This is a genomic window from Vibrio sp. Vb339 (assembly GCF_902751245.1).
GTDB lineage: Bacteria > Pseudomonadota > Gammaproteobacteria > Enterobacterales > Vibrionaceae > Vibrio > Vibrio coralliirubri.
The window spans coordinates 1-57,671 of sequence record NZ_CADDIS010000001.1 but is presented as its reverse complement, the minus strand read 5'-3'; the positions used below and the strand labels follow the sequence as shown (position 1 = coordinate 57,671).

Here is a 57,671-nt window from a genome sequence, read left to right as displayed (position 1 = left end):
ATCCTTCCTCTGAAAATGCGACATGATCGGCCAATTTGACCAATTCATCGATGGGATCCGGTGATAAATCAGCATCTAGAACTGACGGTATTCCATACTCTTTTGCCTTTTCTAATAGGTACTTAGCACCTTCAGGCCAGCGTACGTCACACAGCACTGCATCAAATTGACTAAAATCAACATCCATCAACATGCGAATGTCACGGCTTAGCATAGGGTCTTGGTGGTTGATGATCATACGTTCACCTTCATCATCAACAAGAACACTAGAGAAAGATGAAGATGCATTGTTTATATGAACAATATGATTTGTTTTAACACCGTAATTGTTGAGCTCTTCGATCATGGTATTAGCTACGCTATCACTCCCTACACGACCGACAAACTCTACTTCATGCCCTAACTTAGAAACGGCGACAGCCGCTGTTGCCGCTGGGCCTCCGCCAATTTCAAAGTAGTCTTTTGATACATACTTCCCCCCTGTTGTTGGCAGTTTTTCAACAAGCTGAACACGGTCAAGAACGGTAATACCTAGGCAAGCAATTTTCATCTTTCTTCCTTTTAGCCAATACAGCTATCTAAATATAAGTACAGAGTAAATTATATTTCCTGTGTCACCTAATACTTCGATAATGCTCACAAACTTACATTAAACAACAAAAATAGACAAAGTGTGACATGGTCAACAGTTCAATTTGTTCATTTGTTTATAGTTAACCCACTCAAAGTGTGTTGGTATTTATAAAAGGAAAGGAATTATGAGTCGCGTTGGTTTTATTGGTCTTGGTCAAATGGGAAGCCCAATGGCTTCAAACATTCTAAAAGGTGACCATGAGGTAAAGGTTTTTGACTTAAATGCAGATGCAGTAAACGGACTGGTTGAGTTGGGAGCAACGGCTGCGGAATCAGCGCTAGACGCTGCAAAAGATGTCGACTTTATTATCACTATGCTACCGAATGGCGACTTAGTGCGTCATGTATTGTTTGGTGAGCAGGGGATTGCACAAGTAATGACGCCTGAAACGTTGTTGATTGATATGTCTACTATTCACCCATTCCAAACGGATAAGTTGGTTTCTGATATGGATCAACGAGGTTTACAGATGATGGAAGCTCCGGTAGGGCGCACTTCAGACCACGCGGTTAAAGGCGAGTTACTGATTCTTGCTGGTGGTAGCAAAGCCCAAATAGAGAGAGCACAGCCTCTTTTTGATTGCATGGGTTCCGAAACTGTAGATTGTGGCGGTGCGGGTAAAGGTATTCGCGTAAAAATTATCAATAATTACATGAGTATCGCGCTTAATGCGTTGTCGGCAGAAGCCGCTACTTTATCTGAAGCAATTGGTCTTGAATTCGAAACGGCATTGCAAGTAATGAGTGGTACACCGGCTGGCAAAGGACACTTTACGACAACCTGGCCGGGTAAAGTGCTAGCGGGCGATTTGACTCCGGCATTCATGGTGGATTTAGCACATAAAGATCTGGGTATCGCTTTGGACTTAGCTAACCGAGTGAATGTACCAATGCCGTGTGGTGCTGCATCTCGTGAGCTTTACAGTATTGCTCGAGCTGCAGGGCGTGGTCGTCAAGACTGGACATCTGTCTTTGAACAACTTCGTGTTACGTCAGGTTTAGAAGCAAAAATAAAACAATAATTAGAATAGAGACAATAACGTGAAACTAGATGTCGAAAACTGGGGGCAAGTAGATGGTCAAGCGATGCCCGTTAAGCTATTTACCCTAGAAAACAGTCAAGGTATGAAGGTACAGCTGACTAATTTCGGTTGTATTGTTACATCGATAGAAACACCGGATAGAGAAGGCAATAAGGCTGACGTGGTATTGGGTTATGAAACCCTAGATAAATACCTTGCCGGGCATCCTTTTTTTGGTGCGGTGGCGGGGCGTTTTGCCAATCGTATTAAAGACGGGCGTTACGAGCTTGATGGTGAGGTCTTCCAACTTGATACCAATGAGCAGTCGCGTACACACCTGCATGGTGGCATCCGGGGGTTCGACAAATATGTATGGAATTATGCAGTCGAACAGCAACCCGAAGCGGTTTATATACATCTAAGCCGAACCTCACCGGATGGTGAAGCTGGTTATGGTGGCACTATGGATGTCACGCATACCATTGGTTTAGATGAATTGAATCAGATTCACTATAACTTCAAAGCAACCACTGACAAGCCTACGGTAGTCAACCTAGTCAATCATGGTTACTACAATCTTGGTGGTCACGATTCGGGCTCAGTCGATAACCATCACCTCACGTTATTCTCTCAATTTTATACACCGGTAACTGAAGATATGATCCCGACAGGGGAAGTGCTGAGTGTTAAAGATACGGGTTTAGATTTTACGTCTTCGATGGTCATCGGTGACAACAAAAAGAAAGTGCTCGATGGAGCCTATGACCATAACTTTATTCTCGACCAGTCTAATAATGAAGGTGAGTACCATTATGCTGCGGAGCTTTACGACCCAAAAAGCGGCCGAGTAATGACAGTGTTAACTACGCAACCTGCGGTTCAGTTCTACAACGCTTCGAAGTTATCTAATAATACTTGGCTAGGTCGAAATGGTCATCAATATCAATCATTTGAAGGGATGTGTTTAGAAACACAACATTTCCCAGATAGCCCAAATCAACCTCACTTTCCAAGTGTTCGGCTAAACCCTGGTGATGTGTTTGAAGAGAAAACACTCCATCGCTTCTCAGTGAAGTAATACCTCCTTTCAATAACCATATTAGGGTGAACCATCGCCCTTCATTAGGACGCTACTATGGATATGACTGTCATATTAGTCTCCCTGATCATCGCATTAGGGGGCTTTACGCAAGGCTTGACCGGTTTTGGTCTTGCTCTTGTTTCTGTGCCGTTACTCTCGCTCGTTGTCGACGCAAAGATGGCGGTGCCGATCGCGGGAATTTTCGGTTGGTTAGTAACATTCCCTATTGTGTGGAAAATGCGTCACTCGATTCAGTATAAAGCTGGTCTGATTCTCGTAGCGGGTTCGTTACCTGCGTCATTTGTGGGTGCTAAGTTGCTGGCTAGCCTGCCATCTCAATACATTTTAATAACGATGGGTATTGTGCTGATTTTATCGAGTATTCACTCCATGCGTAGCACGAAACCTGCGTTCTCCAAAACTTCAGTGCCTGTCACTATGGGAACAGGGTTTGCTTCTGGCGTGCTTGGGGCAAGCGTTGGTGAAGCGGGGCCCCCGGTTATTGCGTATACCTCAATGCAGCCTTGGACTGCAGATCAGGCTAAATCGACACTAGTGTTCTTCTTCATGCTACAGATGATAGGTGCGATAGCCAGTTTTTGGACTGAAGGGCTTATTACATCAGAGGTCAGCAGTCTCGTTGGATCGGCAATGCCGGCATTTTTAGTCGGAATGACAAGTGGCATGGTCGGATACCACTTCTTACAGAAATACAAAATTAACTATCACCACATCGTACATGGACTGCTTCTGGTCATTGGTTGTGTGCTGGTGAGCAAGAATGTCCAATTTTGATTGGTTTTGTAATAAGTAGAACTTAGCTAACAGAATTCAAATCCGCTGCCTGATAGTTTCAGCAGCAATAAAAAATAATAACGAGGAAAGATAGTATGAAATGGATCAATACCAAATCTCATAACTCTTGGTTGGAAACTGAAACAGATCGTATTTTTGAATTTGGAAGAAAATCTGTCGTACCTAACGGATTTGGTTGGGTAGGCAATAACGGTAATATCCGCGATGAGATGGGAACCCGCCTTTGGATTACCGCGCGAATGCTGCACTGTTATTCGTTAGCTGCTTTGATGGGGAGACCTGGTGCCTATGACCTTGTTGAGCATGGTATTGCTGCCTTAGAAGGCCCTTTAAAAGATAACAAGCACGGCGGCTGGTACGCGACCATAGATAATGAAGGGGAAGGGATAGTTGATGCGTCTAAGCAAGGGTATCAACACGCATTCGTACTGTTAGCTGCTGCGAGTGCTGCGACAACAGGTCACCCTCGTGCACAAGCGTTACTAGATGAAGCGATTAATGTGTACGAAAATCACTTTTGGAGCGAAGAAAAGCAGATGTGTTTTGAGTCTTGGGATGAAACGTTCTCAGATACTGAAGACTACCGCGGGGGTAATGCTGCAATGCACTCGGTTGAGGCATTCCTGATTGTTTACGATGTAACGAAAGACAAAAAGTGGTTAGACCGTGCGCTTAATATTACTGAATTCATGATCAATAAAACGGCAAAAGGTCTTCATTACCGCGTAAATGAACACTTCGATTCAGAGTGGAACCCACTGCCAGATTACAATAAAGAAACCCCTGCGAGCCATTTCCGAGCTTACGGTGGCACGCCGGGCCACTGGATCGAGTGGGGACGTTTAATCTGCCACCTTCGTGCGACTTTATTAGAGATTGGTGCTAACACGCCGGACTGGCTACTTGAGGATGCGATTGGCTTATTCGATGCAACCGTCCGTGATGCATGGTCTGTCGATGGTGCACCAGGTTTTGTTTATTCCGTTGACTGGGACGGAAAGCCAGTGGTCCGTGAGCGCATTCGATGGGCACCAGTCGAAGCAATCGGTACAGCTTATGCGCTGTATACAGTGACGGGTGACAAAAAATACGAAGAGTTTTACCAAACTTGGTGGGATTACTGCCGTACATACCTGATTGATTACGAGGGATGCTCATGGTGGCAAGAACTGGACACAAACAACCAAGCCGGGACCAGCAAGGTGTGGGATGGTAAGCAAGATATTTATCATTTAATGCACTGCTTAGTGATCCCTAGGCTTCCATTAACACCTGGCTTAGCACCGGCTCTCGCTGCAGGCTTACTTGACCATGGTGTTAACTAGAGAAAGGTCTAGCGTTTAGGCTAACTAGAAAACTTTTAGAAGGTGATGGCTTTTGGCTGTCACCTTTTTTTTGCTCAAAGACTATTCGTTCATTTTCATTTTACTTGATCATTTAATATGTGGCTTAGGACTCATTTTGTTCATTTATGTCCACTTGTGTTGAAAAATGATACATAACTAACAGAAATGAAAGCTGGCGGCTGATAATTTAACTACAACAACGAACAAACAAATGAACAAAAAAGGAACAACCTAATGCCTTACGTGTCTGGAAAAACAATGATCAAAGAAGCGTGGAACAATGGCTACGCTATCGGTGCATTCACAGCTCATAACTTAGAAACGATTAAAGCAGTATTGTTGGCAGCTCAAGAAGAACAGTCGCCAATCATGATTCAGATTGGCCAAAAAGCAATTAATGAAATGGGCATGAAGCCATTGCGTGATGCAGTAGATTCACTGATTCAACATCATCAAATTTCTGTTCCAATCTGTATCCATTTAGATCACAGCCGTAAATTTGAACAGTGTATGGAAGCGGCGACACGTGACTTCCAATCGCTAATGTTTGACGGTTCAGCGCTTCCTTTCGAAGAGAATATCCGTATCACTAAAGCGGTTGTTGATGTTGCTAATGCCTTGGGCCTTGGGGCTGAAGGTGAGATCGGTAAGATTGGTGGAACAGAAGATGACATCACCGTTGATGAGAAAGACGCGATGATCACTACGGTCGAAGAAGCATTAGATTTCTCTGAGCGTACAGGTGTTGACTACTTAGCTGTCTCTATTGGTACTGCTCACGGTGTATATAAAACAACACCAGAGCTTAAGTTTGATCGTTTGTCAGAAATTAAAGAAGCTGTGAAAAAGCCGATCGTATTGCACGGTGGTTCAGGCGTACCTGATGACCAAGTAATGGAAGCGGTTAAGCGTGGCGTAGCAAAAATAAATGTCGATACTGAATTACGGCAAGGCTTTATCCACGGTGTTCAAGCACATTGGAAAGACAATGAAAAAGACTACATTCTTGCTGACGTTATGAACACGGGTATCTCTTCGATGAAAGAAGTTGTACAACACAAAATTCGTCTGTTTGGTTCAAACGGTAAGGCATAGATTGTCACTTATGTGACATAAACCCTACAAAAACGACACATTATTTATCTGTGTGAAAAATATCACGGTTCTAAATTATTAACTGAGTTATCAATACACACCCAATAAACCGTGTGTCGTTTTATAAATAGACCAATAATAATTATTATGGTGATTCTATGTTAAGAGCCATTGAAAAAGCATTGAATACGATAACAACTCCTCTCGCTAAGTTGCTCCGTCATACGGCCGGTATCTTACTGCTTTTGATGACTGTGATCGTAGTAGCGCAAGTGCTGTTCCGTTATGTATTCAATGTTCCATTAAGTTGGACGGATGAATCTTCTCGATTCCTGATGATCTATATGACTTATCTGTGCCTGCCATTCGTGTACCTAACCGATAAAAATATTGCGATGACTTTTGTGACTGAAATTGTCGAGAAGAAGTCCCCTCGTTTCTTCGCTCTGTTATCTCTTTTAGGTCATATCGCAGCGATTCTTGTGTTCTCCGTTTGGATTAAATTCGGTTGGACGTTCTTCAATACAGGTTCGGTGATGGCAGACAGTTTGCCTATCCAAATGTACTTCGTGTACATCGCACCACCGGTCATGATGGTTGTGACTATGTTGTACGCGCTACAAAAAAGTGTTGCTTGCGTGCGCGCCATCCTGGGTGACTTTGAAGATGTATCTCAGACAAGTAAAACCGCAGAGATGCTGGAATCTTGTCAAACCGAAGATGATTCAGCTGATCAAGAAGAACAGTTTGAATTGAAATCTGCGTCATAAGGAGTAGGACATGGTTTCCCCAATTTTCTTAGTATATTTTCTTGCGTTATTGATTGTAGGTGTCCCTGTTCTGTTCACTCTGGGACTGTCACCAATCATCACACTGTTTCAAAATGATCAAATGCTGTTTGCTAACATGCTCTATCAGCGTTTGTATTCGGGGCTAGACAGCTTTTTACTTTTAGCTCTGCCGTTTTTTATGTTAGCTGGCGAATGCATGACGGCCGGTGGCATCACACCACGTATCATTGCTTTTGCTCAAACCATGGTTCAGCACCTTCGTGGCGGCTTAGGGCACGTGGTGATTCTTGCTGCAACTATTTTCGGGGCGCTAACTGGTTCTGCGGTAGCGGCAACTTCTGCGATTGGCGGAATGCTAATTCCAGAAATGAAAAAATATAACTACGACACCGGCTATTCAGCAGCACTGACTGCGGCAGCAACTGTGTTAGGCAATATCATTCCGCCTTCTGGCATCATGCTTATCTACGCGTTTGTGATGAACACATCGGTTGCTGCGATGTTCCTAGCGGGTGTGACTCCAGGCATCATTTTCTGTATTGGTTTGATGCTGATGAATCGTTACCAGATTCGCAAGTACCCGGCGGTACAGCCAATGGAGCGTGCACCGGCAATGGAGCGTCACCAAGCGTTCAAACTCGCGATTCTTCCATTGATGACACCGGTTATTATTTTAGGCGGTATTTATGGAGGCATATTCACCCCAACAGAAGCGGCAGCAGTTGCAGTGGCTTATGCTATCTGTGTGTCTTTGTTTATCATTCGAGTAACCAATGTAAAAGCAACATATGCACTGTTTGCCAAAGTCGCGGTAAACGCAGCGTCTATCTTAATTATTGTTGCGGCCGCGAGTGGCTTTGCTTCACTCATCAGCTTGTCTGGTGTATCGAACATGGTTGCAGATTTTATGAACGGTATTACGGACAATCCGTACTTACTCTTCGCAATTATTAACGTTCTATTGTTCGCTATCGGTATGTTCTTAGATGCGGGCCCTGCAATTCTAATTTTCGCTCCGATATTTGCACCAATCATGATCAGTGCAGGTATCGATCCAGTTCACTTTGGTGTTGTGATGTGTGCAAACCTATCAATCGGTTTAGCGACACCACCAATGGGCTTGGTTCTGTTTGTCGCATCTGGCGTTTCAAAAGTATCTGTTTCTGAAATCTCAAAGAAGATAATTCCATTCCTAGTTGTAGAGATGGCTCTTATTTTTGTTATCTCATGCTTCCCTCAATTAGTAATAGGTCTCCCTCAATTATTTGGGATTATGTGATAACCGATAATAGATTAAATATTTTTAATAACATTACTAACCAATAACGATAGAAATGCAGCACTTACTTATGCTGTAAATAAACCCTACACTGGTAAATATTATGAAAAAAACAATAATCAACTTAGCAACTGCCGCTGCATTATTAACATCAGGTGCAGCATATTCAGCAACTGAATTTAATGTGGTTCATCTAACTTCACCTGAAAGCTATAACCACCAATCATTATTGGTACTTAAAAATCACCTAGAGACACGTTCAAATGGTGAAATTAAAGTGAAAATTTACGGGTCAGGTCAATTATGTGGTTCAGGTAAAGAGTGTATTGCGGGCGTCCAAGCTGGCATGTTTGACTACTTCCCGACGACAGTTTCTGAGATTGCTTATTACTGGAAACCGGCTGAATCATTTGACCTTCCATACCTACTACCGAATGACCGCGTGGCTGAGTGTGTTTACGGTAATGATAAGTTCATCTCTGACGTTCGCGGTAACGTTCTTAAAAAGGCTCCAAACGTACGCCTAATGATGGTTGCGAACTCTGGTGGCTGGCGTAACTTTGCGACAACGAAGAAGCCAATCAAAACCCCTGAAGATGTAAAAGGCATGAAGATTCGTACGGTTCCTGCAAAAGTACAGCAAGATTTGGTTAAGCAGCTTGACGGCTCACCAACACCAATCGCATGGCCAGAGGTATACACAGCACTATCTACGGGTGTTGTAGAAGGTACTAAGAACGGTATTGTTGATATTATTCAAAGTCGATTCCATGAAAGCCTAGATTACTTAACATTAGACGGCCACGCTTACATGGGCGGTGCATGGCTAATGTCAGATATGAAGTTTAAATCACTTTCTCCTGAATTAAAGAAAGTTGTACTTGATGGTATCCAAGCACAGCAGCAATATCTGATGTCTTACCCTAAACATAATGAATACACGTCTTACGAAGAGTTCAAGAAAGCGGACGGCGAGATCTACAACCCAACCGCTGCGGAAAAACAGGCGTTCAAAGATGCGACTCAACCGGTTGTTGATAACTGGGCAAACAATGCAGATGCTGAAGGCAAACAGTGGCTAGAACGTTTCCAATCTGAAATCCAGACCTGTGAAGCTCAGATCAATGCTTCTTATGAAGTTTCGATGAAGTAACCCCAGTTTAATTTAATAAATATCTTATAGAGCGATACTTGGCTTCTATGTGAAGTATTGCTCTTAAATCATGTCGTTTTAACTGTGAGATTAATATGATCAGAGATAAAGGTAACCTGACAGCCAAAGCAAATAAGATAATTTCAGGTCTTGGTGGTGTCGATAATATCGTCGAAGGGCATATTGATAATTGTGCTACTCGATTACGTATACAAGTGAAAGATATTGAAACAGTTAATGAAAGCTTATTGCGACGACAAGGTGCTCTCGGTTTTATCCGACTACCAGATAATCATATTCAAGTTGTATTTTTGAATGTTCATGTTATTGCCGATGAAATAAGAAAAACATCAGGGCAGTAACACATTAACTAGTTAATAAAAATAAAATAAATAGACAGACGGTAGTTTAATGCTTAAGCCTGGCAGTAAAGTCATATCTAAAATAAGCTCAAAAATAAAAATAGAGCGCCATAAGTAAAAAGGAAGAACAATGAGCGACAACTACGGAATCCCTAAAGTAGGTTTAGGGTTGTGGAAGATTGAAAAAGATCAATGTGCCGAAACGGTTTATAACGCGATTAAAATTGGTTATCGATTACTTGATAGCGCATGTGACTATGGTAACGAGAAAGAAGTGGGCCTGGGTATTAAGCGCGCGATTGAAGATGGCATAGTGAAGCGTGAGGATCTTTGGATAACGTCAAAGCTTTGGAATACCTACCATAAGAAAGAACACGTGCGTCCAGCTTTAGAGCGCACACTTCAAGACCTTGGAGTGGATTACTTAGATTCTTATCTTGTGCATTTTCCAATCGCACAGCCCTATGTTCCATTTGAAACTCGTTACCCGCCAGAGTGGATCTTTGATCCTCAAGCGGATGAGCCGAAGATGATGATTGAGCCAGTGCCTTTGTTCGAAACTTGGCAAGCAATGGAAGAACTGGCTGAAGCCGGGCTAGTAAAGAACATTGGCGTATGTAACTACAATTCAGGTTTGCTGAATGACTTAATGGCTTACGCAAAGATTAAGCCTAGTGAATTACAAATTGAGTCTCACCCATACTTAACGCAAGAGCGTTTGATTAAGCTTGCGAAAGGCTATGGTATCTCGGTAACAACCTTCTCTCCACTTGGCGCTTTATCGTACCTAGAGCTCAATATGGCAGACAAACTGGAATCTGTTTTGGAGCAAGAAGTTGTAGTAAATGCGGCGAAAGAGCATGGAAAAACACCCGCTCAGGTTGCGTTGCGTTGGGGAGTGCAGCGTGGTTGCACCATCATACCTAAAAGCTCAAAAGTGGAGCGTTTGAAAGAGAATCTTTCTATTTTCGATTTCGAGCTAACAGAGCGCGAAATGGAGTCAATTTCAGCTTTGAACATTAACCGCCGATTCAATGATCCTGGCGATTTCTGCGAAGCTGCGTTCAACCACTTTTCACCAATTTACGATTAAGGGACTAATCATGGGTGTATTAAATAAAATCACAGAAACACTAGAGTTCGAAGTAAGCAATTTTCCAACGATCATTGAAAACGATGGCTCAGTGACAACACTAGCAGAAGCGAAAGCATGGATTGAAGAGCACCGTGAGCACTTGGAAGCAGAGCTACTGTGCACAGGGGCTATTCTGTTTCGTGGTTTCCCTGTTGTTGATGCTGAAAGCTATGATGCATTTTTTGCATCGTTCGGTTATGAGAACTTTACGTATAAAGAGTCATTGTCGAATGCAGTGCGTATCAACTTTACCGAGCTAGTCTTCACAGCCAATGAAGGACCTAAAGAAGTTGCGATTAACTTGCACAACGAAATGGCACAAACACCTATTTATCCAAACCGTATTTCATTATTTTGTGAGAGTCCGGCAGAGCAGGGCGGAGCAACCGTATTATGTCGTTCAGATATGATCTACAACGAGCTAATCAAAGTTGAGCCTGAACTAACAAATAAGCTAGAAGAAGTTGGAATTAAGTACACAACGACTATGCCGGGTGGTGACAGTGCTGAGTCAGCACAAGGTCGTAGTTGGCTAAGTACCCTAAGCGTGGAAAACGAGCAACAAGCTGAAGCTAAATTGAAAGAGCTAGGTTACACGTGGACATGGCAAGACAATGGTGATTTGTTGGCTCAAACGGGGGCTTTAGCTGGGATCAAAACGGTCGCTGACGGTCGTAAAGTGTTCTTCAACCAAATTATTGCCGCATTTGAGGGTTGGGAAGGCGTTAAAGAAAACCCTGTAAAAGCACTGTGCTTTGGAGATGATTCTGAAATTCCTAAGTCATTTTTAGAGACGATTTCTAAGATCTCCGAAGAGTTGTCATTCGACCTTAACTGGCAAGCTGGCGATGTAGCGCTAGTTGACAATAACCTTGCTATGCATGGTCGTCGTCCTTTCTCTGGAGATAAAAAACGTAAAGTGATGGTTGTTTTGGGGAAATAACCCTTACTTTACTGAGAGGATTTTAAATAAAAATCGCATGGGTGGGGGCCTATGCGATTTTTTGTATTTGGTGTCATTCTATCTGGATGCATACTTGCTATATGCTAGTATCTCTAGCTGCTTAATCTAGCTTGTGAATCCAAAGGATACTGATTTGAACCTAAGACAGTTGGAAGTCTTTTACGCCATTATGCAGACCGGAACTGTATCTGGAGCCGCGCGCAGCTTGCATGTCTCGCAACCAAACGTGACCCGTATTTTGGCGCACACGGAGCAACAACTTGGGTTTGGTTTATTCGAACGAGTTAAAGGGCGCCTAGTACCAACGGTTGAAGCGAAAACCTTGCTGCCAGAAGCGGAAAAGGTCTATCAGCAACTGGGTCAATTTCGCTCTTTGACCAATAAAGTAAAACAAGGACATCAGCATTTACGTATTGGTGCGCCACCGATTCTGGCGACTAAATTGCTGACTTCGGTGATCGCCCAAATGTCTCGCGAGCAAGAACTCTCTTTTGAGTTGCTGACCGCAAACCGAGATGAGTTGTGTGAAGGTTTACTCAAGTATGAGCTTGATATTGCTATCGCGTTTGGCGATGAAACGCCGCCTGCGATATTAAGTGAAACGCTATTAACTGAATCACTTAAGGTTTTGGTTCCTTCCAATACAGTTGATCATTTACCTACAGAATTAACTCTAGATGATTTGATCAGTTATCCGCTGCCAATCATCGGGCTTGATAGCCGCGATCCATTAGGCCTCCTATTACATCAAAGCCTTATTGCGCGCGATGAGCATTACCACCATCCGATATCTGTACGTGGATACAGCGCGGCTGCGGAACTGGTGAAACACCAAGCGGGCTTTGCGATTGTTGATCCGTGGACGGCAGAGCAATATCAAAATGACGACTCGGTTTGTGTATTTTATTTGCAGCCAGATATCTAATTTTCGGTATCGATGCTTTGCGCAGAGCACACCCCTCAGTCGATTTCCGTTAAGCAATTTATCGCTTCATTGAAGAGCCATACTTACCCTATAACTTAAGGTTATAGGCTCGCCATAAATAGGCATTCGGCACCTTCGAAGTTCTTAATTAAAGTAAATCCATACAAGGACTTATTAATTAGGAATGCTCATGTCTATCGCTCAACCTTACCTTCTTTTTCTTGGGGATGTTACTGACCCACTCGCCGCAAAAACAGCTCGCGGTATTCATCAATGGCGACCAGAAATCTGCCTAGGTCAACTGCGTTTAACGGGGGATACCGTTTCACTGGGGTTAACGGACATGACCTTGCAAGAGGCGCAAGCACAGGGAGCTAAAACCCTAGTGATTGGCACCGCAAATCCGGGTGGCGTTATTCCTGAATCCTGGCAGTCAACCATTATGGTAGCTGCAGAAATGGGATTTGAGATTGCATCTGGCATGCACCAACGATTGAGTGAATTTTCACCGCTTGCTGACATGCAGCAACAAGGATTGACGAAGCTTCATGATGTACGCCATTTTGATGGTGTTCTTAATGTTGGTAACGGTAAGCCTCGTCAAGGTAGGCGCCTGCTTACGGTCGGAACAGATTGCTCAGTTGGCAAAATGTTTTCGGCTTTAGCTATCGAAAAGTCGTTTAAAGAGTCAGGGACATCCGCTCAGTTCAAAGCGACAGGGCAGACGGGTATCTTGATTGAAGGCAGCGGTATTTCGATTGATGCTGTGGTTGCGGATTTTATTTCTGGCGCAGTTGAAGTGATTAGCCCTGATTTTACCGACCACGATTGGGACATCATTGAAGGGCAAGGCTCTTTGTTCAACCCCTCATTTGCAGGCGTGAGTTTGGGTCTTTTACATGGCGCACAAGCTGATGCTTTGGTGCTGTGTCATGAAGTTGGGCGACCACATATTCGTAACCTTCCTCATGCTAAACTACCAAGCATAGAACAGACGATTGAAGCCAACTTGCAAGCGGTGCGACTGACTAATCCAGACGCGAAGCTGGTGGGTATTTGCTTGAACACTTCGGCGATTAGCATTGAAGATGCTGAGACATTGTGCCAAGAATGGACCACACTCTATCAAGTGCCGGTGACGGACCCAGTGCGCTTTGGTGTACAACACATTACTGATCATTTGCGACATTCACTTTAACGACTTCATCATTTCTACGTTTCCATTTGTTAAAGCGAACATCAACCGAGTGAAATTATGAAGATTACAGCAGAACCCATTATTATCGCGATGCAAACGCCTTTTCGCATCTCTCGTGGCAGTCGAACTGAGTGTCACGTTGTTCGTGTTTACATTGAACATGGTGGCAAACGAGCTCAGGGCGAATGCACGCCTTACCCACGATACGGTGAGTCATCGGAGTCTGTATTAGCGCAAATCCAACAAGCATCTAGCGCACTTGAAGCCATGTTTGAACGAGGCGTTACCGATCCGGCAGAGCTAAGAGATCATCTTCAGTCTTTATTGACCGGCGGGGCTGCGCGCAATGCGGTCGATTGTGCGCTTTGGGATTTTGAAGCTCAGCAGAACGACCAGACGTTTCCGAATAGCCTATTTGAGTTACCGAATCAAATCGTGACAGCGATGACCGTCTCGATTGGTACGCCAGAAGCGATGGCGACTCAGGCTCGAGATTATGTCGCGAATGGTGTGAAACTTCTGAAAGTGAAGCTTGATGGCGAGCAAGTGGTAGAGCGTGTTCGCGCGGTACGAGAAGCTGCGGCAGATGTTCAAATTGTATTGGATGCGAATGAAGCATGGACAGGATTGAATCTCGAAGAGTTGTTCAATCAACTAACAGAGTTTGATATTGCGATGATCGAACAACCTCTTCCACAGCAGCACGATGCGTCACTGGCACACATCAAGCACCCGATACCACTGTGTGCCGATGAAAGCTGTCATACCACTTCACAGCTCTCATCGCTGTTGGGCAAGTATGAAATGGTCAACATCAAACTCGATAAAACGGGCGGCCTGACTGAAGCATTGGTACTTGCAGAAGAAGCCCAAAGGCTCGGATTTACTCTGATGTCGGGTTGTATGCTCGGTACTTCTTTGGCGATGCGTGCAGCGCTGCCTATTGCGGTTCAATCTGAAATCGTCGACCTCGATGGCCCAGTCTTACTTGGCCAAGATGTAGCACCCGGACTGACTTATCGAGATGGGATGATTGTTCTTTAAGTTCTTTAAGTTCTTTAAGTTCTTTAAGTTCTTTAAGTTCGTTGAGTCTCGGTTAGTCGATGGACATGACATGACATGAATGAAATCGTATTAGTGAAAACTTGTGCGATTTTTTCGATCTCTAGACCTCAACTTATTAAATCATCGTAGGTTTTGACTGCTTGATGGAGAGTGCTATTCGTATAATTTACGTGCGTATTGATAAAGTAATCACGTTTCTGTCGGTGCGGTCACTTTCTATTATCGCAAAACAGACAGCTCAAGCTTTATAAAATAATTGTTATGATATCTTATGTGAAATGTTAATGATTGCTCTTCATTTAATAGTTTCACTAAAGCTATTCGATGCAAGCCCAAGTAAGGCTCACGCCCTAACTGATTGAATCATTGACAGTTACTGTTGATTATTTGATGAAAAGAAGGTGGGACGAGTGAGTAGTTATGTCTCCGAGGTTGTAGAAAATAAGGATAGTTTCGAGCGCCCGTTCTCGATCAAAATTCCACGTCGTAAGTGGTTTGGTTGGAAAGGTATTGAGCTGCGCTTGGTACTTGCGTTAGCCATGCTATCGATGACCACTATCTTCCTCTCAGTTATCACCAGCTTTACCTTCGATGATTTAAACCAACGTCTTGTTGAGCTAAAGGAGAGTGAAATCCCGGCCTTAGATAATGCCGCTCGCCTTAATGATATGGTGCGAGTGATTATCACAACCTCTTCTCAGCTCGGTGACGCTGAATCCAATTTAGAGCGCAAACAGGCGATGCTTAAAATTGAAGAGGCTATATCAGTAATGAATAGCGTTATGGTTCAATTTCCTGATTATCACGCCTACTTTAAAGATCTTATCGCCCAAGTTAATAATAGTCTGAGCCTGTTGTATCAAAGTGAGATTGAGTCAGAACAACTCAATCAAGAACTTCGTAATTTGCTTGAAGGCTTTTATCCTCTATTGCAGCAAGCCAGTGACTCACTTGATAGCCTACCTGAGTCTGCCAAAGATCAAATCCAGTACACACAGCTCAAGTCTCTGCTTTATTACCAATTAGGTTTGGTCGAAAAGCTGTATAACGATTCCAGTTTTAATGAACTGGATTACACCAGTTACCGACTCGAGCAGGTAGGAGAAGAGTGGTGGAAGCTCTGGGTCAGTGGTGATTTAAGAAGTAATTTTCCTCAATTAGATCATCAACTCACAGTGATTTATAACCTCGCCTCAAGCGATAGCAGTTTGTATGGGATGAAAAACAAAGCGCTCGATCATCTCTATCAAGAGCAATACTTCCTAGAAAACAGCCGCGAGCATTTGAACCAATTAACCGTGCAGATCGAAAGCAACACCAGCAAGGTGAATAGCAATATTGACCAATCGATTCAACAAGCGCAGCTGTCTTTGCAATCGAATCAACAACTCTCTTTTTTTCTTTCTCTGTTTAGCGTGTTGGCTGCCGCTGCCATTTCGTGGTTCTACGTGCGTAAAAGTATTTTAGAAAGGCTTTTACAGCTCAAAGACAACATGTTCGCGATTTCTACCGGTCATTTAGATACCGAGGTTTCTATTCTGGGAAAAGACGAAGTGACGCAAATGGCCAAGTACTTAAAGGTATTTCAGACCACGGCCAAAGTCGTTAAGCAAACCAATCGAAAATTAGAGGCAGAGGTTGAAGAACGCACCTTAGCCGAAGCCAAACTACGAGTGACTCAAGACGAGTTAATCCAAGCCGGAAAACTGGCTGCGCTTGGGCAATTAAGTGTCGGGATCACGCACGAGATCAATCAACCACTGACCGCAGTAAACAGTCACGTTCGAAGTGCTCAATTATGGTTAGGTAAGCAAAGGCCAGACCGATCAGAAGAGAACCTGAAAAAGATCGAGGTCTTGTTAGATAAAGTGGCTGCGATTACTCGTCACCTAAAAGCCTTCTCACGTAAGAGCGATGGCAAGATTGATAACGTCGAGTTGGATAAGGTTGTCAGTGATGCGATTGACCTGTTTGAAACCAGACAGAGCGCAGTGTCGATACAGTATTCACAGCAAAGTGGCCAGATGGTTCGAGCCAACAGCATTCGCTTAGAACAGGTACTGGTGAATTTGATCAGCAATGCTCTGGATGCCGTTGAGCACAGAGAGCAACCTGAGCTCAGCATCTCGACTCTAGAGCATTCGAATACCATTCAGATTTTGGTTATGGACAACGGGTTAGGGATACCTGAAGAGGACATTCCGTATTTGTTTGATCCATTTTATTCCCGCAAGACAACAGGTAAAGGGCTTGGGCTCGGCCTGTCTATCGCATACAACATAATAAAAGACTTTGGCGGCTCGATTCACGTGGAATCGGTTGAACACCAAGGCACCACCTTTATCGTCACTCTACCAAAAGGCACAGGCTCATGATTTCAGAAAAACACATAGTTCTTATCGACGATGAAATAGATGTCGTCGAAGCCGTGAGCGAAATGTTAGAGCTAGAAGGGTTTAGTGTCAGCACCTTCACTGATCCCAACCTTGGCCTAAAGTCGCTTAAAGCGAACAGTCTGTCGGTTGTGTTGTGTGATGTGCGTATGCCGAAAGTGGACGGTTTGACGTTGTTGAGCTCAATCCAACACCGTGCCCCGAATGTACCCGTTTTATTGATGAGTGGCCATGGCGATATCCCAATGGCGATCGAAGCGATGAAGCTTGGTGCTTTCGACTTTCTGGAAAAACCGCTTAATTCGAGTGAGCTGGTGGAGAAGCTTGATTTGGCGATTACCCAATGTCAGCACAATTGCCCTTCAACCTCGGATGGCGATGAGCAAGAGGAGCTACCTATAGAGTCTGTGGTTATTGGCCAATCAAAAGCGATGGATACGATACGTAAGCAAGTACTCGCTTTAGCACATACTGGCGTCGATACCATTATCAATGGAGAAACGGGAACGGGTAAAGAGGTGATAGCTCGCGCTCTGCATCAATTTAGTCGTCGTAAGACTAAACCATTTGTCGCAATTAACTGTGGCGGCATGACAGAAAGCATTATTGAGAGTGAGTTGTTTGGCCATGAAGCGGGTTCGTTTACTAGCGCGAACAAGAAGCGTATTGGAAAAATAGAACAAGCCAATGGCGGGACTCTGTTTCTCGATGAAATTGAGAGCATGCCGATTGCGGTACAAATCAAATTGTTGCGCGTGATTCAAGAGCGAATGATTGAGCGTGTTGGTGGTAACGAGTTGATACCTGTCGACATCGTCGTGGTAGCCGCTAGTAAAGCTGATCTCGCGAGCTTGAGTGAGTCTGGAGAATTCAGAGCCGATCTCTTCTATCGCCTTAACATTGCGAGCTTAAACCTTCCTGCATTGCGTCAAAGAAAAGAAGACATTCAGGTGCTGTTTCGCCATTTTGTGATTCAAGCGAGTCATAAATACAAGACACGTCCTTCGACGATTTACCCGGAACAAATTCAGCAGCTATGCCGACATGAATGGCCGGGCAATGTGCGTGAACTGCGTAATGTCGCTGATCGATTTGTGTTGGGTATCGTCGGTGATGGCTTTGATCTTCAATCGCCAATTTGTGAAGCATCCGGAGAAGATTTCGCTTTTGAAAAGCAGATGGAGCAGTACGAACGAAATGTTCTGACGGAAGCGCTAATAGAAAGCGCGGGTAATATTAATGAGGTATCAAGTAAGCTGAATTTACCGCGTAAAACTCTTTATCGAAAAATGAAGAAACACCAATTGGATAAAGAGAGTTTCAAGGTCTAGCTGGTTCATTAATTCGCATAGTAAAAACACAAGACAACAATGACCCATTTATCATTTAGTCGAATGATTAACTGTTTCAAGTGATTGTAATAAAAGAGCTTTAACATCTGGCACAAAGCGTGCAATCCCTACATTGTGGCGTCAGTCCACATGAGGTTATTCGGTATTGAGTCAAAAACATATGACAGCTATCAACACTGAATGATCGAACAAAGGATATTAGAAAAATAATTGCTTGTTGCAAGGAGATACAAACATGAAGCAAATACTGAAAGGTTCGATTGCTCTGATACTCGGTATGAGTTCAATAACGGCATGGGCCGCTGCAGAACCAGCAAACTTAGGACCTCGTCCCCTCTTTTTAGTTAACAATATGGATGAGAGCCCTTTGAAAACAAAGCTGCTCAGTTGTAGCGAAGGACCTTTTCATCGTAGCGATTTTTCTATTGGGCATCGCGGAGCTGCTATGCAGTTTCCTGAGCACACTAAGGAATCCTATTTGGCGGCGATTCAAATGGGCGCTGGTGTCGTCGAATGTGATGTGACCTTCACCAAAGATAAGGCGTTGGTATGTCGTCACTCGCAAAGTGATCTGCACACCACGACCGATGTATTAGCGCATCCAGATCTTGCTAAGAAGTGCTCAACCCCGTTTATACCAGCTAATCCAGCGACAGGCGAAGATGCTAAGGTTGAGTGCCGTACTTCTGATTTCACGCTGGCTGAGTTTAAGACGCTCAAAGGTAAAATGGATGGGGCGAACCCAAAAGCCACCACGGTTGAAGAGTACATGAACGGGACTCCAGGTTGGAGAACCGATCTTTACAGCCAAAGTGGCACACTGATGACACACGCAGAAAGTGCAGCACTGTTTAAAGAGCACGGCGTGAAGGTCACTCCTGAATTGAAATCGGCAGCTGTCGACATGCCTTTCAATGGATTTAGCCAAGAGATGTATGCGCAGAAGTTGGTGGATGAACTGAAAGAAGCGGGTTTCAAGCCTTCTGAGGCTTACCTGCAGTCATTCAACTTGGATGATGTGAAGTACTGGATCAATGAAACGCCGAAGTTCGGCAAACAAGCGGTTTATCTTGATGACCGAGTTTACGAACAAGCGGACTTTGTCGCGTCTGTTGAGAACATGAAAGAACTGCACGATGCGGGTGTGAATATCATCGCACCACCTCTGTTTGCTCTGGTTGATTTAGACGAAAACAACGAACTGGTTGCGTCTAACTACGCCATGCTTGCTAAGGATGCAGACCTCGACATTATCGCTTGGACACTGGAACGTTCTGGCCCGCTAGCGCAAGGCGGTGGTTGGTATTACAAGAGTGTGAAAGATGGTATCAACAATGATGGCGATATGATGAAAATGCTTGATGTGCTGGCACAAGATGTTGGTGTGATGGGCGTATTCAGCGATTGGCCTGCAACGGTAACTTATTACGCAAACTGCATGGACAGCGACGCTTAGGTTCTTCTGAGTGCAGTGTTACACCTGCTAATTATAGCGTTTGTATAGAGAGCGCTTACTAAAGAATAACAAAAGAAAAAGCAGTGAACCAAAGAGCCTTCGGGCTCTTTTTTTACCACTGAAATCGACGGGACAGAAATGACCCAAATGATTGGTTTTGAGTTGGACACGAATGACTCAAAAGATATTAGTTAGTTTGGGGTTTGTTGTAAGTTGTTGAAATTAAATAAATAAAAACATGGCACAAAGGCTGCAATAGCGAAGGTGACTTTCAACAATAAGTAAAAATAAGGTTTGAATATGAAAATCAGTGTTAAAGGACTGTTAATCGCTAGCTCATTACTACTTCCTTCAATGGCTATGGCAAGCGACTGCTCTAGTCGTGGTGTGTTAGACGATCGATACTGTGATGAAAACCAAGATTTGGTCGCCGATTCACCAAAGAATCCAGATGAGTGGAACGACCCAAGCACGCTTGTGTTTACCTACACGCCAGTAGAAGACCCAGCGCTATATAAAGATGCGTTTGCGGATTTCCAAGCTCACCTAAGTAAAATTACGGGTAAGCGAGTGATTTACTACACAGTTCACTCGAACTCTGCGCAAGTAGAAGCGATGCGTTCTGGTCGACTGCACGTTGCAGGTTTCTCTACCGGTCCAACAGGCTACGCGGTTAACCTAGCGGGTTACGTTCCAATTGCAGTAAAAGGCGATGAGTCTGGTTTCCAAGGCTACAACCTGATCACCATTGTGCGTAAAGACAGCGGCATTAATACAATGACTGATCTGAAAGGCAAAAAGGTTGCACACACTTCTGCATCTTCCAACTCTGGCAACCTAGCTCCACGTGCGTTATTCCCAGCGAAAGGCCTAGTGCCAGATGAGGATTATAAAGTGCTTTACTCAGGTAAGCATGACCAGTCTATTCTTGGTGTTTTCAATGGAGACTATGATGCAGCACCGGTGGCATCAGATGTTTACGATCGTATGGTCGCTGCAGGTCGTGTCGACGATTCTGAACTGAAGATCATCTACCGTAGCCCACGCTTCCCAACGTCTGCTTTTGGTTACGCGTACAACCTAAAACCAGAGCTTGTTGAGAAGATCAACGAAGCTTTCTTTAGCTACCGCTTTACTCCAGAGATGAGTGCATCATTTAAAGGTGCAGACCGCTTCTCACCAATCAGCTACAAAGAAGAGTGGGACGTGATTCGTGATATCGCACACGCGACAGGTACGGCTTACACCAAAGCTGGTCTTAAGAAGCTCGCTGAAAAAGATGCGGCTAAACGCGCAAAGAAAAAAGCAGCTGAGCTAGCAAAACAAGCAAACAACGGCTAGTTCTTGACTCAGTTGGAAGGCTAAGTTTTAGAAAGACTTAGTTCTTTAAATACTTACCTTAACTAAAAATCTATGCCCTCGCGGGTAGGGCATAGTTCATTCTAAAATTCGCACAAGGAAATGCAGTATGGCCGTAGCAAGCTATGAAGGAATAAAGATAAACAACCTTTTCCACGAATACGTGGCAGGCAAGCCAATCCTTAAAGGCATTAATATAGATATCGATGAGCCTGGCATCATCGCGATTATCGGCCCATCCGGTACAGGTAAAAGCACACTTCTACGCTGTATCAACCGCCTTAACGATCCAAGCCAAGGTGAAATCATTTTTGATGGCGCAGACCTGACTCAACTTAAAGGTCAAGCGCTACGCAAACAGCGTCGACATATCGGCATGGTGTTCCAAGAATATAACCTTGTCGAACGTTTAACGGTTATCGAGAACGTGTTGAGTGGCCGTTTGGGTTACATGACTGCTTGGAATGCATGGCGTCGTAACTACTCTGCGCAAGACCTCGCCAAAGCGTTTGAGCTACTTGAGTTTGTTGGTTTACAAGACTTTGCTAACCAACGTGCCGACAGCTTGTCGGGTGGACAAAGGCAGCGAGTTGGTATTGCTCGAGCAGTGATGCAAGACCCTTATATTCTTCTGGCTGACGAACCTACCTCATCACTCGATCCGAAAACCGCAGTTGAGATCATGGAGTTAATGGAGACATTTGCAGAACAGAAAAACATCCCTGTTTTGGTGAACATCCACGATGTGAACCTAGCCAAGCGTTACGCTAAACGTATCATCGGCATGTGTAACGGCAAGGTGCATTACGACGGCAGTCCTGAAGGTATTTCTGAAGAAGATCTAAAAATTATCTATGGGGGTGAATCATGGCTGGACTAACCCCAAGCTCATCGCCAAGCGTACCGTCAAACCAGTCGCCAGCGAAGCACGAAAACCCTTTCAAGGTGTCATGGACAAACCGTGCGATTATCACCGGTATAGTGGCTTATCTGTTTTACAGCTTCTCGACGCTAGGGCTTACCTTTGATCGTTTGATCATCGGTTTTGGTGAAAGTGAGCGGTTACTATCTCGAATGTTTCCGCCTGATTTTTCGCGAACCAGCTTACTGCTTAGTGGGTTAGCGGAAAGCTTACAGATTGCGATTATCTCAAGTTTCTTTGGCATCGTTATTTCACTGTTTCTAGGCTTGCTAGCCGCGAGAAATATGATGCCTTCAATCGTATCAACGCCCATTCGTGGATTTATTGCATTGTGTCGTTCTTTTCACCCAGTGATCATCGCCATCTTGTTTGTGAAAGCGGTGGGCTTTGGTGCTCTGGCTGGGATCTTGACCTTAGTATTCGCATCCATTGGCTTCATCGCCAAGCTGTTCGCTGAAGCTATCGAAGAGATCTCTTTTAAACCGGTTGAAGCGATTAAAGCAACTGGCGCGAGTTTCATTAGCGTGATTCTGTATGCGGTGATGCCTCAGGTATTCACGCGTTTTATTGGCTTTGCTAGCTACCAGTTAGATTCGAATCTACGTAACTCAACCATGGTTGGCATAGTAGGGGCAGGTGGTCTTGGCGGTACATTGTTCTCGGCATTCCAACGTTTTGACTACGACTTCGTCGCGGCTATTTTGATCACCATTATCGCACTGATTCTTGTCGGCGAATTCCTTTCCAACATTGTTAGGAGAATCTTCTAATGACAACTGCATCTATTGATAGAGAGTGGCAGCGTTTTACACCCAACGAACGTGTAGCTCGATTTGCTGTTTACCTTAGCCTTGTGTGCGCCATCGTGTGGTCTTGGCAGACGGTGGAAGTGATTCCTGAGTTCTTATACGACGCACCAGCACAGTTCGCAGATATGTTTGAGCGTATGGTGCCAATGGACTACGGTTTCTATCCTGAATCGATTCACGCTGCGATGATTGAGACGCTGCATATCGCAACGTTAGGTACCTTATTTACCTTGGTATTTGCAATTCCGTTGGCGTTACTGAATGCGCCAAACATTACCCCGAATAAAGCGTTGAACTGGGTTGCTCAATTCTTTCTGGTGTCTTCACGTTCTGTGAACTCATTGGTTTGGGCACTGTTGTTTATCGCACTATTTGGCCCCGGTGTTCTCGCAGGCATTATGGCAATTGCCATTCGTAGTATCGGCTTTGTAGGGAAGCTGTTAGCGGAAGCGATTGCTGAAGTGAACATGGGGCCTATCGAAGCTCTGCGCGCAACTGGCGCTTCTTGGATGAGCATCTTGCTTAAAGGGTATTGGCCACAAGTGATGCCAGCATTCTATTCAATTGTATTGTTCCGTTGGGATATCAATGTGCGTGAATCTGCTGTACTGGGGTTGGTGGGGGCTGGTGGTATTGGCGTGGTGCTAAACGATGCGCAAAACCTTTTTGAGTGGCAAAAAGTATCGATGGTATTGGTGAGTATTTTTGCTGTGGTTATTATCGCAGAAGCTGTAGTGATCCATATCCGTAACAAACTCATATAGAAAGTATGTTGTGTGAAAGTTAAGAGCTTATCTAGCATTTTGAAGCTCAAACGACCCTAGGTACTTCGGTCTACCTAGCGGTCGTTTTTTTATGCGGTGTCTTCCGTATCAAACGGACAACCGGCTTAAAAAATGCAGTGCTTAGCAAAATCGCCCGCTTCATTAGCCGTCCAGTCACCTTTAGGCTTCTCTTTCATATCCGCACACCAAGCTTCACTGCCCACTTCTGTACAAGCCATTAGTTGAGTGGCAAGGAAAAGTATCAATGCGATTTTCTTCATAATAAACATTCCGTTGTGGTCTAAATTTCTGTTTATAACTGTATCAAATACCACAAGTGATTGTTATAGCAGCTAAGAACTTAAGGGCGTTAAAAATGATGTGGGTTTGAGCTGAATTCGAGAGACGGTAAAGAAGGAAGGTTTGCTTGGCTTTAAGATCGAAAAAGCCAGCAACATGTGCTGGCTTTGAAATTCTTAATAAGTGTCTATTAGTTATTTCGCTTTAACTACTTATCGATTTATACCAATTTCATCTCTTGGATGATGTCCGAAGCAATCTCTGGCTTCGTGCTTGTTGGTTTCTCGTGTAGGTCGGCTTTCAATTGTCCCTTACGGTTACTTAGGCCTGCTTCAAGTTTCTTGAGTGCTGAAGCGATAGCTGGGTACATAACATCGTCTGTCGATTTTGCTGTTACTCGTACACCTTCGTAGTTGGTGAACACTTCAACCTGATGTTGACCGTGTTCTTTAGTAATGATGATGTCGCAACTGATCAGTGATGGGAAATGGTTAGATATCTTCTCGAATTTACCTTCGATGTCTTTGCGTGACTCGTCGTTAATTGATACATGATGTGTTTGAACATTTATTTTCATAAATCATACCTTTCCAATGACTGTGTCATTTAAACGTAGCAAACATCGGATAGATTAACCAACTGAGAATTAGCACATGTGTGATTGACTTCAGTGTTATCAAATATTCTCTTGTTACTCCCTTGAAAGTCCGATGAACTGATCGCATATTATGTTTCGTGTTTTAGAGACATGTTCAAAAAAACTCCATCCTTGATAATTTTCGCTAACCTACAGCGAATTCACAGTGAATCTCTCTTTATCGGTTTTATAATTCCGAACTTGTCACTCCATTGATTTTCTTTCCAGCTCACTCACTTTTTTCTTCTTTGATTAAAAACTCAGCTTAAGTTACTAATTTATAGACACTCAACTGCCCACTCCATATTGAAATGAAATTCACCAGCCGTGAGTTGGGACTCGGGTATAGTAATACGTGCTCGAATATCGACTTCTTTATTTGATGCCATTTGATCGACAGGAAATTCGACGCCCTGACGCCAATAATTAATGTCACCTTCATAGCGAACCGGCGTTTCGACTTTGAATCGCACAAGCTCTGAAATACGAGACTCATCAATTGAGCCTAGGTCAATATGTTTCAGTTTGAGCAATAATCGAGAATCTTTGCGATTGGAATCCAACTTGAGCGTGATGGCTCTGCCATCGTATTCTCGACCAAAACTCATCTCTCCTTGGTTATTGATCACTTCTAAACCGCAGCGTTCTCTCACATGCTTTTTAAAGCTTAATGTAGAGTGATTATTGGATGCCAATGTACAGCTGGATAAGCTGATTAAAGTGAACGCGACAATAAATCGTAGCATGTTAGTTCACCATAACGCGGACAATAAAGTCCGTGACCGCTTGTTCAGTAACAGCCACATTACTGATGGTTTGCTTATCTTTGAGAGATACCTGATAGCTTGAGCTCAGTACAATATCGGCATGATGATATTTGTATTCGACAATAAGATCGCACGTGACACGCTCAGTTTGCTTAATTTCGACGGTAGTCTCGGTGTAGTTAACGCGACTTTCGGTGTCGATTAACTCGATGCTCGACCAATCGATGTATTCAGAATTCGACAACGCATCAAAGATTCGGCGCTGGTGGTTGTCTGAGCCATCGACGCACATTTGATTGAAATGTTCGACTTCTTTCCTATCAAACCCGGTGCTCACGGCATAGGGCGCGATAAACAATATCGCCAAGAATAAAACTAGAGTTTTCATAGTGCCTCTGGGTCAGTAAGCCCTCATGATTAAAGGGCTTACCGTGGGAGAGATGATGGGTTAGTTACACTCAATCTTCCATTTTGTTTTTACTTCGTAATCATCACTAGCATCGAGATTGCTTTCATCAACCGCAACACGAGCGAAAAGATTCATATTGTTATCTTCACGAATTTGATCCCGAGTGATGTCTACACCCGATTCCCAACTAACTGCAGATTGGTCTAGCTCTGTTGTCCCCGTTGACTGGAAAAACACATCGCCTTTTTGAATTTGGCCGTTAAACGATTCGATTTTGATCTCTTCTGCTCGAACTTTGATTCCGTTTCTGTTGCTGACTAACTTTACAGTCGCGTGAGATTCATTGTAACTTTCGCCAAAAGCCAAGTCGGCTTGGTCTTCTGTTGCTTCTATCCCACATTGAGACTCGACAGATGCTGAGAATACAACATCACCTGTTTTGTCATCTTGATGGTCAGGTGGTATGGCAAACGCCGAACCAGTGGAAAATACAGACATGGCAGCTAGGCCAAGTAGTGGTTTTCTATTAAGCATTTTTACTCCGAAAAAGTGGTATTGCTTTGTTTCATCTTCAGCAGGCGATATTTCTCTGCTTCGATTTGTAATAGCTTTAGCTCATGTTCCGCTTGAGCTAGCTCTTCTAAACGTTCTCGCTCACGGAGCTCGAACTCGTAGAGTCGACGACAGTCAACTCGATCCTCACCACCAAATTGGAATGTCACAGCCGCGTATACGCCTGCCTCATCCTGATTTTGGTAGTAATAATTGTTGTAATAGCTGTCGCTATCTTCATTACCTGTTGATCCATAGGTTCCGAACTGAACGGTTTTACCTGTGGAAATCGCTTGCTCACATGAAGCACCCTCAGAGGTTCGAACTCGGTCGGTACCTGAAGGGTTAGAAACACTCGGTATTGGGTTTGCTAATGCCGGGCTTGTCAGTGAAGCAATGGCCAATGAAGCGACAGCAAATAAAACGCTAAGTAACGCTTTGATTGTTCTACGCATAATTGATACCGCTTGAATGTCGTTAATACAGTCTGAATACCGTTAATACCGCTTGAATTTAAGGTTTGTGCATACTTCGTAGCTGTTCGGGGAATCCGTCACCATGCGCGTACAAATCTTCTTCTTGGTTGTTTGAGCGGCTGGCGTCTTAACATTGATATCCAGCTCTATCTCTTGGTTTGCATCCAATTGGATCTTGTTTGGAAACTCTTTGTCATCAATTCGCAGGTAGTAATCCGCTTGTTTGGTGTAACGGTTTACCAATAAAAACCTGACCTGTGTTTTGTCGGAGTAGGTCTGAAATTCGGTATTTTTCCACTTGTGCACATTTGCGTTTGCTAAGGAACTGCTCAGCAACAACGCGGTAGCAATGATGTAAATAGCCTTCATGAGAACCTCAAAATGATGATCGAGGTCTCATTTTAGGTTCGTTCAAAGACAGAACTTACCATTTTGCGCCACTGACATAAGGCTGACAGTACGGTAAAAATGACTGAGATTTTTTAGGTTGAAACTGAAGAGCAGCGAAACTAGGCGGGCTGAGATGAGGAGAAAAGGGCAAAGTAACTATTTATGATTTCATCACTCAGTATCACAATTACCAATATAAGACGCTGCAGTTTATTGAGGTATTTGTTAGTACGGGATACTCTAACAGCCATCTTCTATTTGGATCCGTTATCATGAAAATGCCTGTTAAATTCGCTGCAATTGCAGCTTCCCTTTCTTTCGCTTTCAATGCCTTTGCTGCCCCAGTTGAATTTCAGAAGATCCCTGAGATCATGCAGCAATTTGAAACGGCAGAACTGTACGTTAAGAAGTCGGTCACCTTAGGCCGTTTACCAGCTGAGTCTGAGATTGGCATTGATTTTCCTACTTATGTTTCGGATGGAAAGGGCGGTTACAGCCTAGAGACAAACAACGTAATGACAGATTCTGTTGTTATCGCAAGCATGCCGAAAGCGATTGTTGATGATGTTTTCAACCAATGGCTAGTACCTAAAGAGACGTGGATCAGCAGCTACGGATCTTTGCCAACCTCGACTACTGAATTTAAGCCGTTTAAGCGTATTAAAACCATCAAAGCGATTAAGATTGATGCAGAAATGCTTGAGCTGTTAGGCAGTGAAGATGGCAACACGGCGATGATCAAAGTGAGCTGGGATGAGAAGGGAATGAAGGTTTATAAGGATGGCTACTTAGCGGATTATGAGTACGGGATTGCCCCTCATGAGATGCAAGAAAACTACGAGTTAGCACCTAAGTAACTCTGTTCTATTGCAGAAAAGCGCCTAGCTTATTAGTGGGCGCTTTTTTGTTGCCCACCAAAATATGACGAAACTCACACTTTTCTGACAATTCATGACTCGTTGTGCTAGTATGCGCCGCTTGTCTTTGTAATTGATAAAAAACGCATTACCAAAACAGACTTTTCTGTTTACCTGCTTGTAATGACCTCATTCAGTTTGGCCTGACTTGGCTGAACATCTGCATTTTGCTCGGACGCAAAGAGAGTAGTACTCACTACTTCACTATGTACATTTGAGAGCACCATCTATCAAAGGCCTTTTTGAAACAGCCTACATTAGCGCGAACTTAGTTCAGCGTGAAGGGGTTCGTTTTTCCAAAAATCCCTCTCGGTGGCTAAGTGATCCTTAGTTGCTGACAAATAAGGAGTCTATATGACGACTACGGTATCCACATCCGTACCTACATCTCAAGCTGGTAACACAGCGCCGACAGAGAAAGAGGTAAACCACCCGTTTCTCTCTTTGGTTATCATGGTGATCGTTGCTGCAATCGCAACTTACTTCATCCCTGCTGGTGAATTCGAGCGAGTGGTCATGAATGGCCGCACGGTTATCGACCCAGACAGCTACACACAATTGACCAGCAACCCAACAACATTAGCCTCTTTTTTCGAATCATTTTTTAAAGGCTTCAAATCCGCTTCTGGCGTGATGGGCGTTGTGGTATTTGTGGGTGGTGCTTTTGGCATTATCAAACACATGGGTTTGTTAGACGCATCCGTTGTTGCACTAACCACTAAGCTAAAGAAGCAAGGCTTATACGTGATTGCGCCTGTGATCATGACGGCGATCTTCTTCAACGTTACCTTCACCGGTATGCGTGAACTTGATGTCATTTTTATCTCTTTGATGATCCCGATCTGTATCAAGCTTGGTTATGACGCGATTACGGCACTTGGTGTTGTTTTACTGGCAAGTTGCGCCGGTTTCGCCGCCGCTTTGGCTAACCCATTCTTTACGGGTATCGCACACACTATCGCTGAACTGCCTATGTATTCAGGCATGTGGTATCGCTTTATTGTTGGTATGTTCATGTTGCTAACGGGTGCTTGGTATGTACTTAACTACGCACGTAAAGTTAAGCAAGACCCGACCAAAGGCTTGTTGCACGGTACGGGTTACCACTACGAATCTAACGTTGAAACGAAAACACTGACCACACGCGAAAAGCTTGCGGGCATCGCGTTCTTGGGCGTGTTCGCATACATGATCTTTGGCACGTTGACGATGGGGTTCGGCTTCACCGAGATTGCGGGTGCATTCGTGGCGATGGCGATCATTCCGGGTTTGGTGGCGGGTTTATCTCCGAACAAGATTTGTGAGTACTGGACTAAAGGCGTTAGCGACGTATTGGTTGCGGTACTGATCATCTTTTTCGCTCGCTCAGTGTTGACCATTATGGAAGACGCGAAGATTGTTGATTCAATTATCTTCTATCTTGCACAGATCATTTCTGGTAGCTCTAAACTTGTGGCAGCAGCAGGGATCTACTTCTCGCAGGCTGCGATCAACCTGTTCATTCCGTCGGGCAGTGGCCAAGCGGTGATCACCATGCCAATCATTATTCCGTTGGCAGATATTGGTGAAGTGACTCGTCAAGTGGCGGCACTGGCTTCTCAATTGGGTGATGGTATCTCTAACTATATTTACCCAACCAATGGTGGTTTACTGGCGGTATTGGCGATTGCAAAAGTGCCTTACACCAAGTGGGTTCGTTTCTTCTTACCACTGTTCTTGTTCTGGTCGGTGGGTGCTTTGGTTTCAGTTGTGATTGCTCAAATGATCGAGTTAGGGCCTTTCTAAGGTTTCTGTTTAATCGAATACATGGACAGTTAAGGCTTAACTGAAGCTGTGTGAGTAAATAAGAAGGCAGCGAGTTCGCTGCCTTTTTTTCGTTTAAAGAAAAGCTATCCCAACGTTAAAGGTTACTCTTCAAATTGGTAAGAAGAGGGCACAACAATCACGCCTTGTTTTGATATGTGGAAGCGTTTCGCATCGGCAAGGCTATCAACACCGATCTGGGTTCCATCTGGCACCTTAACGTTCTTATCGATGATGCAGTTTTGTATGTGGCAATTTTTTCCAATCTCAACATCTTCAAACAGAATACTATCAATCACAATCGCGGCATTGCTGACTTTCACTTTCGGGAAGAAGATAGAGTTTTGCGCGGAGCCGCCTTCAATTACAACGCCATTCGCTATCATCGAGTTGATGAATATTCCTTGGTTACCTTCTACCGAGGCAATGGTTCGTGCGGGTGGCAGCTGTGGTTCATAAGTACGAATCGCCCAATCAGGTTGGTATAAATCGATAGGTGAGGCTGGCTTTAACAAGTCCATGTTGGATTGGTAATAAGAGTCTATAGTACCAACATCCCTCCAGTACGCATCTTGGGTCACTCGGCCTTCTTCATCCCCAAACTTGTATGCGTAAACACTGTTGTTGCCCACCAATTTAGGAATGATGTCTTTACCAAAATCGTGGCTTGAGTTCGGATCTTCGGCGTCCGCCAGTAGCGCTTGTGTTAGCACTTCTTTATCAAAGACGTAAATACCCATTGAAGCCATGCTTCGAGTTGGCCTACCAGGTACACATGCAGGGTAACGTGGCTTTTCGGTAAAGTTATTGATCTCTAGAGATTCATCTATCTCCATCACACCAAACTCTTTAGCTTCGTCAATCGAAACCTCCATGCACGCCACAGTTAGGTCGGCCTCGTTCTTTTTGTGCTGCTTGAGCATTGGTGCGTAATCCATGCGATAGATATGGTCACCGGATAGCACCACCACATGCTTGGCTTCACTGCGCGAAAGTAGGTACAAGTTTTGATAAATCGCATCGGCCGTACCGCTGTACCAGCTATCACCTGTTCGCATTTGTGGGGGAACATTGGTGATGTATTCGCCGAGCTCGGGGTTAAGCACCGACCAACCATCTCTTAAATGTTTTTGTAAAGAGTGAGACTTGTACTGAGTCAGCACCAAAATTTGGCGTAGTCCAGAGTGTAAGCAGTTCGCGAGAGTGAAATCGATGATTCGATATTTGCCACCAAAGGGTACCGCAGGTTTTGCACGGTTATCGGTGAGAGGGGAAAGCCGAGAGCCAACACCGCCGGCCAGAACGATTGTTAGAGTGTCTTGCATGATCAGAACCTCAATGTATTTATGATTATGAACATAGACTTGCAAGCACTAAGCCAAATGTAACTCATTGAATATTATACGAGGCGAGATTGATTCTTGTTGTTCTGCACCAAAATGATGCGCGTGAGATGTTGGCTTGCTCTATTTTGATCCAAAAAAGATCCGAACAAAGTGAATGGATTGGATTAACAAAATGACGCACGGAAAAGCTGCATTACAAAACTGTCAATAAAATGAAGGAATAAAGTGATCGGGTCGATATAAATTTACATAAATAATCACAACTTTTCACAAATTGATTTCCATCAATAAAGTAGGGTTATTCTATGATACCTTGCACGCAAAATAAGAAATGATTACTCATTCACCAACAAAGATTAAGCCCCCAAAAGGAAATTATAATGAAAAAAACAGTATGTGGTATTGCGGTTATTGCGGCTCTTATGTCAACCAATGTTCTTGCTCATAAAGAAGGTGATTTCATCATCCGTGCAGGTGCAGCAACAGTTTCTCCAAACGATAGCAGTGGCGCTGTACTTAACAATCCAGACCTAGAGTTTTCAGTTGATTCAGATACTCAGCTTGGCCTTACTTTCGGCTACATGTTTACTGACAACATCAGTTTTGAAGTATTGGCAGCGAGCCCTTTTTCTCACAGTATTTCTGTTAATGGTCTAGGAAAAATTGCAGACACTAAGCACCTCCCACCAACGTTTATGGTTCAGTACTACTTCGGCCAAGCAAACAGTGACTTCCGTCCATACGTGGGTGCTGGCCTTAACTACACTGTGTTCTTTGATGAAGGATTGAATGCTAACGGAAAAAATGCAGGTCTAACGGATGTGTCTTTGGATGATTCTTGGGGACTTGCTGCGAACATCGGTATCGATTACATGATCAATGAAGATTGGTTCTTAAACGCATCGGTTTGGTACGCAGATATCGGTACTACAGCGACATACAAAACGGCTACAGACACGTTCAAAACAGACGTTGATATCGACCCATGGGTATTCATGATTGGTGGTGGTTACAACTTCTAATCTCCCTATTCAGTTTACTAAAGGCGCTCAAGCATCAGCCAGCTTGGGCGCTTTTTTTTGCTTACTTGTTAATAGAGTGCTCGCCTTAACTCTCTGTTGTTATGAGTGAAAGAAACCTATTGCTATAATTTATTGTTAATAAAAGAGAAAGATAAGTGTCATCAAAGCCCTCTATGATCGCGATTCAAATCATGGAGGATATATGAATCGTAAATTTAATAAGCTGACACTATTACTGCCTATCGCCGTAAGTTCTGCTCTAGTAGGCTGTTCTCAATCAACTTCAACATCACCAACGACTGCTACGCCATCTCAAACATCACTTGATGCTTTTAGCCTTCAATGCCAATCCATCGAGCAGCCAAGCGCTTCCAATGCTGAGGTAACCGGAATCAGCCTGGTTGGCCGTTCAATTGCCGACGCCCCGTTTGATACTTCTGCAGCGGAAATCGTCAGCTACGATTCATGTACCGACAAGCTTTATGTTGTGAACGCTCAAGCTCAGAAAGTTGATGTGTTATCGATGGACGCTGACAGCGGCCCAACATCAGAGGGATCTATTGATCTTCAATCAGCGGTTGCAGCTTCGGGTATTGATATTGGTGCAGCGAACAGTGTGTCGACTCATCAAGGATTAGTTGCTGTCGCGATTGAAAATGCTGACAAGCAACAAAACGGCATCATTGCACTTTATCGTTTAGACACGTTAGATCTGATCACTACTTATACGGCTGGTGCATTACCGGACATGGTGAGCTTCTCGAAAGATGGTCGCTACATTGCCTCTGCAAATGAAGGTGAGCCGAATGCGGATTACAGCATTGATCCTGAAGGCTCAGTAACGCTGGTGGATTTAAGCAGTGGTCCTTTGCAAGCGACAGTTACTCAAATTGATTTCAAGGCATTCAATCAAGGTCAGCCTCGCCATGCAGAGCTAACCGACAAGGTTCGAATTTCGGCGCCAAATGCAACTGTCGCTCAAGATCTTGAACCGGAATACCTAACGTTTTCTGATAACGGAAAACTCTACGTAGCCCTTCAAGAGAACAACGCTTTGGCCGCGATTGATGTGGCGAGTGCACAAGTGGATGCGATTCTTGGACTAGACGGAAAGCCTTGGGATAACGCTAAGCTAGATGCATCAAATAAAGATAAAAACATCGGTAACCTACAAAGCTACGCAATGTTAGAAGGTCTCTACATGCCAGATAGCATCACTAGCTACAGTGTTGATGGCAACACCTACATCGTGACTGCGAACGAAGGTGATGGTCGTGAATATGGCATCAAGACTACGCAAGAAATGTGTGATGAGAAAGGTTTTGAGTGGGACGGTGACGATTATCAAGGCAACGAAAACTACACCACAGAAAAAGACTTTTGTATCGCGTATGTCGATGAAGTACGCGGTAAGAAGTTAGACGTTGATGCTAACCACCCATTAGCTGGCGCATTGAAAGACAACAAGCAACTTGCACGTCTTAAAGTGATTAAGCCACAAGGGACACTCGCTGCTGACCAAAAGGTTCAAGCATTCGGCAGCCGCTCGTTCTCTATCTGGGATGAGTCAGGCGAGTTAGTGTTTGATAGCGGTGATGATTTTGCTCGAATCGTGCTTGAGCAAGATCCTGCAAACTTCAACAGCACCAATGATAACAACCAAAGCGGTGACGATCGTAGTGATGATAAAGGGGTAGAGCCTGAAGCGATCGAAGTGGCTGAGATCAACGGTAAGCACTATGCCTTTATTGGACTTGAGCGCCAAGGTGGCATCATGGTTTACGACGTAACGCAGCCTAAGAGTGCAAGTTTCATCAGTTACTTGAACAACCGAGACTTTACACAACCAGTATGTACTAAGGTTGATGAAGACGGTGATTGCGACAACGATACTTACAACGCTAAAGCGGGTGACTTAGGCCCAGAATCAATCAAGTATTTCACTCGCTCTGGTAACCACTTTATTGCGGTTGGCAACGAAGTGAGTGGTAGCACATCAGTTTACCGCGTTGAGTTCTAATCTCGCTTATCGCTAACAATTAGATTGAATCAAAACAAAAGCGCCACTACTTATTCAGTAGTGGCGCTTTTGGGTTTATCGCTTATTTAGTAGCGATAGCAAAGGCCTATGGCTGTTGCTTAGTTGGTGCTAGAGCAATCTCACGGATACATACGTTCTGTGGTTGTTGGTAAGCGAATGATACAGCGCGAGCAATGTCGTCAGCTGCCAATACGCCACCCATGTCTTCTTTCCAAGAATCGTAACCGTCTTTGATCTCTTGAGATGTTGTGTGAGACAGAAGCTCAGTTTCTACAGCACCCGGTGCGATAGTGGTAACACGAACATTTGAAGCGGCCACTTCTTCACGAACGTTCTCAGAAATAGCGTGTACCGCGAATTTAGTACCACAGTAAGCTGCGTGGCTTGGGAATGTTTTCTTACCTGCGATAGAACTGATGTTGATGATAGTACCTGTATTGCGTTCCATCATCGGAGCAAGTACAGACTGCATGCCGTTTAGAAGACCAATCACGTTCACATCGAACATTGTCTTCCACTCTTGTGCGTCTTGAGTATCGATTTGACCAAGAAGCATTGCGCCAGCGTTGTTGATAAGTGCATCGACAGGGCCAAATTTCGCTTCACCTTGTGCGATTGCTGCATCAAATGATGCTTTGTCTGTTACGTCTACTTTCACTGACAGTGAGTTTGGTAGGTTCAGCGCTTCAAGGCGGTCAATACGACGAGCTAAAAGTAGCAGAGGGTGACCTTCATCGCTTAGACGACGAGCGATTGCTTCACCAATACCAGAGCTTGCACCTGTAATTACGATTAGTTTTTTCATTTTATTTCCTCTGTACTTTTATTGCGTCGGTTGGCTACGACGGGTTGTTTAAGTGCATTCGAATCAAGCGCTTGTTGCCTTGCTTCGTTGCGATGGACGTATATTAAGGAAAATAGCATTGTTGATATATAGCGCTTTACTTGAAACACTGTTGCTGTAGTGCAACAATAAAAGCGTCTATCTCATAACTTCATTAGTAAGCTGGCGACTATGCTCAATCAAATTAATCTGTCTGATATTCGCTCCTTCGTGCTTATCGCTCGTTTAGGTAATTTCACCAAAGCGGCTGAGGAGTTGGATGTGTCTCGTTCACACGTATCACGCCAAGTGAGTAGTTTAGAAAAGCAGATGGGTGTGACTCTGTTTATCCGCACCACTCGAACCTTGAGGCTGACTCACGCAGGGCAAGATCTGTACGCGAGATGTGAACAAGCCCTCGATAACATAGACCAAGCGCTGATTGCTGCTGTCGATGATGTCGAAGAGGTGCGCGGCGACATAAAAGTAAACTGTGTTGGCGGTTATCTTGGTGAGGTGATCATTGCGGATCTAGTGAATGAGTTTATGCAGCTCTACCCAGACATCAGCATCAGCCTTGATTTCAGTAGTAACCGAGTCGATTTGATTGAAGACGCCTTTGATATCGCTTTTCGTATGGGGAGCCTAGAAGACGCGGGCTTTATCGCACGAAAGCTTTTGGACATTGAGATGGGAACACTCGCGAGCCCTGAGTATTTTGCTCGCAAAGGAAAGCCAAACCATCCTAAAGATCTCATTCACCATGACTGCTTAACGGGGTCTGTGCGTAAGTGGAGCTTTCAAGCTTTGGATGACACCAAGAAAACAGTCGATGTGCATGTGACGGGTAGGTTGCAATGTAAGAATGGCCGAGTGTTAGTACAAGGCGCGAAATCGGGCAACGGGATTATTCGTGTTCCAACCATCTATTGCTTACAAGAACTCAACGACGGGCAACTGGAGCAGGTGTTTGATGAGTGGGTGGTACCGAAAGTGGACTTTTCAGCGATCTATCATCGAGACCGCTATCAACCGAGCCGAATTCGAACCTTCATTGATTTTGTGAAAGGCCGTTTTGAGCAAATGCCAGTCAGCTAAATGGCGCGTGCAGTCCATTATTTGGAATAGAGTGGATTTGCTTGGGCTTACATCTCGTCGATTTCGTTTTGTAGACTTTCCAGTTGATCCAGAATCAGTAAGAACTTCTCACCAAAGGGCGTCACTTGATACTCAACTCTTGGTGGGAGTTCGTTGAACATCTGCTTATCTAAAATCCCAAATTCTACATTTCGCTTCAAACATTCATTCAATACCTTTGTAGATAGCCCTTCTACTGAGCGCACCATTTCACCGGGGCGATTAATGCCATTTGCCAGTAATTGGTAAACCGTTAGCGACCATTTACAGCCGTAGATGGTTTCTACCATGCGAGCTGAGCGCTCTGGTGCCGATTTTCTTGAAAAAAAGTTTTCCTGATTTTTCATAAAGATGTACCAATAAGTACCTACCTAACCGATTTGTACTTACTATTCATAGTGTTAGTTCAAGGCCTAAGATTACCACGTTCACATGACTTAGGAGATAACAAAATGAACTTCACTAAAAATGGTATTGCAGTAGTAATCGGTGGCACGAGCGGTATGGGCTTTGAAACAGCGAAGCAGTTAGTCGCTCAAAACATCCATGTGTTGGTGGTCGGCAATAACCCAACTAAGTTAGATAAAGCGGTGTCAGAGCTGCAATCGCTCGGTCAAGCTTCAGGCTGGCAAGCTAACCTCTATGATGATGCAAGTGTGTCTCGTCTTATTGCGCATTTAGAGTCGCTCGAAGAAGGTATTGGTTACCTTGTGAATGCTGCAGGTTACTTCAACCCTAAAGCGTTTATTGAGCACCAAGAATCTGATTACGAGCAGTATATGCAGCTTAATAAAGCAACCTTCTTCATCACTCAAGCTGTTAGCAAGTTGATGATCAAAAACGGTGGCGGAAACGTGGTAAATGTAGGCTCTATGTGGGCGAAACAAGCTATTAAAGCGACGCCATCTTCTGCCTATTCAATGGCTAAAGCTGGCCTGCATGCATTAACACAACACATGGCAATGGAACTGGCTGAGCATAACATTCGTGTGAATGCGGTGTCTCCGGCCGTGGTTAAAACGCCGATCTACGAATCATTCATTAAGCCAGAAGAAGTGGATCAAGCGCTAGAAGGCTTCAACGCATTCCACCCTATTGGTCGAGTAGGTCTGCCGAAAGACATCGCCAATAGCATCTCTTTCTTACTGTCAGACAGTGCAGATTGGGTAACGGGCGCAATCTGGGATGTTGATGGCGGAGTGATTGCTGGTCGTAATTAATCAGGATTCTTTTTAGGTGGCTGTCGCGCAGGCAAAATAGCAGCGAGATAGCCTCCTTGATCAGTATTCGCGTAGAATAGAAACGAGAAAGACAACAATAATAATTAAAACGATAACAAGAGTAAGGTCGCCATTATGTTCAACATGGACTTTTCAAAGAGACTGGTTATAGAAACCGAGACATTAGATTGGGTCGCAAGCCCGGCTAAAGGGGTTTGGCGTAAGCCGTTAGAAAGAGAAGAGAAAGAGTCGGGTCACACGACTAGCGTGGTGAAGTACGATCCTGAATCTTCGTTTTCTGAGCACCCACACCCACAAGGCGAAGAGATTTTCGTATTAGATGGCGTGTTCTCAGATGAAACGGGTGATTTCCCTGCTGGCACTTATATCCGTAATCCGCCGGGCAGCGCGCATTCTCCATCAAGCAAAAATGGCTGCACGATCTTGGTGAAGCTCAACCAGTTTGACGCGAGAGACTTAACTCAAGTTCGCATCAATACTCTAGAAACGGAATGGCTACCGGGGATTGGCGGTTTGCAAGTAATGCCGCTGCATGAGTTCGAACACGAGCATGTTGCGTTAGTGAAGTGGCCGGTTGGCGAACGTTTTCAGCCACATCGTCATTTTGGTGGTGAAGAGATCTTTGTGCTTTCTGGCACCTTTAAAGACGAACATGGTGAGTATCCAAAACACACATGGATGCGCAGCCCGCACATGAGTGAGCATTTTCCTTATGTGGAACAAGAGACGGTTATCCTAGTGAAAACGGGGCATCTGCCATTGGATTAAAGGAATGCTCAGTAAAAGATGAGAAAGCCGCATTGTTTTGAACAAGCGGCTTTTTTTAGTTTTTATATATGAGCTGACTAGTAAGCGACACCAATACGTTGGCGTGGGAACTTGCCAGATTCGAGTTCATCAATCATCGCAATAGCGTAATCGCTAACGGATATTTTGCTGTTGCCGTCTTGGTCGGTGAGCAGTTGGTCGCCACCGGTACGGTAGGTTGATAGTTTCTCGCCCGGGAAGATTTCTGCTGCTGGGCTAATGAACGTCCAGTTAACCTCGCTGTTAGACTGTTTGAACACTTCAAGCGCTTCACCTTGTGCTAGCGCTTCGTTTTTATGCTCTGCTGGAAAGGCCGGAACGGTAACTAACGGTACGTTTGGCGCTACTTCTAATGACCCCGCACCACCTACCCAAAGTAGACGTTCGATACCAATGTTTGGCAGTGTATCAAGCAGCTTAGTTGCTGTGCTTTTTACGATGTCGTGATTGCCTAGAGCACGTCCGCCAATCGAAGCAATAACCGCATCAACGCCTGATAAAGCCTTCGCTAGACTGGCTGCTTCATCTTGTAAATCAAATGAACGAACCTCGACATCGCTGATTTCTACACGGCTTGCATCTCTTACAACAGCAACGACTTCGTGTCCGCGAGCTTTAGCTTCTTGAGCGATGTGACTACCAATCCAACCTGATGCGCCTAATACTGCAATTTTCATAATGTAACTCCAATTATCTGATTTATTGAGTCTGTTTCTCGACAGCCATTGCAGTCTAATAGCTCACTATGTTGTGATAAACATCGTTAAATGATGTAGATTGTATCTATATAGTCATCTAATAGGCTTGGTTCAGTGGATAAGGAAAAGTGTGATGGATAGATTGACGGCGATGCGTAGCTTTGTTGAAGTCGCAAATTGTGCCAGTTTCACTCAAGCAGCTGAGCATTTGGATATGAGTCGGTTGCAGGTTTCGCGTCATGTTCAGGAGATAGAAGGGTGGTTAAAGCAGAGGCTGTTACATAGGACGACTCGTAAGGTGAGTTTGACGGCGGCAGGGGAAATTGCGCTGCAACGTTGCGAGAAAATCCTCCATGAAACGGCAGAGTTAGAAGTGACCGCACTTAATCAAGCCGATGCTCTTTCCGGAACTATTCGCATAGCTGCTCCGATTGGTTTAACTCAGCACATGTTGTTGGATGTGGTTGAGCAGTTCACAGAGCTTCATCCCAATATCACGGTAGAACTTTTTGCTTCCGACCGTTTTGCTCAGCTGGTGGATGACAGAATCGATATTGCGCTGCGTTATACCGATCAACCTGACGATAGCTTGATTGCTCGTAAGCTAATGGAAATTGATTCGGTGGTGTGTGCATCGCAAGCTTATTTAGACAAACATGGTGAACCTAAAACGGTCGACGAGCTTCGACAACACAATTGCTTTCGCCATTTGAGTGTCTCTAAGTGGGATTTCGTGAAGGATAATCAGCACTATTCTGTTGAGGTGTCTGGCACTATCAAAGCCAATGATGTTGGGGTATTAACCCGCGCTGCACAGCATGGTAAAGGGGTTGTTCGATTGCCCTGTGATTTAGCCAATCCACTGATTGCGGATGGCAAATTGAAACGAATTTTGGATGATTTTGTTTCACCGAGTAGTGTGCTTTGGGCGGTGTATTTGTCTCGTAGTTATCAGCTGCCGGTTGTGCGTCAGTTCATTGATTTTGCCGCAGAAGCTTGGTCTAGCGATATCAAGTCTGGGGATGTTTGAAGTGGCATAAATGCTTACCCACATAAATCTACAACCCATAAATACAAAAATCCGATATCAATGGTGATATCGGATTTGAACTCAATAATTCAGAGTTCCAGCATGCTCTCCTCTCACGAAGTCTTTACATGTAATGATGTACGGATAATCGGGTATTTATCACCTTTTCGTTTACGTCTGGTAAAGGCTGATACAAGCTTCTAGTAATGTCGGATAATACTTGGTCGTAAACTTGCGACACGACGCTAGAAATATCACTGGTTAATTCGTACATGCTATCTGCTGGTTGGGTCGCTTCAGTACTTGATGCTATCTCGGTGAGTGCATGCATCGCACGTGTGCAAATGGGTGACCCACTGCTGATAGGGCAGATAATCGATAATTGGTTGAGTTTACGGTGTGTCTGAGATGCGTAGAACTTGAATCTCGCATACTCCTCAGGCTTTTCCATATCAGGTATACACATGCGTAACTTGGTCAGGATTTCCATGCAGTCTAAGATCTGTTGCCAATTCATGTGATACTCACGGCTCATGTCTTCTCGCTCAGACTGAATCAGCCAGATGATCATCACTTCATCCATCAAGAACATGCTATGGCGAATTGTTTTGCCATGAATCGATTGGTTACGCACCAAGCTGCGGTTTTGCCAATCACTGTGCATGGCAATGAGCTTAAGGTGATAGATGCGATACATAGGGCGACTATCGAACGAGACATGAGATTGAAGTAGCTCAGATACCTCAAGTATGTTGTCGTAAATCTCGTTCACTTTACGAATCGACTCACTAGATAATCGATAAGCCAGAGCGTAATGCGTTGCCGCGCGATGTTTGCGTGATAACAACAATAATTCTCTAAGCAGAACTAAGGTTTCAAACCTGTGTGATAGCGCTGTTTGTCTCTTCCTTGAGAAATGAAACAGGGCCGCAAGTACTAATAGGGATAAACCCACTGAAATAACTACAAACATATTCAACTCCTAATATTTGCATACCTACTTAGTGGTAGTGCAGACACCGTGCCAAAATAAATAAGTGTTATATTTCAGTTGTTTATGATTTCTCTGTAATTATGGATGATCAATGATGGTGCATGACTTCACCATTCGAGTGATTGTTTCTCATATTTTGCAGGAGTTTTTGAGAGGTTAGTCGTTGGCGAGGAGATGAATATTAGATTTCAGTGTAGGAAATGAAGAAGGCCTCACCCTTTATATACTTTTGACTAGAAAAAGCAGTAAGAGTGAGGCCTTTCAATATTCATTTCTGAGTTTCGTTATCTTAAGTGCTAAGCGTTTAGCACTAAACGTTAAGCAAGCTTAAGGTCGAACTCAGTGCGGTACATCACCATATCTTCAATGGTCAGTACTGGCATGTTGTGTCGTTTACCGAAAGCAACGATCTCTGGCGCTTTTGCCATTGTGCCGTCTGGGTTGGTTACTTCACATAGTACGCCAGCCGATTGAAGACCAGCCATTTGCATAAGATCCACAGTACCTTCTGTGTGACCGCGGCGAGCAAGTACGCCACCTTTACGCGCACGCAATGGGAATACGTGACCAGGGCGAGCAAGGTCAGTAGGCTTAGCTGTTGGGTTCGCAGCTGTCTTGATCGTTGTTACACGGTCAGCGGCAGAAACACCTGTTGTTACGCCCACTTTTGCTTCGATAGTGACAGTAAACGCAGTTTGGTTTGCGCTGTTGTTATCAACAACCATAGGTGGAAGTTCAAGTTGGTTTGCTTGCTCGTCGGTTAGACACAAGCACACGATGCCGCTGCATTCGCGGATCATAAGCGCCATTTGAGCATTGGTTAGGTGTTCTACTGAGTAGATAATGTCGCCTTCGTTCTCACGATCTTCATCGTCAAGTAGAAGTACGCCACGACCTTCGCGCAGAGCTTGCAGTGCGTTTTCAACGCGAGTGATTGGTTCGCCAAATTCGGCAAGTAGTGAAGACTGATTCATGGTTAAACTCCTAAAATATCACCAGAATCAGGGCTGTATGAGGGATCTCAACCGAGCACAACAAAGCCAACTCATTACAAGTCAGCTTTAGCTCATTATGGTTTTATCCAAAACGAAATGCACCCGTCTGAGTTGGAGGCATCAACCCAATAGATAGGTGCGCCTTTCCAACTTAAACGAGTGTGTTTCCATTCTCTCTCATCCGGACTATAACCGTCGGCTCTGGCATCTCACCAGATCTGCTGACCTCGACGAATCGAGCGCTCGCGGGCTTATCTTTAGATTTTGCTAAGGACATACCGCCGGTGGGGAATTTCGCCCCGCCCTGAGAATAAAAATTAATAATTTGTTTTGCTTTGAAAGCAGACCAGATGGTAATCCTTTCGATAGTGGATTTAAAGGACTGACAGCAAAGTTTTTCAGATTCTGGCCTTATAATCCGGTAAGTGTTCACTTTATCGGCAGACCTTGGCGTGTGGTGTTTAGTCGGGCGCAGGTTATGTTTAGTGGGTTTTGATGTCTATATGTGCACAAGTGGATGGTCTGTATTATTGGTGATGAAGTGACAGTTCATCAGCTCAATACTCAAGAGGCCCATTAATCGATTATTGTTACACCATGACGGCTTACTGACCGTTTTGACATAAAATTGATATTGGCGATGCTAAGCTGCGATAGCATCCGACCACTTTATCTCAAAGATCTTAGCCATGACTTCTCTGTTCTCTAGCAAATCCAAAGGCTTATTACTGCTCGTTTTAAGCTTGTATTCTCTGGTACCCTTTTTGATCTTTGGATCTGACTTCGACCTTGGAAGTGCGGTTCTGCCTTTCTACGGTGCCTTTATGACGTTTGTGACTTACTCGGCAGGTAATCAAGGGTTCTTAGTCACGCTCGCTGTGTTGTCTTTAGTCTTGCTCACGATGAAGTTTTCTAAAGCTAAGTTAGTCAGCCTTTGCCTGCAGCTCGGTATGTTGTTGGTGCTCAGCTTTGCAGCGAAGACCTTCTTAAAGCATTCAACAGAGAGCCCGCGTCCTTATTCTGAGTATTTGGTAACGCAGGAAGTGATTGAAATGCCAGAGCTGTTTTATGAGCTGCCTTTGGTAGAAAAAAATGCCGCGATTGAATCTGTGCAAGATAAGGTCAGCGAGTGGCGAACTCGTCATTGGCATGGCGAAACGGACTACTCTTTCCCATCTGGACACATGATTTTTGTCGGTGTGTGTTTGGCATTCTTTGGCGGGTTGTTCCTAGAGGCGAAACGCTTTTATTTAGTCGGCGGTTTGTTGGTTTGGGCTGGTGGTGTCGCCTATAGCCGTGTTTGGCTTGGCATGCATCGACCTGAAGATCTAGCGGCGTCTATCGCCTTTGCGGGTTTAATTTATTTATTGGTGCCACTGATTCCAACACAAAAGATAGAACCTTTATTGTCCAAGTTTTTAAGAGTCAACTAATTTTTTAAGAGAGGCTTAAGGTTTTAAAAGCGGCCTAAGCTTTTAAGACGAGCATAAATCTATATTTAACAAGCAGAGATTCTGGCTACTGATTGAGCCCGAGTTCTGCTTGTTTCTTTTTGGTTAAACCTAAGGACACAATTCGGTGTGACTCAGTGAGGTAGTATCTTAGCTCCTCATCCCTTTCTGGTGTGCTCTCAAAAAGCTGAATCCACTTCATGCCACGCGAAGCAAAGTAGGGGGCTGGTTTATAGCCCGGCTCTTCTTTCAGGAAATCAAAATTCTGATCGGATGCCTTGAAGATAAACGCAGGCTCATCTTTCGGTCCCCAACCACCAATCGCAAACACCTTGCCACCCACTTTCCAAACGTGAGAGTTATTCCACTGCATCACATAACTGGTTGCAGGCAGTGACTCGCAGAATGTATTGAATTCGTCGTAAGTCATAGAACGTCCTTTTATCTATTGGGTGCTTGATCTGTGGTTTTTAAGATGTCTTTCTTCTTGTTTTTATCGCTAATAACTAGCCAGCTAACCCCTGCCAGATTGCTGTAAAGCCACTGATAGAACATAGCAGTAATGAACCAATGCGTATCTTCTCTTTAGGGATGCTTTGTGTCGTCATCAATGCCACTTTGTAACCTAACCAAGCCGCAGGCAGTAACGGGATGGTAATGATCAAATGGTGCATGGTGAAGAAGCCAATTGGGATCTGAACAATCAACGAGATGATCGAACTAAACACGAAAAACGCAGAAAGGTTACCACGAAGCTGATTGGCATCTTGGTGTTGGAGTAGCAGTGCCATCGGCGGACCACCAATACCCGAGCTGGTGCCAAAGAACCCAGAGAAGAAACCCGCAATACCCATCTTAGTTGGGGTTGGTTCGAGTCTAAAGGGCAGTAGGCTAACAATCACGGCAAATACTACCAATAAGCCCAACCATAGTGATAACACGCTCGTTGAAACCATCACCAACAAAGCACCACCTGCCAGTGACCCCGGAATACGGCCCAGCAATGCGATTTTTAATCTGCCAATAGAGATATTTGCTCGATGTTTAAAAGCGTTGAATAACGAGATAAACAGACCGATTAAACAGATAGGTGCAGGTACATAATCAGGAGAGACCAAAAACAGCAGCGGAGCTGCAACAATGGCCAAACCAAAGCCGATTGCGGTTTGCACAAACGAGCCGACAAAAATGAGTGCCATTGCGATAAGGACAGTCTGATCTATGTATTCCATAAGCCTGCGGATTAGTTTTAAAGGAGCGGGTGGATACTATAAATGAAAACCAAAAGAATAGTCTTATTATTCAGTGAGGTTTATGCCAGTTTCGCTAGTTATAATTTCTATTATAACGACCAACAAAAAAGCGAGTGAGTATCTCAGGATGCTTCCTTTCAATTCAATACTCACTCGCTTTATTGGAACGACTTGTTGTTTACGCTAGTGGGGGAGTCAGCATAAAACGTTAAGCCATTGCCAATTTCAGTCGCTCAATCGGCTTGTCATTGATTGGTAAATGGATAAGTGCTGCTGCAAATGCCAGCACCACCGTTGACCACCAGATTGGCTCGTAAGAACCGTAGTAATCGTAAATACGACCACCGACCCAAGCACCTAAGAAGCTACCCACTTGGTGAGTAAAGAATACCAAACCATACAACGTTGACAGGTAACGGGCACCGAAGATCTGACGAACTAAGCCAGAAGTTAGCGGAACCGTACCCAACCAACAAAAACCAATCGCTGCACCGAAGATAGCCGCGGTTGACTCAGTAACAGGCAAAGTGACAAAAGCTCCGATAACCACAGTACGCACTAAGTACAGTGCAGACATAACGTGGCGTTTGCTGAACTTGTCGCCCATTACACCCCAGAAGTAAGACCCGAAGATGTTGAAGATGCCAACGTAAGCCAGTGCCATCGCCGCGCTGCTCGCTGGTAGGTCTTTATCAGCTAAATAGCTCGGTAAGTGCGTTGCGATAAACATTACGTGGAAACCGCACACGAAGAAGCCCGCGTGAATCAACCAGTAACCTTTGTGAGCAAATGCTTCAGACAGCGCTTCTTTCAGTGTTTGGTTCTCTTCAGCTTGCGTTTGTTTGTTTGAGGCTGCTTTAGGCGCTCGCATGAACAGCGCAAAAGAGATCATCAAACAACACAGTACGCCAAACACTTGCATCGCACTCTGCCAGTCAAATTCATTCAGCATGTATTGTGCGCCCGGAATCACCGCAAACATACCAAATGAACCTGCAGCCGTGGTTAAGCCAAACGCTTTAGCCGCGTGTTCTGCCGGTACCACTTTCGCCACTGCGCCAAGCACGATCACATAACTTGTCGCACTTAAGCCAAGGCCAACTAGTGCACCCAATGAAACGTAAAGCATGCTCGATTCGGTAGAAATTGAGGTAAGAAGTAAACCCAAACCGTAAGCACATGCACCTGCGATAATGATGCGTCTTGCTCCCCATTTGTCAGCTGCCATACCAACAAAAGGTTGGAACACGCCGAACAAAAGGTTTTGTAGCGCAATCGCAAAGCTGAAAAACTCGCGACCTGTACCGAAATGTTCTGAAATTGGCATCATGAAAATGCCGAATGATTGTCTGATCCCTAGACTGATAATAAGTGTGCCTATCCCAAGCCATACCAGTAAAGGAAAACGGAAAATGCTCATTCTAATACTCTTAAATTAATGGTGGTGATGTGAGTGGTCTTGCGCTGACATGTGTTGGTCAGTCATCTCATGGTGATGTTCGTGCCCAGAATGCTCATGCGCTGACTGCTGGTGGCAGCCACTGCTCACGGCATGCTGAGCCAAGAGATCCATCAATGGCTGACTGTGATGCACAATAACCAAACTAATGACGAGAAATAGCGTCATTCTGGCCAGTTGGGCAAAAAGAGATTGTGAAAACATACGGTGTTGACATGCGCTCAATGTTGTAAGAAGTCGCGCATCATAGTGATGAGTAGGTTATGTATCAAATGACCATTTGTGATGTAGTCTATGCGTTTTATGCATAGATTGTCGCTTAATTGAAATTGGGACAAAACGCGCTCAATAAATAAGAAAACTTGAAGCTCGTTAGTTAATAGAAATAAATATCTAATTAAGAATGAAAGTCTAAATTCAGGTTTATAACTAGCTGTTTAATTAAAGGTTTCACAAAGCTGTAAAAACTAATATACAAACTAATCACTAAGCAACATTGCTCGTTCACTCGACTTATCTGTCAAACATCGTAAATTTGGGCATAAATCGTTTCAAGACTACTGAAACGCGATGTTAAAAGATTCAGGGAGAGTCATTCACATGGATAAAGATCATAACCTTCGCGAAAACTTACTGGCACTGATCTTAGGTAGCGCACTGGTTTCACTCGGCGTTATCTTTTTCAACCAAGTCGGTTTGCTCACCGGAGGCACGGCTGGTCTAGCGATCTTCATTACCAAAGTAACAGATTTGAGCTTTGGCCAAGTATTCTTCGCACTTAACTTACCTTTCTATATTTTGTCGGTTGCTCGTATGGGCTGGCGCTTCACCATCAATACGTTTATCGCTGTTTCGATTGTTTCGTTCGCTGTGGATCACTTGTATCACGTGATTCAAATTGCCGAAATTCATGCATTGTATGCAGCTTTACTTGGTGGTGGCTTGATTGGTACCGGCATGTTGGTGATTTTCCGTCACAAGATGAGCTTAGGTGGCTTTAACATTCTGGCGTTGTTCTTACAAGAACGTTTTGGAATTCGAGCAGGTAAGGTTCAGATGGCATTAGACTGCACGATTGTTGTGCTTTCTCTGTTCATTGTTGATGTGTCATTGGTTCTTCTGTCTGTGCTTGGTGCGATAGTCACCAACTTGATTCTAGCAATGAATCATAAACCGGGGCGCTATCAACCTGTGGTAAAAGCGGAAGCAGCATAGTTCGGTTCGCTTAAGCTCTAGATTTGTTTAAGTAAAGCGTGATTTGCAGATTATGAAAACAACAAAGCCAGCATCAATTGCTGGCTTTGTTCTATTGAAATAACGGATTCGATGTAACGATTAACACTTGCCGCAGCTGGCGTTCGGCTTAAGCTCGCAATCAATCACATTGCCTTGTTGATCAAGGGACAAGTTACAACACTCTTCAAACAGGTTCTTAAGATCAGCACGGCTTTTTTGCACACGGGATTTAACCGTTGAGTAACTGACATTCTGCGCTTCTGCGATCTCTTTCTGGCTTTGGCCTTTGATGTCGACGGCAAGCAGTAGCGATGAACTTTGTTCTGGTAATGCCTGAATAAAAGGTTCAATACACAATGAAAGCTTCTGCTTAAATTCAGAGTCGTGGTCTAAATCGGTAAACCACAGATCTTCAGCATCAATTTGGCTATCACGTTGTTGGCGTGCATGCTTACGGTAGAAGTCGATAATGGTGTTGTTGGCTAACTGGAACAGCCAAGCCTTAACACTGCTCGCATCTTGTACCTTATCTAAGTTCTGATAGGTCTTAATCAAGATATCTTGAAGCAAGTCGTCTACATCCGCAGAATTGTTGACCTTTGAATGCAGGAATGACTTTAATGCTTGCTGATACTCGGCCCAGACTTGTTCGAGCTTCAAAGGTGCCCTGTTCAAAGGTGCATTAGTTGCACTGTTCATTTACGCAACACTCGTCTTGTAAGAAATCAATCACACCTTCTAGGCACTCATACTCCGCCACGCAGAATAGAGTTCTCCCTTCTCGTCTTTGGCTGATTAGGCCCGCAGACGCCAAGCTTGATATGTGGTGAGACAAGGTAGAACCGGGAATGCCTAGCTCTTCTTGTAGGCCGCCAACTGCAATGCCTTGGTAGCCAGCTTTAACGACACTCTTATAAATGGTTAGGCGAATAGGGTGCCCCAACTCTTTAAGTGCTTTCGCAACGACTTCTAAGTTCATATTAACTCCTCAAGATTTAATTTCGATGTTAGTCGAAATGTATGTCGAATTCAAATTTAAAAACGTTGTCTGTGTAAGTCATTGAAAAACTGTGTTTTAGAAATCATTTCGATTTTTATCGAAATAAAGCTTGATCTGGAGCTGTTTATTTCTATAATTCGAGAATATTCGAAATTAAGGGTTGGTTACTTTTCTCATAGAGCCCGACCTTCAATCCAGTTTGGAGTTAATTATGAGCAATGAAATGTTAACAATGCTAAAAGACGCACTTGATATGTTCGCTTTCTTAGCAGTAGAGCTAATTATCCTGTTCTTAGCGATCAGCTACATTGTTGGGATTCTTCAAGAGTTCCTTACACCAGAAAAGATTCAATCTATCCTGAGCTCACGTAATGGTAAGGGTTATGTGGTTGCTGCACTATTGGGTGCAATTACACCTTTCTGTTCATGTTCGACCATTCCTTTCCTAAAAGGATTGCTGCGTGCAAGAGCGGGTTTCGGTCCAATGATGGTGTTCCTATTCGGTAGCCCACTATTGAACCCAGTGATCATTGGTTTGTTTGTGATTACGTTCGGCTGGCAAGTCGCTGTGTTCTACTTCCTTGTAGCAATGACGGTATCTGTAGTGGCTGGTTACGCACTTGAGAAGCTTGGTTTTGAGCGTTACGTAAAACCTGAAGCGTATGAATCAACAGGTTCAGCTTCAAGCTGTGGCACTAGCTGTGGTGACTCTGATCCTAAAAAAGCAGCACCGGCTAAAGCGGAATCTTCATGTGGTACAAGTGCATGTGGCGAACCTGCACCCGTAATGGCGAAAGAGACATCTTGCTGCGATTCGAAAAAAGAAGAGCCACAAGTAACGGTTTCATGCTGTTCAGCGGATGGAAGCGCAACAGCTGAAATCGTAGAGAAGAAAGAACCTAGCCGTTGGATGAGAATTTGGTTCTCAACTTGGAAAGACTTTAAACAAGTTTTCCCTTACCTAATGATGGGTATCGCGATTGGTTCATTCATCTACGGCTTCATTCCTACAGACCTAATTGCACAGTACGCTGGTGAAGGTATGTGGTATGCAATTCCAGTAGCAGCCGTGATTGGTATTCCACTGTACATTCGTGCTGAAGCGGTAATCCCACTAAGTGCAGCTCTAGTACAGAAAGGCATGGCGTTGGGTTCAGTTATGGCATTGATCATTGGTAGTGCAGGTGCAAGTTTGACGGAAGTTATCCTGCTTAAATCAATCTTCAAGAACCAAATGATTGCGGCATTCCTATTCGTTATCCTAAGCATGGCGATGGGCGCAGGCTTCCTATACAGCTTCATCTTTGGTTAATCAGGCTTGATTCTGGGATAACTCCCCAGATACCAAGAGATAGATAATAAAAAGAGCTCACTTAGTTGAGCTCTTTTTTTGTTTAACTGCTTATCAAATAGGAATATCAGACTGGGTTTGGTAGTGCGGCAGAAGTACCGTGCGCAGCGAAAGCATTGGTAGCTAACACATCGCAGTGGTGGCGATTAATCGCATCGCCGTAGTTGTTGGTTATACCGGGAAACTGAAAGCGATACATCGGAATACCATAACGGCGTTCCCTCTGCTGGCCGATTCTATCTTTGCTCGTCCATAGTAGTCGGTTCTTAGCCGTGTAAGTCATACCGTGCATTTTATTGAAATACTCTTCATGACTGCGCATTTGCTCGTACAGTTCGATAATGCGTTGTCGAGAGAAGTTCAATGTCGTGCTCGGTTTAAGCTGCGTGCCCCAACCCGTTAATACCTTTTCCATGAAATCTCTTGTCACCAGTCCTGGACCGGTAAGTAATCCCGCGCCTTTGCTTCCACCGGAAGTATTCGCATTTCCTACCAAAGTGCCATGTCGGCCGGGCATGTAGGTGGTGTAATATTGAGTTGAAGGGGATAAGCGAGGCATTCTCGCCTTGAAAGCCAATGAACGTTCGTCTTCAGCAAAAACACATACGATTTGTTTGACGTTTTTGCCCAGTAATTTGTAATCCTTGAATGCGTTCATCCCGCCGGGCACGGGGTCACACGCAAAGATGTTGACGGGAATATGGCTAAGCTTGGGATCTTTGAGCATTCGGTTCGCCAATTCAAAGCAACTCACACCACCACGACTCCAGCCTACGATGTTAACTTGGCTGATGGGCTTAGTTTGGCGTTCAATCGCTATGTTCTGCTGGCGAGCCGCGATACCTTGTTTGAGATCGGCTGCCAGTGCTTGTGAGTCTTTCAACCAATCCTGATATTTTTGGTTGGTTGCGAAAGGCCAAGCGGACTTTTCTGGGCGAGATTCACTAAGCAGCCCTTTGGCTCGCTTCATGTAGTCATTCTTATCTTGTTGGCTTCCCCGCAAGATATTCAGCACATGGCGCATGTTGCTGTCGATACCTTTGCCTAGCAACGTTCCTTTAACTCCGGAGTACGTGTCATCTTTGCCTTGCTTCAACCATTCGTTTTGATTCCCACTGCCAACGCCATCCACTTGGATGTAGTCAATCATGTCTCTGCCAGTCGTATTCTTCGCTAACGTAGAAATCAACTCACCTGAAACGTAGTTTTTATGATTGTTGTCTTCTGAGTTTGATCCTGTACCACAGAAGAATACGGTAAAAATTGACATATATACCCTTAAAATAATTCACCGAAATTATCGGAAGTATAACTGTAGAATCATAAGCTTGGAGCGGAATCTCCATTAATTGGTAAAGGTCAGACCAACAACGGGCAGAAATGGAACGAAGCGCAAGTTTTATAAATTGCATGCTTTGTGGTTTTTTAGAGATGTTGAGATAGGTTACGACCGTCAAGAAATATCAATCTAAGTGTCACAATACTCGTCGTTATTTTGTCTAGTATCAAACAGCAGGCTGATTTTGCCCTAGCGCTAAAATCTAATGCCTACACTTTGTATAGATACTTGCTGTCTAAGGGTTACGACCTAAGGAGCCGGTAATTTATAACAGATCGCTTTCGAGCTTAGATTAAGGTTGATAGGAGGGAGTATGTTCGCAATACACAGGGAGTATGAGTTACAGAATCAGCAGCATTTTCATGCACACATTCAGGTAAAGCCAACAGGGAATCTAGAGTTTGAAATTTTAGAGTCTCATGAACATCACGATACGGATTTTAGTCATTTATCGTTTGAGCTCGAACAAGGGAATATCAAAGTGCTTGGGCGAGATGAAAGTGGTCAACAGACGAATTGGCAACTTTTACTGGCAGAGGAAGATGCAAAAGAACTTAATCATTTGGTTGTGTTGGTGTCTGAGCAGTATGAGACGTTAATGCGAGACCTGATGTGACGAGGCAAGTTTGCAATAAGTTGAGCAAAGCAAATATCGGTAACCCAAAAATCAAAAGCCCGGCGAATAACCGGGCTTTGCTAATTATGGCTGTGTCTCATCGGGCTAGAAACCGCGAATATCCAGCTCATTATTGATCAACACAACGCACTGAGAAGCAAACAGCATGTTCGGGCCTAAGCTGATCTTTTCTGTCCCTAAGCGCTTTAAGCTGTTGTAGCTTTTCTTCGGCATAGGGATGTGGTCAGTCAGAAGGAAGCATGGGTTTTCAGCAATCTCTGCATCACGGATAAAGTCACCCTTCTTATCCATCATGTATAGCTGGTGGTCTTCAGCTAGTTCTTTGACTAGTTTTTCAAAGCTCATAGTGCGAACGACGGTCCCCGCTTCAACCTGACGAGTCTGCTCTTTGGTCATACCTTGAGAAGCATCAACCGCTCTTACTACCGCTGATAACAATGCCGATTCATGAAAGCCGCCAATGTTGGTGATCTCATTTGAATCGAAAGTGATCGTACGTGAGAAGTCTTTAGTACTTTCTAATACAAGGTGCACGGTGACATTCTCACGATGAGATTGAGCGACGAAGATCGTGTTCATAAGAGTATGAGCCAGAATCTCAGTATGAGCGTCTTGCCCAACACCTTCTAAGATAAGTTTGCTCTCTGTAGGGGCTGCGCGAGCGCGTAATACAAATGAACGCATGGAATGTACCTTGTCAGTATGTGATAAAGCGAAACGGACTTTATCAACATGAATTGATGAATAACCAAAATTGTGGCGGTATGTAACTCTTTTCTATTAATGAAGTCAAATGGAGTTGTACTTAGCACCAACCCGCGAACTTTGAGTATTAAATAGAGAATGACCACATTACAAGACGGTAAGGGTTGAAGCGAACCAATGTTTACATAGATAGTATGCGCAAATTATTAGGTGGCTTGCAGAAGGAAGTAGTCGATGAAGTTACAGAAGATTAATAAAGAAGAATATAGAAAGAAGATGAACCTGTTGTTGGTGTCATTAGTTGGGTCACTTGCATTGTTTGCCATTGTATTCGGCACCATTCTGATCGAATTGTTTGGCTCGGCGACTTCAATTACTGGTGAATCGACAGGAAACTTTCATTTGAACGTACTTGGGGTGATCTTATCTGTCGCTTTGAATGCGTTTATCGCAAGCCGAGTGAAAGGGCATGAGTATTTCAAAGAAGCGCTGTATGTTTGGAACCTGAAACAAATCCACAATCAAATCTATCGTAAGCTCAAGCGCATTCAGCCAAAAGCGGAACAAGGCGACCGAGACGCGCTGACCATTCTTTATTTCTATTACACTACGCAAAAACAGGTATACGACCTAGACAATAATACGTTGACGATAAAAACGGTTCAGCAGTCGCTAGATAACATCGTAGAACTGAGTGATAAATGGAGTATTGAACTAGATATAGAGGCATTTTCGAAAGTTCTAGTCGCGAAATTTTAAGTGATATGCCTGTAATTGTATGAGCTTTGACCTGTGAAAGAGGCTTTTGACGTAAAAGTAGACACTTAAGCAACTTTTTTTGAATTTTTATCAAAAAAGGGGTTGCCATGTTTTCGATGATCTCTATAATGCCGCCTCACTGACACGGCAGACGCCACAAGGCTTCAGCGGTAATCAGTAAGACGGAAAGTTCGAAAGAAATTAATTTTAAAAAGTGTTTGACACTTAAGATTAAATCGCTAGAATTCACGTCCGCTTTCAAGGGTTTCTTTGTAAAAAGAAAGTTTCGATAAGCAAAGCTCTTTAACAATTTAAACCTATCAATCTGTGTGGGCACTCGTTGATGAATATCAAAACGTTATTGGTTCTTTTTCGAAAGAGCGTAATGACAGTTACTTCGGTAACAAAATTGATTTCAATGAACTGAGTGACCAATACGAATAATTACTTTCTTTATAGAGAGGGGTTATTTGGCACAGTCAATTCATTATCATTCTGTTGGAATGATAATAGCTTTAAAATTACATAGTAGTTTTGAAGTCAGTATTCGTTGAGTCACACCTATTAATTTAGGTAATCAAAACTTTAAATTGAAGAGTTTGATCATGGCTCAGATTGAACGCTGGCGGCAGGCCTAACACATGCAAGTCGAGCGGAAACGACACTAACAATCCTTCGGGTGCGTTAATGGGTGTCGAGCGGCGGACGGGTGAGTAATGCCTAGGAAATTGCCTTGATGTGGGGGATAACCATTGGAAACGATGGCTAATACCGCATAATGCCTACGGGCCAAAGAGGGGGACCTTCGGGCCTCTCGCGTCAAGATATGCCTAGGTGGGATTAGCTAGTTGGTGAGGTAATGGCTCACCAAGGCGACGATCCCTAGCTGGTCTGAGAGGATGATCAGCCACACTGGAACTGAGACACGGTCCAGACTCCTACGGGAGGCAGCAGTGGGGAATATTGCACAATGGGCGAAAGCCTGATGCAGCCATGCCGCGTGTATGAAGAAGGCCTTCGGGTTGTAAAGTACTTTCAGTTGTGAGGAAGGGGGTGTTGTTAATAGCAACATCTCTTGACGTTAGCAACAGAAGAAGCACCGGCTAACTCCGTGCCAGCAGCCGCGGTAATACGGAGGGTGCGAGCGTTAATCGGAATTACTGGGCGTAAAGCGCATGCAGGTGGTTCATTAAGTCAGATGTGAAAGCCCGGGGCTCAACCTCGGAACTGCATTTGAAACTGGTGAACTAGAGTACTGTAGAGGGGGGTAGAATTTCAGGTGTAGCGGTGAAATGCGTAGAGATCTGAAGGAATACCAGTGGCGAAGGCGGCCCCCTGGACAGATACTGACACTCAGATGCGAAAGCGTGGGGAGCAAACAGGATTAGATACCCTGGTAGTCCACGCCGTAAACGATGTCTACTTGGAGGTTGTGGCCTTGAGCCGTGGCTTTCGGAGCTAACGCGTTAAGTAGACCGCCTGGGGAGTACGGTCGCAAGATTAAAACTCAAATGAATTGACGGGGGCCCGCACAAGCGGTGGAGCATGTGGTTTAATTCGATGCAACGCGAAGAACCTTACCTACTCTTGACATCCAGAGAAGCCAGCGGAGACGCAGGTGTGCCTTCGGGAGCTCTGAGACAGGTGCTGCATGGCTGTCGTCAGCTCGTGTTGTGAAATGTTGGGTTAAGTCCCGCAACGAGCGCAACCCTTATCCTTGTTTGCCAGCGAGTAATGTCGGGAACTCCAGGGAGACTGCCGGTGATAAACCGGAGGAAGGTGGGGACGACGTCAAGTCATCATGGCCCTTACGAGTAGGGCTACACACGTGCTACAATGGCGCATACAGAGGGCAGCAAGCTAGCGATAGTGAGCGAATCCCAAAAAGTGCGTCGTAGTCCGGATTGGAGTCTGCAACTCGACTCCATGAAGTCGGAATCGCTAGTAATCGTGAATCAGAATGTCACGGTGAATACGTTCCCGGGCCTTGTACACACCGCCCGTCACACCATGGGAGTGGGCTGCAAAAGAAGTGGGTAGTTTAACCTTTCGGGGAGGACGCTCACCACTTTGTGGTTCATGACTGGGGTGAAGTCGTAACAAGGTAGCCCTAGGGGAACCTGGGGCTGGATCACCTCCTTATACGAAGATATCTTTGATGAGTACCCACACAGATTGATTAGGTTTAGAAAAGCAAAGAGATGAAGAACTCCCAAGTTCTTCRAAGTTTGTTTCTACTTTTAAAGTRGARATRAATTGCAGTGTCCCGTTCGTCTAGAGGCCTAGGACACCGCCCTTTCACGGCGGTAACAGGGGTTCGACTCCCCTACGGGATACCATTGGGTCGTTAGCTCAGTTGGTAGAGCAGTTGACTTTTAATCAATTGGTCGCAGGTTCGAATCCTGCACGACCCACCATTCTTYCTCCGCGAAGGAAWTAAAAMTATCGTGGGCKATTAGCTCAGYTGGGAGAGCRCCTGCCTTRCAMGCAGGRGGTCWSYGGTTCGAKCCCGGYATMGCCCACCATTCTCTAAATATTCTTGGAAGKKAAACCTCCAAASCACYTCTTAKGTCRCTGGTTGGATTTTTMGACTGTKAGAGTMTTTAGAAAATGAAYTTMACAWTAARWCTCATTGCTCTTTAACAATTTGGAAAGCTGACTGATTGATTACTTACGAGTAATTCAATCAAATTTAAAAGTTCTCAATGTTTATCTTTCATTAGATAAACACAACAAACACATTCAAGTGTCTTGTATTCGATTCAAACTTGTTTGAATCACAATTGAGTCCGGCAAACAGTTATYAAGAATTAACCCTTCTTRATGACAACCAAAAACCTTGGTTAGTTGCCATACACTAAGACCCTTTCGGGTTGTATGGTTAAGTGACTAAGCGTACACGGTGGATGCCTTGGCAGTCAGAGGCGATGAAAGGCGTAATAACTTGCGATAAGCCCAGATTAGGTAGTAATAACCTTTTGAGTCTGGGATTCCTGAATGGGGAAACCCACTTACATAAGTAAGTATCCTGTTGTGAATACATAGCARCAGGAGGCAAACCGGGGGAACTGAAACATCTAAGTACCCCGAGGAAGAGAAATCAACCGAGATTCCGAAAGTAGCGGCGAGCGAAATTGGATTAGCCCTTAAGCTTTTAATGATGCAGGTGAAGAGTCTGGAAAGTCTCGCARTAAAGGGTGATAGCCCCGTAACCGACACATCATAATCAGTGAAAACGAGTAGGGCGGGACACGTGATATCCTGTCTGAATATGGGGGGACCATCCTCCAAGGCTAAATACTACTGACTGACCGATAGTGAACCAGTACCGTGAGGGAAAGGCGAAAAGAACCCCTGTGAGGGGAGTGAAATAGAACCTGAAACCGTGTACGTACAAGCAGTAGGAGCACCTTCGTGGTGTGACTGCGTACCTTTTGTATAATGGGTCAGCGACTTAATTTTAGTAGCAAGGTTAACCGTTTAGGGGAGCCGTAGGGAAACCGAGTCTTAACTGGGCGTACAGTTGCTAGGATTAGACCCGAAACCAGGTGATCTAGCCATGGGCAGGTTGAAGGTTGAGTAACATCAACTGGAGGACCGAACCGACTAATGTTGAAAAATTAGCGGATGACTTGTGGCTAGGGGTGAAAGGCCAATCAAACCTGGAGATAGCTGGTTCTCCCCGAAAGCTATTTAGGTAGCGCCTCGGACGAATACTACTGGGGGTAGAGCACTGTTAAGGCTAGGGGGTCATCCCGACTTACCAACCCTTTGCAAACTCCGAATACCAGTAAGTACTATCCGGGAGACACACGGCGGGTGCTAACGTCCGTCGTGGAGAGGGAAACAACCCAGACCGCCAGCTAAGGTCCCAAAGTATAGCTAAGTGGGAAACGATGTGGGAAGGCTCAGACAGCCAGGATGTTGGCTTAGAAGCAGCCATCATTTAAAGAAAGCGTAATAGCTCACTGGTCGAGTCGGCCTGCGCGGAAGATGTAACGGGGCTAAGCTATACACCGAAGCTGCGGCTACGTACCTTAGGGTAYGTGGGGTAGGGGAGCGTTCTGTAAGCCGTTGAAGGTGGTCTGTAAGGGCTGCTGGAGGTATCAGAAGTGCGAATGCTGACATGAGTAACGATAAAGGGAGTGAAAAACTCCCTCGCCGGAAGACCAAGGG

The 57,671-nt window shown here is 44.4% G+C and carries 55 protein-coding genes, 3 tRNA genes, 2 rRNA genes, 1 pseudogene and 1 riboswitch (1 of these 62 running past the window's edge); of the genes and pseudogenes, 40 read left to right on the top strand and 21 right to left on the bottom strand.

Annotated elements, in window-relative coordinates; all coding sequences use genetic code 11:
- Positions 1-550, bottom strand: the 5' portion of a protein-coding gene (locus HRQ85_RS00305; RefSeq protein WP_086714313.1) for a sugar kinase. The gene continues 338 nt to the left of window position 1, outside the view; the window shows 550 of its 888 coding nt (coding positions 1-550); its start codon is at positions 548-550; the stop codon falls past the left edge of the window.
- 208 nt (positions 551-758) lie between these two features.
- Between HRQ85_RS00305 and yihU the strand changes: the two genes are divergently transcribed.
- The 21 genes and pseudogenes from yihU to phnE (HRQ85_RS00200) all read left to right on the top strand — a co-directional run bounded on the left by yihU (position 759) and on the right by phnE (HRQ85_RS00200) (position 23,920).
- Positions 759-1,655: a sulfolactaldehyde 3-reductase gene (yihU, locus tag HRQ85_RS00300; RefSeq protein ID WP_172378339.1), complete on the top strand. Its 897-nt coding sequence runs from the start codon at positions 759-761 to the stop codon at positions 1,653-1,655.
- Positions 1,656-1,674: 19 nt separating this feature from the next.
- Entirely contained in the window at positions 1,675-2,733 is a 1,059-nt protein-coding gene (locus HRQ85_RS00295) for an aldose epimerase family protein (protein ID WP_172378338.1), read from the top strand.
- A gap of 57 nt (positions 2,734-2,790) precedes the next feature.
- Positions 2,791-3,531 carry a sulfite exporter TauE/SafE family protein gene (locus tag HRQ85_RS00290; protein WP_172378336.1) on the top strand — a complete coding sequence of 247 codons (741 nt, stop codon included), beginning with the start codon at positions 2,791-2,793 and terminating at the stop codon, positions 3,529-3,531.
- Between the two features lie 95 nt (positions 3,532-3,626).
- Positions 3,627-4,877: an AGE family epimerase/isomerase gene (locus HRQ85_RS00285; protein WP_172378335.1), complete on the top strand. Its 1,251-nt coding sequence runs from the start codon at positions 3,627-3,629 to the stop codon at positions 4,875-4,877.
- Between the two features lie 255 nt (positions 4,878-5,132).
- Positions 5,133-5,993: a class II fructose-bisphosphate aldolase gene (locus tag HRQ85_RS00280; RefSeq protein WP_060981078.1), complete on the top strand. Its 861-nt coding sequence runs from the start codon at positions 5,133-5,135 to the stop codon at positions 5,991-5,993.
- 158 nt (positions 5,994-6,151) lie between these two features.
- Positions 6,152-6,763, top strand: coding sequence for a TRAP transporter small permease (locus HRQ85_RS00275; protein WP_060981079.1), 612 nt, complete (start codon positions 6,152-6,154; stop codon positions 6,761-6,763).
- Positions 6,764-6,773: 10 nt separating this feature from the next.
- A complete protein-coding gene (locus HRQ85_RS00270; RefSeq protein ID WP_060981080.1) occupies positions 6,774-8,063 on the top strand; it encodes a TRAP transporter large permease in 1,290 nt (429 codons plus the stop codon).
- A gap of 103 nt (positions 8,064-8,166) precedes the next feature.
- Positions 8,167-9,216 (top strand): TRAP transporter substrate-binding protein, encoded by a 1,050-nt coding sequence (locus tag HRQ85_RS00265; RefSeq protein WP_060981081.1) that lies wholly within the window; start codon positions 8,167-8,169, stop codon positions 9,214-9,216.
- A 95-nt stretch (positions 9,217-9,311) separates the two neighbouring features.
- Positions 9,312-9,578 (top strand): PTS transporter subunit EIIB, encoded by a 267-nt coding sequence (locus HRQ85_RS00260; protein WP_172378333.1) that lies wholly within the window; start codon positions 9,312-9,314, stop codon positions 9,576-9,578.
- A 130-nt stretch (positions 9,579-9,708) separates the two neighbouring features.
- Positions 9,709-10,671: an aldo/keto reductase gene (locus HRQ85_RS00255; RefSeq protein ID WP_172378332.1), complete on the top strand. Its 963-nt coding sequence runs from the start codon at positions 9,709-9,711 to the stop codon at positions 10,669-10,671.
- 10 nt (positions 10,672-10,681) lie between these two features.
- A complete protein-coding gene (locus tag HRQ85_RS00250; protein ID WP_060981084.1) occupies positions 10,682-11,656 on the top strand; it encodes a TauD/TfdA family dioxygenase in 975 nt (324 codons plus the stop codon).
- Positions 11,657-11,810: 154 nt separating this feature from the next.
- Positions 11,811-12,701 (top strand): annotated as a pseudogene (locus HRQ85_RS00245) (LysR family transcriptional regulator).
- Between the two features lie 91 nt (positions 12,702-12,792).
- The gene (gene dgcN, locus HRQ85_RS00240) at positions 12,793-13,800 is read left to right on the top strand and encodes an N-acetyltransferase DgcN (RefSeq protein ID WP_172378331.1); all 1,008 of its coding nucleotides are present in this window, start codon (positions 12,793-12,795) and stop codon (positions 13,798-13,800) included.
- Between the two features lie 57 nt (positions 13,801-13,857).
- Positions 13,858-14,844, top strand: a complete 987-nt coding sequence (gene dgcA / locus HRQ85_RS00235; protein ID WP_172378329.1) for an N-acetyl-D-Glu racemase DgcA — start codon at positions 13,858-13,860, stop codon at positions 14,842-14,844.
- A gap of 422 nt (positions 14,845-15,266) precedes the next feature.
- Positions 15,267-17,240 (top strand): ATP-binding protein, encoded by a 1,974-nt coding sequence (locus HRQ85_RS00230; protein ID WP_172378327.1) that lies wholly within the window; start codon positions 15,267-15,269, stop codon positions 17,238-17,240.
- Positions 17,237-18,589, top strand: a complete 1,353-nt coding sequence (locus tag HRQ85_RS00225; RefSeq protein ID WP_122082392.1) for a sigma-54-dependent transcriptional regulator — start codon at positions 17,237-17,239, stop codon at positions 18,587-18,589. Before HRQ85_RS00230 ends, HRQ85_RS00225 begins: the two co-directional genes overlap by 4 nt.
- 256 nt (positions 18,590-18,845) lie before the next feature.
- On the top strand, positions 18,846-20,066 hold the full coding sequence (locus HRQ85_RS00220; protein ID WP_172378326.1) for a glycerophosphodiester phosphodiesterase family protein: 1,221 nt from the start codon (positions 18,846-18,848) through the stop codon (positions 20,064-20,066).
- 300 nt (positions 20,067-20,366) lie between these two features.
- Positions 20,367-21,407 carry a phosphate/phosphite/phosphonate ABC transporter substrate-binding protein gene (gene phnD, locus HRQ85_RS00215; RefSeq protein ID WP_017054845.1) on the top strand — a complete coding sequence of 347 codons (1,041 nt, stop codon included), beginning with the start codon at positions 20,367-20,369 and terminating at the stop codon, positions 21,405-21,407.
- Between the two features lie 127 nt (positions 21,408-21,534).
- Positions 21,535-22,305 carry a phosphonate ABC transporter ATP-binding protein gene (gene phnC, locus HRQ85_RS00210; RefSeq protein ID WP_004732991.1) on the top strand — a complete coding sequence of 257 codons (771 nt, stop codon included), beginning with the start codon at positions 21,535-21,537 and terminating at the stop codon, positions 22,303-22,305.
- Entirely contained in the window at positions 22,293-23,117 is an 825-nt protein-coding gene (phnE, locus tag HRQ85_RS00205) for a phosphonate ABC transporter, permease protein PhnE (protein WP_172378324.1), read from the top strand. Before phnC ends, phnE (HRQ85_RS00205) begins: the two co-directional genes overlap by 13 nt.
- Positions 23,117-23,920, top strand: coding sequence for a phosphonate ABC transporter, permease protein PhnE (gene phnE, locus HRQ85_RS00200; protein WP_048663773.1), 804 nt, complete (start codon positions 23,117-23,119; stop codon positions 23,918-23,920). Before phnE (HRQ85_RS00205) ends, phnE (HRQ85_RS00200) begins: the two co-directional genes overlap by 1 nt.
- Positions 23,921-24,045: 125 nt before the next feature.
- On the opposite strand, the gene HRQ85_RS00195 is transcribed toward phnE (HRQ85_RS00200), so the two are convergent.
- The 7 genes from HRQ85_RS00195 to HRQ85_RS00165 all read right to left on the bottom strand — a co-directional run bounded on the left by HRQ85_RS00195 (position 24,046) and on the right by HRQ85_RS00165 (position 27,430).
- A complete protein-coding gene (locus HRQ85_RS00195; RefSeq protein ID WP_017061679.1) occupies positions 24,046-24,201 on the bottom strand; it encodes a DUF3012 domain-containing protein in 156 nt (51 codons plus the stop codon).
- Between the two features lie 239 nt (positions 24,202-24,440).
- Positions 24,441-24,797 (bottom strand): ribosome hibernation-promoting factor, HPF/YfiA family, encoded by a 357-nt coding sequence (gene hpf / locus HRQ85_RS00190; RefSeq protein ID WP_048611638.1) that lies wholly within the window; start codon positions 24,795-24,797, stop codon positions 24,441-24,443.
- A 338-nt stretch (positions 24,798-25,135) separates the two neighbouring features.
- Positions 25,136-25,603, bottom strand: coding sequence for a hypothetical protein (locus HRQ85_RS26150; protein WP_253918820.1), 468 nt, complete (start codon positions 25,601-25,603; stop codon positions 25,136-25,138).
- Position 25,604: 1 nt separating this feature from the next.
- Positions 25,605-26,012, bottom strand: coding sequence for a hypothetical protein (locus HRQ85_RS00180; protein ID WP_048611636.1), 408 nt, complete (start codon positions 26,010-26,012; stop codon positions 25,605-25,607).
- Between the two features lie 60 nt (positions 26,013-26,072).
- Entirely contained in the window at positions 26,073-26,567 is a 495-nt protein-coding gene (locus HRQ85_RS00175) for a hypothetical protein (protein WP_048613835.1), read from the bottom strand.
- Between the two features lie 2 nt (positions 26,568-26,569).
- The gene (locus tag HRQ85_RS00170; RefSeq protein WP_048611633.1) at positions 26,570-27,040 is read right to left on the bottom strand and encodes a hypothetical protein; all 471 of its coding nucleotides are present in this window, start codon (positions 27,038-27,040) and stop codon (positions 26,570-26,572) included.
- 42 nt (positions 27,041-27,082) lie between these two features.
- Positions 27,083-27,430 carry a hypothetical protein gene (locus HRQ85_RS00165; RefSeq protein ID WP_048613838.1) on the bottom strand — a complete coding sequence of 116 codons (348 nt, stop codon included), beginning with the start codon at positions 27,428-27,430 and terminating at the stop codon, positions 27,083-27,085.
- 293 nt (positions 27,431-27,723) lie between these two features.
- Between HRQ85_RS00165 and HRQ85_RS00160 the strand changes: the two genes are divergently transcribed.
- A complete protein-coding gene (locus tag HRQ85_RS00160) occupies positions 27,724-28,308 on the top strand; it encodes a hypothetical protein (protein ID WP_050632439.1) in 585 nt (194 codons plus the stop codon).
- Between the two features lie 414 nt (positions 28,309-28,722).
- Entirely contained in the window at positions 28,723-30,153 is a 1,431-nt protein-coding gene (locus HRQ85_RS00155; RefSeq protein WP_172378323.1) for a YfcC family protein, read from the top strand.
- Positions 30,154-30,275: 122 nt separating this feature from the next.
- On the opposite strand, the gene glgC is transcribed toward HRQ85_RS00155, so the two are convergent.
- On the bottom strand, positions 30,276-31,496 hold the full coding sequence (glgC, locus tag HRQ85_RS00150) for a glucose-1-phosphate adenylyltransferase (RefSeq protein ID WP_050651372.1): 1,221 nt from the start codon (positions 31,494-31,496) through the stop codon (positions 30,276-30,278).
- A gap of 401 nt (positions 31,497-31,897) precedes the next feature.
- Here glgC and ompW point away from each other — a divergent pair, with 401 nt between their 5' ends.
- Positions 31,898-32,539: an outer membrane protein OmpW gene (gene ompW / locus HRQ85_RS00145; RefSeq protein ID WP_172378321.1), complete on the top strand. Its 642-nt coding sequence runs from the start codon at positions 31,898-31,900 to the stop codon at positions 32,537-32,539.
- 202 nt (positions 32,540-32,741) lie between these two features.
- Entirely contained in the window at positions 32,742-34,559 is a 1,818-nt protein-coding gene (locus tag HRQ85_RS00140) for a choice-of-anchor I family protein (RefSeq protein WP_172378319.1), read from the top strand.
- A 106-nt stretch (positions 34,560-34,665) separates the two neighbouring features.
- Here the strand turns inward: HRQ85_RS00140 and HRQ85_RS00135 are convergent, their stop codons facing one another.
- Positions 34,666-35,385 carry an SDR family oxidoreductase gene (locus HRQ85_RS00135; RefSeq protein WP_050643750.1) on the bottom strand — a complete coding sequence of 240 codons (720 nt, stop codon included), beginning with the start codon at positions 35,383-35,385 and terminating at the stop codon, positions 34,666-34,668.
- Positions 35,386-35,595: 210 nt separating this feature from the next.
- On the opposite strand from HRQ85_RS00135, the gene HRQ85_RS00130 reads away from it, so the two are divergent.
- Positions 35,596-36,501, top strand: a complete 906-nt coding sequence (locus HRQ85_RS00130) for a LysR family transcriptional regulator (RefSeq protein WP_050643751.1) — start codon at positions 35,596-35,598, stop codon at positions 36,499-36,501.
- Positions 36,502-36,548: 47 nt separating this feature from the next.
- On the opposite strand, the gene HRQ85_RS00125 is transcribed toward HRQ85_RS00130, so the two are convergent.
- Complete coding sequence (locus HRQ85_RS00125) at positions 36,549-36,887, bottom strand: winged helix-turn-helix transcriptional regulator (RefSeq protein WP_004741127.1); 339 nt, start codon at positions 36,885-36,887, stop codon at positions 36,549-36,551.
- 105 nt (positions 36,888-36,992) lie between these two features.
- Between HRQ85_RS00125 and HRQ85_RS00120 the strand changes: the two genes are divergently transcribed.
- Positions 36,993-37,760: an SDR family NAD(P)-dependent oxidoreductase gene (locus tag HRQ85_RS00120; protein ID WP_172378317.1), complete on the top strand. Its 768-nt coding sequence runs from the start codon at positions 36,993-36,995 to the stop codon at positions 37,758-37,760.
- Positions 37,761-37,895: 135 nt separating this feature from the next.
- Positions 37,896-38,549 (top strand): cupin domain-containing protein, encoded by a 654-nt coding sequence (locus HRQ85_RS00115; protein ID WP_172378315.1) that lies wholly within the window; start codon positions 37,896-37,898, stop codon positions 38,547-38,549.
- A 77-nt stretch (positions 38,550-38,626) separates the two neighbouring features.
- On the opposite strand, the gene HRQ85_RS00110 is transcribed toward HRQ85_RS00115, so the two are convergent.
- Complete coding sequence (locus HRQ85_RS00110) at positions 38,627-39,265, bottom strand: NAD(P)-dependent oxidoreductase (protein WP_172378314.1); 639 nt, start codon at positions 39,263-39,265, stop codon at positions 38,627-38,629.
- A gap of 154 nt (positions 39,266-39,419) precedes the next feature.
- Between HRQ85_RS00110 and HRQ85_RS00105 the strand changes: the two genes are divergently transcribed.
- The gene (locus HRQ85_RS00105) at positions 39,420-40,316 is read left to right on the top strand and encodes a LysR family transcriptional regulator (protein ID WP_172378312.1); all 897 of its coding nucleotides are present in this window, start codon (positions 39,420-39,422) and stop codon (positions 40,314-40,316) included.
- A 124-nt stretch (positions 40,317-40,440) separates the two neighbouring features.
- Here the strand turns inward: HRQ85_RS00105 and HRQ85_RS00100 are convergent, their stop codons facing one another.
- Together HRQ85_RS00100 and ribB are read right to left on the bottom strand one after the other, a co-directional pair.
- On the bottom strand, positions 40,441-41,289 hold the full coding sequence (locus HRQ85_RS00100) for a hypothetical protein (protein WP_048611609.1): 849 nt from the start codon (positions 41,287-41,289) through the stop codon (positions 40,441-40,443).
- A 338-nt stretch (positions 41,290-41,627) separates the two neighbouring features.
- Complete coding sequence (gene ribB / locus HRQ85_RS00095) at positions 41,628-42,284, bottom strand: 3,4-dihydroxy-2-butanone-4-phosphate synthase (RefSeq protein ID WP_172378310.1); 657 nt, start codon at positions 42,282-42,284, stop codon at positions 41,628-41,630.
- A gap of 186 nt (positions 42,285-42,470) precedes the next feature.
- Positions 42,471-42,621: riboswitch (FMN riboswitch) on the bottom strand.
- A gap of 373 nt (positions 42,622-42,994) precedes the next feature.
- Between ribB and HRQ85_RS00090 the strand changes: the two genes are divergently transcribed.
- Positions 42,995-43,738 carry a phosphatase PAP2 family protein gene (locus tag HRQ85_RS00090; protein ID WP_172378308.1) on the top strand — a complete coding sequence of 248 codons (744 nt, stop codon included), beginning with the start codon at positions 42,995-42,997 and terminating at the stop codon, positions 43,736-43,738.
- 85 nt (positions 43,739-43,823) lie between these two features.
- On the opposite strand, the gene HRQ85_RS00085 is transcribed toward HRQ85_RS00090, so the two are convergent.
- The 3 genes from HRQ85_RS00085 to HRQ85_RS00075 form a co-directional block, all read right to left on the bottom strand.
- On the bottom strand, positions 43,824-44,186 hold the full coding sequence (locus HRQ85_RS00085) for an MmcQ/YjbR family DNA-binding protein (RefSeq protein ID WP_048611606.1): 363 nt from the start codon (positions 44,184-44,186) through the stop codon (positions 43,824-43,826).
- A gap of 76 nt (positions 44,187-44,262) precedes the next feature.
- Complete coding sequence (locus tag HRQ85_RS00080) at positions 44,263-44,988, bottom strand: sulfite exporter TauE/SafE family protein (protein WP_172378306.1); 726 nt, start codon at positions 44,986-44,988, stop codon at positions 44,263-44,265.
- A gap of 229 nt (positions 44,989-45,217) precedes the next feature.
- Positions 45,218-46,429, bottom strand: coding sequence for an MFS transporter (locus tag HRQ85_RS00075; protein ID WP_172378304.1), 1,212 nt, complete (start codon positions 46,427-46,429; stop codon positions 45,218-45,220).
- A 29-nt stretch (positions 46,430-46,458) separates the two neighbouring features.
- Here HRQ85_RS00075 and HRQ85_RS26445 point away from each other — a divergent pair, with 29 nt between their 5' ends.
- Both HRQ85_RS26445 and HRQ85_RS00065 read left to right on the top strand, forming a co-directional pair.
- Positions 46,459-46,608, top strand: coding sequence for a hypothetical protein (locus HRQ85_RS26445; RefSeq protein WP_172378302.1), 150 nt, complete (start codon positions 46,459-46,461; stop codon positions 46,606-46,608).
- Positions 46,609-47,068: 460 nt separating this feature from the next.
- Entirely contained in the window at positions 47,069-47,683 is a 615-nt protein-coding gene (locus tag HRQ85_RS00065) for a YitT family protein (protein ID WP_017065874.1), read from the top strand.
- A gap of 120 nt (positions 47,684-47,803) precedes the next feature.
- Here the strand turns inward: HRQ85_RS00065 and sigZ are convergent, their stop codons facing one another.
- The gene (sigZ, locus tag HRQ85_RS00060; RefSeq protein WP_172378300.1) at positions 47,804-48,403 is read right to left on the bottom strand and encodes an RNA polymerase sigma factor SigZ; all 600 of its coding nucleotides are present in this window, start codon (positions 48,401-48,403) and stop codon (positions 47,804-47,806) included.
- Entirely contained in the window at positions 48,387-48,683 is a 297-nt protein-coding gene (locus HRQ85_RS00055) for an ArsR/SmtB family transcription factor (protein ID WP_004733042.1), read from the bottom strand. Before HRQ85_RS00055 ends, sigZ begins: the two co-directional genes overlap by 17 nt.
- Before the next feature lie 232 nt (positions 48,684-48,915).
- Here HRQ85_RS00055 and HRQ85_RS00050 point away from each other — a divergent pair, with 232 nt between their 5' ends.
- The gene (locus HRQ85_RS00050; protein ID WP_048613874.1) at positions 48,916-50,016 is read left to right on the top strand and encodes a permease; all 1,101 of its coding nucleotides are present in this window, start codon (positions 48,916-48,918) and stop codon (positions 50,014-50,016) included.
- Between the two features lie 106 nt (positions 50,017-50,122).
- On the opposite strand, the gene HRQ85_RS00045 is transcribed toward HRQ85_RS00050, so the two are convergent.
- Entirely contained in the window at positions 50,123-51,325 is a 1,203-nt protein-coding gene (locus HRQ85_RS00045; protein WP_050643760.1) for a hypothetical protein, read from the bottom strand.
- 382 nt (positions 51,326-51,707) lie between these two features.
- Between HRQ85_RS00045 and HRQ85_RS00040 the strand changes: the two genes are divergently transcribed.
- Positions 51,708-52,010 carry a hypothetical protein gene (locus HRQ85_RS00040; RefSeq protein WP_172378298.1) on the top strand — a complete coding sequence of 101 codons (303 nt, stop codon included), beginning with the start codon at positions 51,708-51,710 and terminating at the stop codon, positions 52,008-52,010.
- A 105-nt stretch (positions 52,011-52,115) separates the two neighbouring features.
- Here HRQ85_RS00040 and trmY read toward each other — a convergent pair whose 3' ends face one another.
- A complete protein-coding gene (gene trmY, locus HRQ85_RS00035; protein ID WP_172378296.1) occupies positions 52,116-52,715 on the bottom strand; it encodes a tRNA (pseudouridine(54)-N(1))-methyltransferase TrmY in 600 nt (199 codons plus the stop codon).
- A 255-nt stretch (positions 52,716-52,970) separates the two neighbouring features.
- On the opposite strand from trmY, the gene HRQ85_RS00030 reads away from it, so the two are divergent.
- The 6 genes from HRQ85_RS00030 to HRQ85_RS00005 all read left to right on the top strand — a co-directional run.
- Complete coding sequence (locus tag HRQ85_RS00030) at positions 52,971-53,495, top strand: DUF3087 family protein (protein WP_172378294.1); 525 nt, start codon at positions 52,971-52,973, stop codon at positions 53,493-53,495.
- A gap of 587 nt (positions 53,496-54,082) precedes the next feature.
- A 16S ribosomal RNA gene (locus tag HRQ85_RS00025) occupies positions 54,083-55,637 on the top strand.
- A gap of 121 nt (positions 55,638-55,758) precedes the next feature.
- Positions 55,759-55,834, top strand: a tRNA-Glu gene (locus HRQ85_RS00020).
- A gap of 2 nt (positions 55,835-55,836) precedes the next feature.
- Positions 55,837-55,912: transfer RNA gene (locus HRQ85_RS00015), tRNA-Lys, on the top strand.
- A 32-nt stretch (positions 55,913-55,944) separates the two neighbouring features.
- A tRNA-OTHER gene (locus HRQ85_RS00010) sits at positions 55,945-56,020 on the top strand.
- Between the two features lie 354 nt (positions 56,021-56,374).
- A 23S ribosomal RNA gene (locus HRQ85_RS00005) occupies positions 56,375-57,671 on the top strand; the annotation flags it as partial.

Bases quoted from the DNA above. Each gene is read 5' to 3' on its own strand.
- HRQ85_RS00180 (WP_048611636.1), bottom strand. From the start codon at position 26,012: ATGAAAACTCTAGTTTTATTCTTGGCGATATTGTTTATCGCGCCCTAT.
- HRQ85_RS00125 (WP_004741127.1), bottom strand. From the start codon at position 36,887: ATGAAAAATCAGGAAAACTTTTTTTCAAGAAAATCGGCACCAGAGCGC.
- HRQ85_RS00120 (WP_172378317.1), top strand. From the start codon at position 36,993: ATGAACTTCACTAAAAATGGTATTGCAGTAGTAATCGGTGGCACGAGC.
- HRQ85_RS00105 (WP_172378312.1), top strand. From the start codon at position 39,420: ATGGATAGATTGACGGCGATGCGTAGCTTTGTTGAAGTCGCAAATTGT.
- HRQ85_RS00170 (WP_048611633.1), bottom strand. From the start codon at position 27,040: ATGCGTAGAACAATCAAAGCGTTACTTAGCGTTTTATTTGCTGTCGCT.
- HRQ85_RS00090 (WP_172378308.1), top strand. From the start codon at position 42,995: ATGACTTCTCTGTTCTCTAGCAAATCCAAAGGCTTATTACTGCTCGTT.
- HRQ85_RS00260 (WP_172378333.1), top strand. From the start codon at position 9,312: ATGATCAGAGATAAAGGTAACCTGACAGCCAAAGCAAATAAGATAATT.
- HRQ85_RS00115 (WP_172378315.1), top strand. From the start codon at position 37,896: ATGTTCAACATGGACTTTTCAAAGAGACTGGTTATAGAAACCGAGACA.
- HRQ85_RS00280 (WP_060981078.1), top strand. From the start codon at position 5,133: ATGCCTTACGTGTCTGGAAAAACAATGATCAAAGAAGCGTGGAACAAT.
- HRQ85_RS00065 (WP_017065874.1), top strand. From the start codon at position 47,069: ATGGATAAAGATCATAACCTTCGCGAAAACTTACTGGCACTGATCTTA.
- HRQ85_RS00075 (WP_172378304.1), bottom strand. From the start codon at position 46,429: ATGAGCATTTTCCGTTTTCCTTTACTGGTATGGCTTGGGATAGGCACA.
- sigZ (WP_172378300.1), bottom strand. From the start codon at position 48,403: ATGAACAGTGCAACTAATGCACCTTTGAACAGGGCACCTTTGAAGCTC.
- HRQ85_RS00040 (WP_172378298.1), top strand. From the start codon at position 51,708: ATGTTCGCAATACACAGGGAGTATGAGTTACAGAATCAGCAGCATTTT.
- HRQ85_RS00265 (WP_060981081.1), top strand. From the start codon at position 8,167: ATGAAAAAAACAATAATCAACTTAGCAACTGCCGCTGCATTATTAACA.
- HRQ85_RS00140 (WP_172378319.1), top strand. From the start codon at position 32,742: ATGAATCGTAAATTTAATAAGCTGACACTATTACTGCCTATCGCCGTA.
- HRQ85_RS00250 (WP_060981084.1), top strand. From the start codon at position 10,682: ATGGGTGTATTAAATAAAATCACAGAAACACTAGAGTTCGAAGTAAGC.
- HRQ85_RS00255 (WP_172378332.1), top strand. From the start codon at position 9,709: ATGAGCGACAACTACGGAATCCCTAAAGTAGGTTTAGGGTTGTGGAAG.
- glgC (WP_050651372.1), bottom strand. From the start codon at position 31,496: ATGCAAGACACTCTAACAATCGTTCTGGCCGGCGGTGTTGGCTCTCGG.
- HRQ85_RS00055 (WP_004733042.1), bottom strand. From the start codon at position 48,683: ATGAACTTAGAAGTCGTTGCGAAAGCACTTAAAGAGTTGGGGCACCCT.
- HRQ85_RS00080 (WP_172378306.1), bottom strand. From the start codon at position 44,988: ATGGAATACATAGATCAGACTGTCCTTATCGCAATGGCACTCATTTTT.
- HRQ85_RS00030 (WP_172378294.1), top strand. From the start codon at position 52,971: ATGAAGTTACAGAAGATTAATAAAGAAGAATATAGAAAGAAGATGAAC.
- HRQ85_RS00130 (WP_050643751.1), top strand. From the start codon at position 35,596: ATGCTCAATCAAATTAATCTGTCTGATATTCGCTCCTTCGTGCTTATC.
- HRQ85_RS00275 (WP_060981079.1), top strand. From the start codon at position 6,152: ATGTTAAGAGCCATTGAAAAAGCATTGAATACGATAACAACTCCTCTC.
- trmY (WP_172378296.1), bottom strand. From the start codon at position 52,715: ATGCGTTCATTTGTATTACGCGCTCGCGCAGCCCCTACAGAGAGCAAA.
- HRQ85_RS00085 (WP_048611606.1), bottom strand. From the start codon at position 44,186: ATGACTTACGACGAATTCAATACATTCTGCGAGTCACTGCCTGCAACC.
- HRQ85_RS00195 (WP_017061679.1), bottom strand. From the start codon at position 24,201: ATGAAGAAAATCGCATTGATACTTTTCCTTGCCACTCAACTAATGGCT.
- dgcA (WP_172378329.1), top strand. From the start codon at position 13,858: ATGAAGATTACAGCAGAACCCATTATTATCGCGATGCAAACGCCTTTT.
- phnE (WP_048663773.1), top strand. From the start codon at position 23,117: ATGACAACTGCATCTATTGATAGAGAGTGGCAGCGTTTTACACCCAAC.
- HRQ85_RS00220 (WP_172378326.1), top strand. From the start codon at position 18,846: ATGAAGCAAATACTGAAAGGTTCGATTGCTCTGATACTCGGTATGAGT.
- HRQ85_RS00045 (WP_050643760.1), bottom strand. From the start codon at position 51,325: ATGTCAATTTTTACCGTATTCTTCTGTGGTACAGGATCAAACTCAGAA.
- yihU (WP_172378339.1), top strand. From the start codon at position 759: ATGAGTCGCGTTGGTTTTATTGGTCTTGGTCAAATGGGAAGCCCAATG.
- phnE (WP_172378324.1), top strand. From the start codon at position 22,293: ATGGCTGGACTAACCCCAAGCTCATCGCCAAGCGTACCGTCAAACCAG.
- HRQ85_RS00135 (WP_050643750.1), bottom strand. From the start codon at position 35,385: ATGAAAAAACTAATCGTAATTACAGGTGCAAGCTCTGGTATTGGTGAA.
- HRQ85_RS00050 (WP_048613874.1), top strand. From the start codon at position 48,916: ATGAGCAATGAAATGTTAACAATGCTAAAAGACGCACTTGATATGTTC.
- HRQ85_RS00165 (WP_048613838.1), bottom strand. From the start codon at position 27,430: ATGAAGGCTATTTACATCATTGCTACCGCGTTGTTGCTGAGCAGTTCC.
- phnC (WP_004732991.1), top strand. From the start codon at position 21,535: ATGGCCGTAGCAAGCTATGAAGGAATAAAGATAAACAACCTTTTCCAC.
- HRQ85_RS00225 (WP_122082392.1), top strand. From the start codon at position 17,237: ATGATTTCAGAAAAACACATAGTTCTTATCGACGATGAAATAGATGTC.
- HRQ85_RS00285 (WP_172378335.1), top strand. From the start codon at position 3,627: ATGAAATGGATCAATACCAAATCTCATAACTCTTGGTTGGAAACTGAA.
- HRQ85_RS00290 (WP_172378336.1), top strand. From the start codon at position 2,791: ATGGATATGACTGTCATATTAGTCTCCCTGATCATCGCATTAGGGGGC.
- HRQ85_RS00110 (WP_172378314.1), bottom strand. From the start codon at position 39,265: ATGAAAATTGCAGTATTAGGCGCATCAGGTTGGATTGGTAGTCACATC.
- hpf (WP_048611638.1), bottom strand. From the start codon at position 24,797: ATGAAAATAAATGTTCAAACACATCATGTATCAATTAACGACGAGTCA.
- ribB (WP_172378310.1), bottom strand. From the start codon at position 42,284: ATGAATCAGTCTTCACTACTTGCCGAATTTGGCGAACCAATCACTCGC.
- ompW (WP_172378321.1), top strand. From the start codon at position 31,898: ATGAAAAAAACAGTATGTGGTATTGCGGTTATTGCGGCTCTTATGTCA.
- HRQ85_RS00100 (WP_048611609.1), bottom strand. From the start codon at position 41,289: ATGTTTGTAGTTATTTCAGTGGGTTTATCCCTATTAGTACTTGCGGCC.
- HRQ85_RS00175 (WP_048613835.1), bottom strand. From the start codon at position 26,567: ATGCTTAATAGAAAACCACTACTTGGCCTAGCTGCCATGTCTGTATTT.
- HRQ85_RS00270 (WP_060981080.1), top strand. From the start codon at position 6,774: ATGGTTTCCCCAATTTTCTTAGTATATTTTCTTGCGTTATTGATTGTA.
- phnD (WP_017054845.1), top strand. From the start codon at position 20,367: ATGAAAATCAGTGTTAAAGGACTGTTAATCGCTAGCTCATTACTACTT.
- dgcN (WP_172378331.1), top strand. From the start codon at position 12,793: ATGTCTATCGCTCAACCTTACCTTCTTTTTCTTGGGGATGTTACTGAC.
- HRQ85_RS00160 (WP_050632439.1), top strand. From the start codon at position 27,724: ATGAAAATGCCTGTTAAATTCGCTGCAATTGCAGCTTCCCTTTCTTTC.
- HRQ85_RS26150 (WP_253918820.1), bottom strand. From the start codon at position 25,603: ATGCTACGATTTATTGTCGCGTTCACTTTAATCAGCTTATCCAGCTGT.
- HRQ85_RS00155 (WP_172378323.1), top strand. From the start codon at position 28,723: ATGACGACTACGGTATCCACATCCGTACCTACATCTCAAGCTGGTAAC.